33 protein-coding genes, 1 tRNA gene and 1 pseudogene (1 of these 35 cut by a window edge) are annotated in these 44,242 nt (G+C 67.8%); 19 read left to right on the top strand and 16 right to left on the bottom strand.

Annotated elements, in window-relative coordinates; translation table 11 throughout:
• Positions 1–355 precede the first annotated feature (355 nt).
• Entirely contained in the window at positions 356–817 is a 462-nt protein-coding gene (locus ACFWO8_RS25995) for a gamma-glutamylcyclotransferase (protein WP_378919964.1), read from the bottom strand.
• 300 nt (positions 818–1,117) lie between these two features.
• On the opposite strand from ACFWO8_RS25995, the gene ACFWO8_RS25990 reads away from it, so the two are divergent.
• From ACFWO8_RS25990 to ACFWO8_RS25975, 4 genes are all read left to right on the top strand, one after another.
• Positions 1,118–2,518: an NAD(P)H-quinone dehydrogenase gene (locus tag ACFWO8_RS25990; RefSeq protein WP_378963730.1), complete on the top strand. Its 1,401-nt coding sequence runs from the start codon at positions 1,118–1,120 to the stop codon at positions 2,516–2,518.
• A 289-nt stretch (positions 2,519–2,807) separates the two neighbouring features.
• On the top strand, positions 2,808–3,824 hold the full coding sequence (locus tag ACFWO8_RS25985) for a hypothetical protein (RefSeq protein ID WP_378963729.1): 1,017 nt from the start codon (positions 2,808–2,810) through the stop codon (positions 3,822–3,824).
• Positions 3,825–4,205: 381 nt separating this feature from the next.
• The gene (locus tag ACFWO8_RS25980) at positions 4,206–5,363 is read left to right on the top strand and encodes a hypothetical protein (protein ID WP_378963728.1); all 1,158 of its coding nucleotides are present in this window, start codon (positions 4,206–4,208) and stop codon (positions 5,361–5,363) included.
• 92 nt (positions 5,364–5,455) lie between these two features.
• Positions 5,456–6,634 (top strand): PLP-dependent aminotransferase family protein, encoded by a 1,179-nt coding sequence (locus tag ACFWO8_RS25975; protein WP_378963727.1) that lies wholly within the window; start codon positions 5,456–5,458, stop codon positions 6,632–6,634.
• Between the two features lie 57 nt (positions 6,635–6,691).
• On the opposite strand, the gene glpK is transcribed toward ACFWO8_RS25975, so the two are convergent.
• Complete coding sequence (gene glpK, locus ACFWO8_RS25970) at positions 6,692–8,188, bottom strand: glycerol kinase GlpK (RefSeq protein WP_378963726.1); 1,497 nt, start codon at positions 8,186–8,188, stop codon at positions 6,692–6,694.
• 320 nt (positions 8,189–8,508) lie between these two features.
• Between glpK and glpD the strand changes: the two genes are divergently transcribed.
• A complete protein-coding gene (gene glpD, locus ACFWO8_RS25965; protein WP_378963725.1) occupies positions 8,509–10,299 on the top strand; it encodes a glycerol-3-phosphate dehydrogenase in 1,791 nt (596 codons plus the stop codon).
• 3 nt (positions 10,300–10,302) lie between these two features.
• Here the strand turns inward: glpD and ACFWO8_RS25960 are convergent, their stop codons facing one another.
• From ACFWO8_RS25960 to ACFWO8_RS25950, 3 genes are all read right to left on the bottom strand, one after another.
• Complete coding sequence (locus tag ACFWO8_RS25960) at positions 10,303–10,683, bottom strand: VOC family protein (RefSeq protein WP_378963724.1); 381 nt, start codon at positions 10,681–10,683, stop codon at positions 10,303–10,305.
• Between the two features lie 100 nt (positions 10,684–10,783).
• Positions 10,784–11,557 carry a DNA-formamidopyrimidine glycosylase family protein gene (locus ACFWO8_RS25955; RefSeq protein ID WP_378963723.1) on the bottom strand — a complete coding sequence of 258 codons (774 nt, stop codon included), beginning with the start codon at positions 11,555–11,557 and terminating at the stop codon, positions 10,784–10,786.
• A 4-nt stretch (positions 11,558–11,561) separates the two neighbouring features.
• Positions 11,562–16,955 (bottom strand): DEAD/DEAH box helicase, encoded by a 5,394-nt coding sequence (locus ACFWO8_RS25950; RefSeq protein WP_378963722.1) that lies wholly within the window; start codon positions 16,953–16,955, stop codon positions 11,562–11,564.
• Between the two features lie 136 nt (positions 16,956–17,091).
• Between ACFWO8_RS25950 and ACFWO8_RS25945 the strand changes: the two genes are divergently transcribed.
• The gene (locus ACFWO8_RS25945; RefSeq protein ID WP_378963721.1) at positions 17,092–17,640 is read left to right on the top strand and encodes a histidine phosphatase family protein; all 549 of its coding nucleotides are present in this window, start codon (positions 17,092–17,094) and stop codon (positions 17,638–17,640) included.
• 43 nt (positions 17,641–17,683) lie between these two features.
• Here the strand turns inward: ACFWO8_RS25945 and ACFWO8_RS25940 are convergent.
• Together ACFWO8_RS25940 and ACFWO8_RS25935 are read right to left on the bottom strand one after the other, a co-directional pair.
• Positions 17,684–17,757: transfer RNA gene (locus tag ACFWO8_RS25940), tRNA-Met, on the bottom strand.
• Between the two features lie 53 nt (positions 17,758–17,810).
• Positions 17,811–19,328, bottom strand: coding sequence for an aldehyde dehydrogenase family protein (locus ACFWO8_RS25935; RefSeq protein ID WP_378963720.1), 1,518 nt, complete (start codon positions 19,326–19,328; stop codon positions 17,811–17,813).
• 118 nt (positions 19,329–19,446) lie between these two features.
• On the opposite strand from ACFWO8_RS25935, the gene ACFWO8_RS25930 reads away from it, so the two are divergent.
• Together ACFWO8_RS25930 and lat are read left to right on the top strand one after the other, a co-directional pair.
• Positions 19,447–19,899 carry an Lrp/AsnC family transcriptional regulator gene (locus ACFWO8_RS25930; protein WP_056818059.1) on the top strand — a complete coding sequence of 151 codons (453 nt, stop codon included), beginning with the start codon at positions 19,447–19,449 and terminating at the stop codon, positions 19,897–19,899.
• Between the two features lie 66 nt (positions 19,900–19,965).
• Positions 19,966–21,306, top strand: a complete 1,341-nt coding sequence (gene lat, locus ACFWO8_RS25925) for an L-lysine 6-transaminase (RefSeq protein ID WP_378963719.1) — start codon at positions 19,966–19,968, stop codon at positions 21,304–21,306.
• Positions 21,307–21,425: 119 nt separating this feature from the next.
• Here the strand turns inward: lat and ACFWO8_RS25920 are convergent, their stop codons facing one another.
• From ACFWO8_RS25920 to ACFWO8_RS25905, 4 genes are all read right to left on the bottom strand, one after another.
• Positions 21,426–21,770: a hypothetical protein gene (locus ACFWO8_RS25920; protein WP_378963718.1), complete on the bottom strand. Its 345-nt coding sequence runs from the start codon at positions 21,768–21,770 to the stop codon at positions 21,426–21,428.
• Between the two features lie 68 nt (positions 21,771–21,838).
• Entirely contained in the window at positions 21,839–22,810 is a 972-nt protein-coding gene (locus tag ACFWO8_RS25915; protein ID WP_378963717.1) for a patatin family protein, read from the bottom strand.
• A 129-nt stretch (positions 22,811–22,939) separates the two neighbouring features.
• Entirely contained in the window at positions 22,940–24,739 is a 1,800-nt protein-coding gene (locus ACFWO8_RS25910; RefSeq protein ID WP_378963716.1) for an acetyl/propionyl/methylcrotonyl-CoA carboxylase subunit alpha, read from the bottom strand.
• A 188-nt stretch (positions 24,740–24,927) separates the two neighbouring features.
• Positions 24,928–25,890, bottom strand: a complete 963-nt coding sequence (locus ACFWO8_RS25905) for a sulfurtransferase (RefSeq protein WP_378963715.1) — start codon at positions 25,888–25,890, stop codon at positions 24,928–24,930.
• Positions 25,891–26,038: 148 nt separating this feature from the next.
• Here ACFWO8_RS25905 and ACFWO8_RS25900 point away from each other — a divergent pair, with 148 nt between their 5' ends.
• Positions 26,039–26,800, top strand: a complete 762-nt coding sequence (locus ACFWO8_RS25900; protein WP_378963714.1) for a helix-turn-helix transcriptional regulator — start codon at positions 26,039–26,041, stop codon at positions 26,798–26,800.
• Here ACFWO8_RS25900 and ACFWO8_RS25895 read toward each other — a convergent pair.
• The 3 genes from ACFWO8_RS25895 to ACFWO8_RS25885 all read right to left on the bottom strand — a co-directional run bounded on the left by ACFWO8_RS25895 (position 26,726) and on the right by ACFWO8_RS25885 (position 29,462).
• A complete protein-coding gene (locus tag ACFWO8_RS25895; protein WP_378963713.1) occupies positions 26,726–27,361 on the bottom strand; it encodes a Maf family protein in 636 nt (211 codons plus the stop codon). The genes ACFWO8_RS25900 and ACFWO8_RS25895 overlap by 75 nt on opposite strands.
• A 1-nt stretch (position 27,362) precedes the next feature.
• Complete coding sequence (locus ACFWO8_RS25890) at positions 27,363–27,692, bottom strand: acyl-CoA carboxylase epsilon subunit (protein WP_378963712.1); 330 nt, start codon at positions 27,690–27,692, stop codon at positions 27,363–27,365.
• 129 nt (positions 27,693–27,821) lie between these two features.
• The gene (locus tag ACFWO8_RS25885) at positions 27,822–29,462 is read right to left on the bottom strand and encodes an acyl-CoA carboxylase subunit beta (RefSeq protein WP_378963711.1); all 1,641 of its coding nucleotides are present in this window, start codon (positions 29,460–29,462) and stop codon (positions 27,822–27,824) included.
• A gap of 191 nt (positions 29,463–29,653) precedes the next feature.
• Between ACFWO8_RS25885 and ACFWO8_RS25880 the strand changes: the two genes are divergently transcribed.
• Positions 29,654–30,442 (top strand): biotin--[acetyl-CoA-carboxylase] ligase, encoded by a 789-nt coding sequence (locus ACFWO8_RS25880; RefSeq protein ID WP_378963710.1) that lies wholly within the window; start codon positions 29,654–29,656, stop codon positions 30,440–30,442.
• A gap of 35 nt (positions 30,443–30,477) precedes the next feature.
• On the opposite strand, the gene ACFWO8_RS25875 is transcribed toward ACFWO8_RS25880, so the two are convergent.
• Positions 30,478–31,446: an acyl-ACP desaturase gene (locus ACFWO8_RS25875; RefSeq protein ID WP_378963709.1), complete on the bottom strand. Its 969-nt coding sequence runs from the start codon at positions 31,444–31,446 to the stop codon at positions 30,478–30,480.
• A gap of 127 nt (positions 31,447–31,573) precedes the next feature.
• Here ACFWO8_RS25875 and ACFWO8_RS25870 point away from each other — a divergent pair, with 127 nt between their 5' ends.
• The 3 genes from ACFWO8_RS25870 to ACFWO8_RS25860 are packed head-to-tail and all read left to right on the top strand — an operon-like array spanning position 31,574 to position 34,162.
• On the top strand, positions 31,574–32,107 hold the full coding sequence (locus tag ACFWO8_RS25870; protein ID WP_378963708.1) for a PH domain-containing protein: 534 nt from the start codon (positions 31,574–31,576) through the stop codon (positions 32,105–32,107).
• Between the two features lie 41 nt (positions 32,108–32,148).
• The gene (locus ACFWO8_RS25865) at positions 32,149–32,847 is read left to right on the top strand and encodes a response regulator transcription factor (RefSeq protein ID WP_378963707.1); all 699 of its coding nucleotides are present in this window, start codon (positions 32,149–32,151) and stop codon (positions 32,845–32,847) included.
• A 7-nt stretch (positions 32,848–32,854) separates the two neighbouring features.
• Positions 32,855–34,162 carry a sensor histidine kinase gene (locus tag ACFWO8_RS25860; RefSeq protein ID WP_378963706.1) on the top strand — a complete coding sequence of 436 codons (1,308 nt, stop codon included), beginning with the start codon at positions 32,855–32,857 and terminating at the stop codon, positions 34,160–34,162.
• Between the two features lie 159 nt (positions 34,163–34,321).
• Here the strand turns inward: ACFWO8_RS25860 and ACFWO8_RS25855 are convergent, their stop codons facing one another.
• Positions 34,322–34,870, bottom strand: a complete 549-nt coding sequence (locus tag ACFWO8_RS25855) for a GtrA family protein (RefSeq protein ID WP_378963705.1) — start codon at positions 34,868–34,870, stop codon at positions 34,322–34,324.
• Between the two features lie 39 nt (positions 34,871–34,909).
• On the opposite strand from ACFWO8_RS25855, the gene ACFWO8_RS25850 reads away from it, so the two are divergent.
• From ACFWO8_RS25850 to ACFWO8_RS25825, 6 genes and pseudogenes are all read left to right on the top strand, one after another.
• Entirely contained in the window at positions 34,910–36,133 is a 1,224-nt protein-coding gene (locus ACFWO8_RS25850; RefSeq protein WP_378963704.1) for a 5-(carboxyamino)imidazole ribonucleotide synthase, read from the top strand.
• A 117-nt stretch (positions 36,134–36,250) separates the two neighbouring features.
• The gene (gene purE, locus ACFWO8_RS25845) at positions 36,251–36,757 is read left to right on the top strand and encodes a 5-(carboxyamino)imidazole ribonucleotide mutase (RefSeq protein ID WP_378963703.1); all 507 of its coding nucleotides are present in this window, start codon (positions 36,251–36,253) and stop codon (positions 36,755–36,757) included.
• Between the two features lie 483 nt (positions 36,758–37,240).
• A complete protein-coding gene (locus ACFWO8_RS25840; RefSeq protein WP_378963702.1) occupies positions 37,241–37,903 on the top strand; it encodes a TetR family transcriptional regulator in 663 nt (220 codons plus the stop codon).
• Between the two features lie 169 nt (positions 37,904–38,072).
• Entirely contained in the window at positions 38,073–39,230 is a 1,158-nt protein-coding gene (locus ACFWO8_RS25835; RefSeq protein ID WP_378963701.1) for an acyl-CoA dehydrogenase family protein, read from the top strand.
• Positions 39,231–39,758: 528 nt separating this feature from the next.
• Entirely contained in the window at positions 39,759–40,448 is a 690-nt protein-coding gene (locus ACFWO8_RS25830) for a DUF6875 domain-containing protein (RefSeq protein ID WP_378963700.1), read from the top strand.
• Positions 40,445–44,242: pseudogene (locus tag ACFWO8_RS25825) on the top strand (amino acid adenylation domain-containing protein); its annotated part runs 8,091 nt beyond the window's last position; the annotation flags it as partial. The gene ACFWO8_RS25830 and the pseudogene ACFWO8_RS25825, both read left to right, overlap by 4 nt.

Here is a 44,242-nt window from a genome sequence, read left to right as displayed (position 1 = left end):
AGCCTTCGGCTCAGCGCTTTCGAGCGCTAACCGGCGACCCGGCCGCGGACCGGCCACTTCGTGGCCGCCGCTCCCTATGGGTCGCGGGTGCGGGGTTGGGAGTGCGGTCATGGCGGTCTTGATGTGCACGGTGTGGTTGGGGGGTGCGGGTGGTGGCGGTCTTGATGTGCACGGTGTGGTTGGGGGTGCGGGTGGTGGCGGACTTGGGGTGCACGGCAGCACAGAAGGAGCAGCACAGAAGGACATGGGTAGCTCGCCGGGTACGGGCTAACTCAGCCAGCCCACGACCGACGGCCGCCGACACAGAGTCAGCGGTCGGTGAAGTCTGGCCTGAGTACGCGGGGAGGCGGGACAGTCACGCGCCGGGGCCTACGTTTTTGCTGTTGCGGGTGCGCAAGGCGTGGACGTAGTCCTCGGGGGCGCCTGCTTTTTCGGCTGCGTCGGCGATGACGCCGATGTAGCGGGCCGAGGGGAGGCCGCCCTCATAGGCGTCGAGGACGTAGAGCCAGGCTAGGCGGGATTCGCCTTGGGTGCCGGTGACTCGGATTCGGATCTTCTTGTGGATACCGAAGTCGGAGCCTTCCCAGCGGTCGAGGCTGTCCTCGTCCTCGGGGGAGACGTCGTAGAGCACGACGAATACCCGCTGGCCGGGGTCCTCGACGACGGTGGCCAGCGGCCCTTCCCAGCCGATGTCGTCACCGGCGAAGGTCAGGCGCCAACCCTCCAGCCACCCGGTCCCGGACATGGGCGAATGCGGGCAGCGTTCCAGCATCTGCGTCGAGTCCATGTTGGACCCGTAGGCGGCATAGATCGGCACCATGAAACTGTAGCCAATAAACACGGCGGAATTCCTGTCTCCCACCCAGATCGGCTGACGGTCACACTCGCCGGCGGCGCTGTAACACCCGCCCCCGTTCCCGAGGGCCCTGCGTGGCTACGCTTCGCCGGCGTGTCCCAGCCCGCCGGTCACACCGGGAACGTGGCACAGAACACGCGCACCGTTGTTCACCGATCCGACCCGGCCATGTCACATCGCACCTGAAATGATGGCCTCGACAGCACGGACGAGCCCTCACAAGGGGCAGGTCCGATCAGGCGAGCACAAGGAGCGTGACTGGTGGCACGGATTGCGATCATCGGCGGTGGACCGGCCGGATACGAGGCGGCGCTGGTAGCTGCCCAGCACGGGGCCACGGTGACCCTGATCGACGCCGACGGCATCGGTGGCGCCTGTGTGCTGTGGGATTGCGTGCCGTCGAAAACGTTCATCGCCTCGACCGGCCTGCGCACCGATCTGCGCCGCGCACGCGATCTCGGTATCACCCTCGACGCCGATCAGGCCAAGGTGCATCTGCCCGAGGTGAACGCTCGCGTGAAAGCTCTCGCGCTGGCGCAGTCCTCCGATATCCGCACCAAGTTGCAGGCCGCGGGCGTGCAACTACTTCCGGGCTACGGCGAATTGGTCGGGCCCGCACCGGGTTTGGCGCACCGCGTGCGCGCGACGCAGGCCGACGGCAGCACCGAGGAGTTCGAAGCCGAGGTCGTGTTGATCGCGACCGGTGCGAGCCCGCGGGTGCTCCCGGGTGCCGAACCCGACGGTGAGCGGATCCTGAACTGGCGTCAGCTCTACGACCTGCCGGAACTGCCCGAGACGCTGGTTGTCGTCGGATCCGGTGTCACCGGCGCCGAATTCGTGTCCGCGTACACCGAGATGGGTGTGCCGGTGAAGCTCGTGTCGAGCCGTGATCGCGTGCTGCCCGGCGAGGACGCCGACGCGGCCCTCGTGCTCGAGGAAGCCCTGGCCGAACGCGGCGTCGAGCTGGTCAAGCACGCCCGCGCCGATGCCGTGGAGCGCACCGCCGACGGCATCGTGGTGAAGCTGTCCGACGGCCGCACCGTCACCGGCTCGCACGCGCTGATGACCGTCGGCTCCACCCCGAACACCCAGAACCTCGGCCTCGACCGGGTCGGTATCGAACTCGACCGCGGCGGATACCTTCGCGTCGACCGGGTTTCGCGCACCTCGGTGCCCGGTATCTATGCCGCGGGCGACTGCACGGGTCTGCTGCCGCTGGCTTCGGTGGCCGCGATGCAGGGGCGGATCGCGATGTACCACGCGCTCGGCGAGGGTGTGAGCCCGATCCGGTTGAAGACGGTGGCCTCGGCGGTGTTCACCCGCCCGGAGATCGCGACCGTCGGCGTCAGCCAGACCGCCATCGACAATGGTGAGGTCCCCGCGCGGACAGTGATGTTGCCGCTCAACACCAATCCGCGCGCGAAGATGTCGGGGCTGCGACGCGGCTTCGTCAAGATCTTCTGCCGCCCGGCGACCGGTGTGGTGATCGGCGGTGTGGTGGTCGCGCCGATCGCCTCGGAGCTGATCCTGCCGATCGCGCTGGCGGTGCAGAACAATCTGACCGTCACCGACCTAGCCCAGACGTTCTCGGTGTACCCCTCGCTCACCGGTTCGCTCACTGAAGCCGGACGTTTGCTGATGCGCCACGACGACCTCGACTGAACTCGTAACACCAGAATGTGAAACGAATCACAATGGGTTTCGGGTTTCGAATTGTGTTGTTCGCCAACGCTGCTCGTCGATTCTCGGCAACCGTGACACCAGGTGTTTGCGCAGGCGGCGCCCGGTGAACTCGAAACCCGGTGCTGCGTTGCCTGTCCCGCGCTCATGTGGTTGACTCACCGCCGAGGCGTGATCAGATGTGATCGCGTGGTGGAGCAGTGGGGGATTCCCTCCGGGAAAGGGATTACGAAAAGTGAAGCATCGTAAGCCGAGTCGGGCGCAGCGAGCGATGGCAAGCACGTCGTTGCCGTTGGCCGCCGCGGCAGCCGTGGCAACCCTCCTCGCGGCACCGGCCGGCGCGGTCCCCAGTGACCAGCCGACTACGCCAGCGACTCCGGCTCCTGCGCAGCCGGGCCAGCCTTCGGGCGAAGTAGAAGCTCCGGAGACCCCGGAAACGGAAACCCCGGAGAGCGTCAAGCCGGGTCAGACGAAGCCGGGCGAGACCAAGCCGACGCCGGCCCAGCCGGGTGTCACCAGTCCCGCGCCGGGTCAGCCGGAGCAGGGCACCCCCGCCAAGCCGACGCCGAGTCAGCCGGGCGTCACCAGCCCGCGTGTCGCGCCGCTGCCGGTGCCGGGACAGGCACAGCCGGAGCGTGCGGGCGCGACGCCGGATCAGCCGGGTACCACCAAGCCGGAGACGGGCGCCACGCCGAGCCAGCCGGGCACCACGCCGGGCCAGCAGCAGACGCAGCCCACCGTGCCGTCCGATCAGGGCACCGGGACCGGCACCCAGGCCGAGGTCGAGTCTCCGGACACCCTCATCCAGGAGCCGAAGGAACCGGCCTGGCAGGCACCGCGCCTGGCCAACGCGCCCGCCGCGCCTGTCGTCGAGATGGAAGGCCCGCGCCAGGAAATCGGCGTCACCGTCGACGGTGCCGGGATCCTCGCCAACACCCACCACTACAACAACGCCTCGGGCTACGTCGGCACCGTCGGCTACCGGGCGCCGGGTGGCGGTTTCGGTGACGCCGGTGTCTCGGTCGAGTACGTCGGCGCGAACTCGGTCAAGGTCACCACCTTCAACGGTGGCGACGGCCGTGCCGACAACACCACAGTGACCGTGCTCGACACCACGCAGGCGAACCTGGCCAAGGCCGCGGTGGAGAACTGGATCAAGGCGCAGCCGGGCGGCGTCGCCGCGCTCGATGCGGCCGCGAAGGCTACACTGCCCGTGCCGGGTGAGTTGCTTCAGACGTTGAACGTCGCGGGTGTGAACACCCAGTGGGGTGGCTCGATCCAGTACTGACACGCAGTACGTCGTGTGGGGCGGTCGCCTTCGACCGCCCCACACGTGTGTCCTGGGGAAAGGATTGACTTGGGCACCGAGGGCGACGACAACGAACGCGGCGATCAACGACCTGCTGCGGAATTCGGTCCTCCCGTAAGCGATTTCGGGCCGCCGGTCGATGACGCTGGTTTCGGTGGGCCCGTTCCCGCCGCGCCGCCGCCCGCGCCGTCCGGGGTTCCGGAGCGAGGTTGGCGACCGGCCGGTCCGCCCGCCGGTGCGCCTACGCCCGGCCCGTTCGGTCCTCCGGCAGGTGCGCCCGCGCCAGGTCCGTTCGGTGGTCCTGTTGCGGGTCAGCCGCCTGTTGCTCCGCCGCCGGGTCCGCCCTCGATCGCAGGTTCGGTGCCACCCGGACCGCCCGCCGGTCAAGCGCCCCCTCGGCTACCCGATAGTCGCCGTTCCGCGCCGACTTCTGTTTTCGGTGACGCACTGGCGACGCCACCGCCTGCCGGACCGGGTCCGCGCAACGCGCCGCCGTTCGGTGGTCCCACTACTGCCGGTGGGGATACCCCTGCCGGTCCAGGGTCGCGGGAGTCCGCGCCGTTCGGTGGTCCCACGCAGGGTGGGCCGCCCGCGGCCGACCCGACGGTGCGTTTCGGTGGCGAGCAGCCGCGCGGTGAGAGTTCGGTCTTCGGCGACTCGGTGTTCGGTGATTCCGTACCGGTGACATCCGGTCGTGAGCTCACCGAGGTGATCCGTCGTGGTCGTCCCGGCCCCAAAGATCCTGCGCCGCAGCCACCCTCGCGCGATAGCGGGCCTTCCTCGGAGCCGGTGCGTCCGCCCGAGGGCTCGCGTACCCCCTTGGTCCCCGATAAGCAGCGGCCCGCAGGCGACAAAGCGTGGTGGGACAATCCGGACGATGACGGCGCGATCCCGAAGCCTCCAACCGAGCCAGGCCTGTCGTGGGCCGACGATCCGATCGCTCGCCGTCTCGCGCCGAAGATGCCCGCCACCCCGGTGCCGGAGGAGAAGGAACCCGATAACAAGCGCCTGCGCTGGATCGTCGGCGGTGTGGCCGCGGCTGTGTTGCTCGTGGTGGCGCTTGTTCTGACGATCGGTCTGGTCAAGCGAGGCGGCGGCGCCGATCCCGGTGTCACGGCCGCGCCGGTTCCCTCGGTCGCGTCCGGCTCCGAGTGTCAGTCCGTCGCCGAACAATCCGTCACCGTCGGCAACGGGCCGGGCGACACCACCACCGGCGCCAGGGCCATCCTCGGCTTCCAGTACGCCTTCTACACCGATCGATCCGGGGCGAAGGTGCGCGAATTCGTGGCGCCCGACGCCGAGAACATCTCACCTGCCGAGACGATCCAGCAGGCGATCGACGGTCAGATTCCCGCTGGCACCACCCACTGCGTGAAGATGCGCGAAACCACCGTGGGCCGCTACGACGTGGAACTGCGCGAAATGCACCCCGACGGTTCGGCCGTGGTCTACAAGCAGGAGATCATCACCACCAACACCGACGGAAAGTGGCAGGTCAAGTCCATCACCGCTCGGTAATGTCTCATTCTGTGAGACAACAATTTCATATTCTGGTAGCCGATATGCAATCGTAGGATGATTGCTTCTCTTGGCGTCCCCCGGAGGTTCCTATGTCGCTGACCATTCCAGCATTGGCGGGCAAGCTCGCCGGCCTGCAGAGCTCGGCGATCAGGGACCTGCTCAAACTCACCGCCCGCGACGACATCATCAGCCTCGCTGGTGGCCTCCCCGACGCCGCCCTGATGCCGCGCGAGCGGATCGCCCTCGCTGCCGAGGCGGCCCTGCGTGACCCCGCCGTGCTGCAGTACACCGAGTCGTCCGGCTGGCCTGCCCTGCGTGAGGTGATCGCGGCACGCGAATCCGCCAAGATCGGCCGCACGGTGCCCGTCGCCGAAGTCTTCATCACCCATGGCTCACAGCAAGCACTCTCGCTCTTGGCCGAGGTCCTCCTCGATCCAGGAGCACTCGTGATCGTCGAAGACCCCGCGTATGTCGGTGCGCTACAGGTCTTCCGCGCTGCGGGCGCCCGAATCGTCGCCGTCCCGCTCGACAGCGAGGGTATGCGTCTCGACATCCTCGAAGACCTCTTGGCCGCAGGCGAACGTCCCGCTGTCGTCCACACCGTCTCCACCTTCCACAACCCCGGCGGCGTCACTCTCACCCCCGAACGTCGGCAACGCCTCGCGAAACTAGCTGAGGCCCATGGTTTCTGGGTCATCGAAGACGACCCCTACGGCGAACTCTGGTTCGACCAGCCCGCACCCGCCCCGGTCGCCTCGTATTCCCCCCAGGTGATCCGCCTGTCCAGCGTCTCCAAAATCCTGTCCCCCGCCCTCCGCGTCGGCTGGATGATCGCCCCCGAAAGAGTCTGCCGCGCAGTAGAACTCCTCAAACAAGGCGCTGACCTCTGTGGTTCCGCCCTGACCCAGCAGATCGCCACCGACCTGCTGGCCGGCACCAACTGGATTGCGGCCCATGTGGATTCGATCCGCACCACCTACGGCACCAGAGCCCGCGCCCTGGTCTCCGCCGTCCGCACCACCTTCGGCGACCGCATCCGTTGCACAGACCCCGCCGGCGGCATGTTCATCTGGGCCGAATTCACCGACAACACCGATACCTCCACCCTCCTCCCCGCAGCCCTGGACGCGGGCGTCGCTTACGTCCCCGGCGCCGCCTTCGCCGTCACCAACACCACCCCTAACACCCTCCGACTCTGCTTCACCACCTCCGACGAACCCACCCTGACCGAAGCGGTCAACCGCCTGTCGAAGGCCGCACCTGCCTAGAGATCGGCGGCACTCGGCGGTGACGGAGTAAGGGCCGAGGCAGCTTGCGCGGGCGGTTCATACCCAGTTGTAGGTACGTTCGACGGCTTTGTTCCAGTCCGCGTAGCGGCGGGTGCGTTCCTCTTCGGGCATCGAGGGGGTCCAGGTCTGGTCGGCGGACCAGTTGGCTCGGAGGTCGTCGAGGCCGGACCAGAAGCCGACTGCCAAACCGGCCGCGTAAGCGGCGCCGAGGGCGGTGGTCTCGCGGACTACCGGGCGGACGACGGGGACGTCGAGGATGTCGGCTTGGAATTGCATGAGCAGGTTGTTGCCGGTCATGCCGCCGTCGACTTTGAGGGTGGTGAGTTCGAGGTCGAGGTGCTGGGCGGCCGCGTCGGCGCGCATGGCGTCCACGACCTCGCGAGTTTGGAAGGCGGTGGATTCGAGTGCGGCTCTTGCCAAGTGGGCCTTGGTGACGAAGCGGGTGAGGCCGGCGATGACACCGCGGGCATCGGGGCGCCAGCGGGGGGCGAACAGGCCGGAGAACGCGGGGACGAAGTGGGCGCCGCCGTTGTCTTCGACGCTGAGGGCCAGGGGTTCTACTTCCTCGGCGGAGGAGATGATGCCGAGGTTGTCGCGCAGCCACTGGACCAGCGAGCCGGTGACGGCAATGGAACCTTCCAGCGCGTAAACCGCTGGGGCGTCACCGAGTTGGTAGCAGGCGGTGGTGAGTAGGCCGTGCTTGCTGAACACCGGGGTGGTGCCGGTGTTGAGGAGCATGAAATTGCCTGTGCCATAGGTGTTCTTGGCCTCACCGGGGGTCAGGCAGGCTTGGCCGAAGGTGGCCGCCTGCTGGTCGCCGAGAATTCCGGCGACCGGGATACCTTCGAACGGCCCGGAGGTGATGTCGGCGTAGACCTCTGACGAACTGCGGATCTGCGGTAGCAACGACATCGGGATGTCGAAATCGGCACAGAGCCGCGAATCCCATTGCAGAGTACGAAGATCCATCAGCATGGTGCGTGAGGCGTTGGTGACGTCGGTGAGGTGTTCACCGGTCAGCTTCCACAGCACCCAGCTGTCCATGGTGCCGAAACACAGGTCACCGGCTTCGGCGCGTGCCCGGACACCGTCGACATTGTCGAGGATCCAGCGCAGTTTCGGGCCGGCGAAATAGGTCGACAGCGGCAGCCCGGTGCGGTCCGCATAGCGTTGCGGCCCTTGATCACCCGCGAGTTCGGTGCACAGTTGGCCGGTGCGGGTGTCCTGCCAGACGATCGCGTTGTACACGGGCTCGCCGGTCGCCCGATCCCACACCACGGTGGTCTCGCGCTGATTGGTGATGCCGACGGCGGCCAGATCCCCGGCCGAACACCGACTGTTGCCCAGGGCCGCACCGAGTACCGACTCGGTATTGCGCCACACCTCCGCCGGATCGTGCTCCACCCAGCCGGGCTTCGGAAAGATCTGCCGATGCTCCCGCTGCGCGGTCCCGACGATCCGGCCCTGCCGATCGAAGATGATGCACCGACTCGAAGTCGTGCCCTGATCGATGGCGGCCACATAGCGACGCATTGATGCAGGTTACCGAAAGCTCGGCCCGCTGCCGCAAGCTTTGTCCCCGGCGATGACGGTGCCGCGGATTGCTGGTGGCATCGACAGGCGCCTGGCGAAGGTCGCCCAGCTGACCGCGCGAAGGAGTTGGCGCCGGAACCAGCCGATCGACCGTCCGGTTCGGCATCCGCACCGAATTTCGCTCCCACGCCTCGCCGCGCACGTCCCGAGCGACGAGCGCGCAGTACGTTTAGCCTGTACGCAGCGGCGCCGCCGAACGCGGCGTTTACCCCACTGTCGACTGGGACCGGCCGGAATCGGTCGGTGGCGAGGAGCCGAGCATGTCGCAGACACCGGAGTTTCCGTACCTACACCCGGGTGAGTTGGTCGCGGGCGGAAAGCGGGACCGGCTCGTGCCCGGCGATCTGGGGCCCGAACATCGGCGTTCTGCCTGGGAACGTCTGGGGAAGGATCAGTTCGACGTCCTGGTCGTCGGTGGCGGGGTGGTCGGCGCCGGTATCGCGCTCGATGCTGCGACGCGCGGTCTGTCTGTCGCGCTGGTCGAGGCCCGCGATCTCGCCTCGGGCACCTCGAGCCGCTCGTCGAAGATGTTCCACGGTGGCCTGCGCTATCTCGAGCAGCTCGAATTCGGGCTGGTCAGGGAAGCGCTGAAGGAGCGTGAGCTGGCACTGTCGACATTGGCACCGCACCTGGTGAAGCCGCTGCGCTTCCTCTACCCGCTGACCCACCGCGTGTGGGAGCGACCGTATGTCGCCGCGGGGCTGACTCTGTACGACAGCATGGGCGGCGCGAAATCCGTTCCTGGACAGCATCATCTGACCCGGCACGGCGCGCTGCGCCTCGCACCGGGCCTGCGCCGGGATTCGATGATCGGCGGTGTCACCTACTACGACACCGTCGTCGACGATGCCCGCCACACCATGACGGTCGCCCGCACCGCAGCCCACTACGGCGCGGTCATCCGCACCTCCACGCAGGTCGTCGGGTTTCTGCGTGAGGCAGACCGGGTCGTCGGGGTGAAATTGCGTGACACCGAGGACGGGCGCACCGGCGAGGCGCGCGCGAATGTGGTGATCAACGCAACGGGCGTCTGGACCGATGAGGTGCAGGGTCTGTCGCGGCAGCGCGGCCGATTCCATGTGCGCGCGTCCAAGGGCGTGCACATTGTGGTACCGCGCGACCGCATCGTCAGCGATGCCGCGATCATCCTGCGCACCACCACTTCGGTGCTGTTCGTCATCCCGTGGGGCGCGCACTGGATCGTCGGCACCACCGACACCGACTGGAATCTCGATCTCGCCCACCCCGCGGCGACCAAGGCCGATATCGACTACCTGCTCGGCCGGGTCAACGAGGTACTGGTCACCCCGCTCACCCACGCCGACATCGACGGGGTCTACGCGGGCCTGCGACCACTGCTGGCGGGGGAGAACGACGAGACGTCCAAGCTCTCGCGCGAACACGCCGTGGCACGCGTCGCGCCCGGACTGGTGAGCATCGCGGGCGGCAAGTACACCACCTACCGGGTGATGGCGGCCGACGCGATGGACGAAGCGGCACAAGATATTCCGGCGCGCGTCTCGCCCTCGATCACCGAGAAGGTCGCGCTGCTCGGCGCCGATGGGTACTTCGCGCTGGTCAACCAGACCGTGCAGCTCGCCGAGCACTACGGCATCCACCCGTACCGGATGACGCACCTGCTCGACCGCTACGGCTCTCTCGTCGACGAGGTGCTCGCCATGGCAGCGGGCAAACCAGAACTGCTGCAACCGATTACCGACGCCCCTGCCTACCTGCAGGTCGAAGCGGTCTACGCGGCCGCCGCCGAGGGCGCGCTGCACCTCGACGATATCCTGGCCCGTCGCACCCGCATCTCGATCGAGTACCCCGATCGCGGCGCGAACAGTGCCGAGCAGGTCGCCCACCTCATCGCACCGGTACTCGGTTGGGACGCAGACGATATCGACCGTGAGGTGTCCACATACCAGGCGCGCGTGCGGGCCGAAATCGAATCGCAGACCCAGCCCGACGACAAGTCGGCCGACGCACTGCGGGCCGCAGCTCCCGAGCCACGCCCGCAGCTACTGGAACCCGTGCCGCAGGACCGCTGAGCCTCAGACCGGGTCGATGCGGGCTTTGAGCAGGCAGAACTCATTGCCTTCCGGGTCGGACAGGACATGCCACGACTCCTGCCCCGTCTGGCCGATATCGGCCGGGCGCGCACCGAGCTTCAGCAGGCGTTCGAGCTCGGCGTCCTGATCACGATCGGTGGGATTGACGTCGAGGTGCAGCCGGGACTTCCCGTGTTCGGGCTCTTCCCTGCTGCTGAGGATGATCGTCGCCTGCGGTCCACCGAACCCCTCGCGCGGGCCGATCTCCACGGTGCCGTCGTCCTCCCGGTCGAGGACGACGAAGTCCAGGACCGCACACCAGAATTGGGCAAGCGCCTCGGGGTCGCGGCAACCGAGCACGAGCTCACTGATCCGACATGCCATCACGAAACCTGCTCTCTAACTGGGGAGACGCCCCTGGCCGTTAGCGATGAAAACAATCCCGAGATCGTATCGAACAAGGCGATGCGCGGTGAAGTGTTTTTCAGGGAAGTGGCTGACAGCGTGGACAGAAGTAGATTCCGCGTTCGCGCTGGCTGATGCGATCGGCGGGGTCGTCCTCGCCGAGGAGCTGGGAGGCGATGGCGGTGCCGCAGCGGGGGCAGGGGCGCCGGGTTCGGCTGTAGACCATGGGGCGCCATGGTGGCTGGTGCGCGGCCTTGCCGAGGACGCGGTGGGCTTCGTCTACGAGCGCCGGGAGATCGGGAATCTCGCCGACGGGGGCAGTGGGGTGGACTCGGCGGAGGAAGCAGATCTCGCTGCGGTAGATATTGCCGATGCCTGCCAGATTGCGCTGGTCGAGTAGGGCGAGACCGATGGCGCGGCGGGGGTATTCGGTGAGTCGGCGCAGGGCCTCGGCTGGATCCCAGTTCGGGCCGAGGAGGTCCGGGCCGAGGTGGTCGATGACGGTGTGCTCGTCCGCGCGCGGCAGGACTTGAACCTTGCCGAGCGAGAATCCGACGGCCTCGACCTCGTCGTTGCCGAGTACGAGCCGCGCGGTGACCCGTGGTTTGGTCCAGCGCTGGCCGCAGTGGAACACCCGCCACTCGCCCTCCATTTTCAGGTGGGTGTGGATGCTCCAGCGGTCGGTGCGGACGAACAGGTGCTTGCCGTAGCTGGCGACCTCTTCGACGAGATCGCCGACCAGATTCACCGTCGCGTACCGGGGCACCCGGAAGTCGCTGCGGGTCAGCGTTTTACCCACCAGCGCCGTGCGCAGACGTGCCGCGGTGCGGAAGACGGTGTCGCCCTCGGGCATTCGGCTACACCTGCCTGCGCAGCCGCAGCCCGCTCGGGGTCATCGAGAAACCGGCTTCGATCAGGACGTCGACGAAAAGGTTGCCGTGCACGGTTTCCCCATTGATCTTGTCGATCACCAAGCTGTCGACCCTGCGGTCGCGCACCAGTCCGGCCAGTGCGAGCGCTGCCGCACGGCGCAGGCCGATGTCTTCGGTGAAGCTGAGCAGCGTCTTGCCGCCGCGCTCGGAGTAGAGCACCAGCTCGCCGCCGACCAGAACTACCACGGCGCCCGCTTTGCGGCCCGGCCGATGACCGCCTTCGGCGTCGCCCTTCGGCCACGGCAGGGCGGCGCCGTAGGGGTTGGCTGGGTCGCACGCCGCGAGGGCGAACGCGACGCCCGCTCTGGTGTTGTCACGGTCGGTGTCGAACGACCGCAGGCGGTCGACGGTGTCGGTGGTGGAGAACTGGGCGCCGCCGAGGGTGTCGACGAAATAGCCGCGCCTGCACCGGCCGCGATCCTCGAACTCGGTGAGCACCCGGTACATCAGCTGGAAACCGCCGGATATCCCTTCGTTCTGCACCGATCCGCGAGTCAGCACGCCATAGCGTTCGACGAGCTGATCGGCGGTGGCGTGGGCGCGAACAGTGTTGTCCTGCACGCGTTCCGGCAGGATCGACCAGCGGCCGGCCAGCATCGGCGGACCGGACCGGGTTGGCATCGCTGGTCGCGGCAGGTACGCGCGACCGCGGGGAGCGCGGCGCGGGGTGCGGTGCGCGGTGGTGGCGCGGGCGGTGCCGGACAGTAGTGCGCGCACGGGGGCGAAGGTGTCACCGGAGACGTATCCGGCCCAGACCAGCTGCCACAGTGCGTCGCCGGCGGCTTTGTCGTCGAGCAGACCCGCAGCGTCGGCGAGCTGCCGGAAGAAGAAGGCGCCACCGCCGCGCAGTGTGGATGGCAATCGCGGGAGGTCAGGAGCTTGTCCCGCTAACGGGTTGCCGGACTCGCTTGGCGCCTGTTCCTTTGGATCAGGCCGCAGGCCGGTGGGCGGGGGCCGTCGAGCCGACTCTCTGGCATCACTGCTTGCCGGCACGGGCGCCGAGTTGCCAGGGCTGGTCGCCGCCGTGGCGGGATCGGGTGCGTCGAGGTCGACAACTTCGCGTTCGCCGGTTCGCGAGAGTCCGCTTGCTTGCGGCGTCGCCGGATCCGCGGAGATCCTTCGTCTCCGGGCGGCCTTCGGACGAATGGCGGGTGTGTCCGAGTCGACCGCTGAACCAGGGGCGGTGTCGGGTGGGGGCCATGGCTCCAGGTTCGCGCCGAGTGCGACCAGCAGGCCGAGCTGGGTATCGGTGGGGTCGATCTCGTCGGCGGGAGGCAGGGTGAACGGTGCTTGGTCGGCCAGGTGCAGGGCGATCCAGCCGTCGCGGGCGGTGATGGCGCCGTGGCCCGACCACACCACCTCGCCGGTCGCCATCAGCTCGTCCAGCATGGCGGGGGAGTAGTCGCGGACTCGCGTCGGCAGGATCAGCGACTCCCATGCCGAGGCCGGAATCGGCACGCCCGCAAGCTGTTCCACCACCGTGGCGACACCGTCGACGCCGCGCAGCTCGCCGGAACCGACGTGTTGCCAGGCGCGCAGGAAGCGTCCGAAGGCCGCGGTGGAGACCGGCTCGACCTCGTGCCGGGCGGCAGCCAGCGAACGGCGGCGCAATCGGCGCAAGACCTGGGCATCACACCACTCGCCACCGGCGGTACCCGGCGTGAATTCGCCTTCCACGACCCGCTTTTCGGCGAGCAGGCGGTGCAGTGACGTCGCGGCGACGGCGGTACCCAAGCCGAAGCGGGCGGCGACCGCGGCCGTCGTGAACGGTGCGTGCGTGCGCGCGTAGCGGCCGACGAGGTCGCCGAGCGGATCGGGCACCGGTTCGATGAACGCGGCGGGCACGCCGATCGGCAGCGGCACCCCGAGCGCATCGCGCAGACGAGCGGCGTCCTCCACCGCCACCCACCAGGTACGTCCCGCGAACGAAACTGCCAGCGCCCGCCGCGAATCCCGCAGCTCCGCAAACCAAGCCGGTGCATCGGAATCGATGAGCAGGTCGTGGCTGCCACGATCGGCCTGTGCTCCGCCGTCGGAAGGACCGTCGTCCGAGCGGGTTCCATTGTCTGGGTGCAAGGCAACGCTGTCGGGGGGTGCGGCGTTATCCCGGGGGATATCAGCCGGCCCGGCTCCGACGGCTCCTGCGCCGGGTCTCGGGGCGAGTTCGCCGGACTTCGAGGCTTGTTCGTGTGTGCGAAAGTCGTCCGGGGCTCGACTTTCCATCGCCTCGGCGTGGCGAGCGGCGGATGCGGTGCCGGGGCGGGGGACGCAGCGGGCCGCGGCTTCGGCGGGAGTGAGGGGGCCGAGGAGGCGCAGGAGGTCGGCCAAACCTTCGGGATCGCGGGCTCGGCGTTCGGGGGTGAGGCGTTGGAGTTCTTGTTCGGTCAGGGTGATAACGGCGGGGTCGAGGAGTTCGCGGAGTTCGACGCGGCCGAGGAGTTCGGCGAGCAGGCTGGAGTCCAGGGCCAGTGCGGCGGCCCGGCGTTCGGCCAGTGGGCTGTCGCCGTCGTAGAGGAATTGGCCGATGTAGGAGAACAGCAGGGCGCCCGCGAAGGGTGACGGGCTCGCCGTTTCGACTTCGATCAGGCGGATCTCGCGGCGGGCGACCTGGGTGAGCAGGTCGCGCAGGGCGGGCAGGTCGTATACGTCGCGCAGGCATTCGCGGACGGTTTCCAGCAGGATCGGGAATTGCGGGAATTTGCGTGCCACGTCGAGCAATTGGGCCGAGCGCTGCCGCTGCTGCCACAGCGGTGCGCGCTTGCCGGGATCGCGGCGCGGCAGCAGGAGCGCCCTGGCGGCGCATTCGCGGAAGCGGGACGCGAAAAGCGCGGAGCCGCCGACCTGTTCGGTGACGATGTCGTCGATCTCGTCAGGCTCGAAGGCGAACAGTTCGGCGCCGGGCGGCTGATCGGTGGTGTCGGGCAGGCGCACGACGATGCCGTCGTCGGAGGCGGTAGGGGCGGCGTCGATGCCGAACTGTTCCTGGAGGCGCGCGCCCACCGCCAGCGCCCATGGTGCGTGTACCGGGGTGCCGTAGGGGGAGTGCAGCACCAGCCGCCAGTCGCCGAGTTCGTCACGGAATCGTTCCACGACCAGCGTGCGGTCGGTGGGCAATTGACCTGTGGCACTGCGCTGTTCCTCGAGCAGACTGACGAGATTGGCCGTCGCGTTCTGATCGAGCCCGGCTGTCCGCACCAACTGTTCGAGCCGCGCCGCGGGCTTGCTCTGCTCGACCGGCGACGGCTTCGCCGTCGCAGCTTTTCCGGCCGGCGCATCGGCGGGCCGGGTTCGGTTGCTGGACGCTTTCGCGCGGCCGATCTTCTTCGCGCTCGATTCCACCCCGGCTACCGGGAGGCCGGAAACCTCCGACATGGCCTCGACCAGGGACACCGGGTCCGAAACCGCCGATGGCGGGACGACTGTGGTCGGCCCGGCGCCCATTTTCGCCACGATCCGGCTCAGCTCATCGGTAGGGACCCGACCTGCTGTACGCACGAATTCGCCCAGCGCAGCACCCAATTCGGCGGGACGCCCCAACCCGTCACCATGCCAGAACGGCAACCGTCCCGGCAGTCCGAACGCGGGTGACACCAGCACCCGATCGAAGGTGATCTCCTCGATCCGCCAGCTGGTCGCACCGAGCGCGAACACATCACCCACGCGCGATTCGTAGACCATCTCCTCATCGAGTTCACCTACCCGAGAAGCCTTCTCGCCCACCATGAACACCGCGAACATGCCACGGTCGGGAATCGCGCCACCGGAGGTCACCGCCAGCCGCTGCGCGCCGGGACGGCCGGTGATGGTGCCCGCGTCGCGGTCCCACACCACGCGTGGACGCAGTTCGGCGAACTCGTCGGACGGATAGCGCCCGGCCAACAGGTCGAGCACCGATTCGTAGGCCGAGCGTGGCAGGTTCGCGTAGCTGCCGGTGGAGCGGACGATGTCGAACCAGCCGTCGACGTCGATCGGTTCGAGCGCGCAGGCCGCCACCGTCTGCTGGGCGAGGATGTCGAGGGGGTGCGCGGGGATCTGGAGCTGCTCGATCTCACCCGCGAGCATGCGCTGGGCGGCGACGGTGCAGTGGATCACGTCGGTTCGGTGCTTGGGAAACAGCACGCCCCGCGAGATCTCACCGACCTGGTGCCCGGCGCGGCCGACTCGCTGCAAGCCGCTGGCCACCGATGGCGGCGCCTCGACCTGCACCACCAGGTCCACCGCGCCCATATCGATGCCGAGTTCGAGACTGCTGGTGGCCACCACGCAGCGCAGGCGACCGGTCTTGAGATCGTCTTCGATGATGGCGCGCTGTTCCTTGCTGACCGACCCGTGATGCGCGCGCGCCAACAGGTGGTCGGCCCCGTGGATCACCTCGGTGGATGGTCCGAGCTGGGCGGGTGGCTTGTGCTCTGTCTCCACCGGCTCACCGAGCCGGGCGGCGTAGGTCTCGTTGAGTCGCGCTGTCAGCCGCTCGGAGAGCCGCCGCGAGTTGGCGAACACGATCGAGGAACGGTGCTCGAGAACGAGGTCGACGATGGCCTCGTCGACATGCGGCCAGATCGACCCCGGCTGATCGGAGTCGCCGCCGGGATCGGTCATATCGGCCACCGGCACCCGCACGGACAGGTCGAAGGTCTTCGGTGCGGGCGGGCGCACAATGGTGATCGGCGCGTTCCCGACCAGGAACCGCCCGACCTCCTCGGGCGGGCGCACCGTCGCCGACAACCCGATCCGCTGCGCGGGCTTGTCGGTGAACTGGTCCAGCCGGGCCAGCGACAGCGCCAGGTGCGCACCACGCTTGGACCCGGCGATGGCGTGCACTTCGTCGACGATCACCGTATTGACCTGGGCAAGCGTCTCGCGAGCCGCCGAGGTCAACAGCAAGAACAGCGACTCGGGAGTGGTGATGAGAATGTCCGGCGGCGTGCGCAGCATCGCCCGACGCTGGGCAGGCGGAGTATCACCGGAGCGCACCCCCACCGAGATATCCGGCGGGTCGAGTCCCAACCGTTTCGCCGTCTGCGTCACTCCTACCAGCGGCGCCCGTAGATTGCGCTCCACATCCACCGCGAGTGCCTTCAACGGCGAGACATAGAGCACCGAGGTGCCCCGGGGCGCCCCCGGCTCGGGTGGCTCCCGCTGAGCCAGCTGATCGATAGCCCACAGAAACGCCGACAAGGTCTTGCCCGACCCCGTCGGCGCGACCACCAGCGTGTTCTCCCCGGCGGCGATCGCGTCCCACGCGCCGAGCTGGGCCGACGTCGCGCCGGGGAACGCGCCGTCGAACCACTGTGCCGTCGCGGGGGAGAACCGATCCATAGCACCAAGTGTGCACCGACCCACCGACAACTTCGCCGACCTCATGCGCCCCGACCTGCGTGAAGATGTCGATGACCGGGGCGGCGCGTAGCCCGGGTTGTGGCGTGGATCGCACTCGTCGCTACCCTCGACTCTCGTGCAAACGGTGCTGAGAGTCGACCTTGTCGGCCATGGCCTTACCGAGGCGGTACGTAAGGCGCGTTTTCCTGTCGATGAACCCCTGGACGAGTCGGGGCGGGCCGCGGTGCGCGCCTGTGTGCCGCTCGATGAGGCGCTGGTGCGGACAGGGCCCGAGAGGCGGGCTCGGGAGACGGCGGAGGAATTGGGCCTCGTCGGGGAACAGGACGTGCGATTACGGGATCTCGATGCCGGGTCGTGGCGGGGCAGTGAGATGGGCAAACTCGCTCAGGATCAGCTGTTCGCCTGGCTGACCGACCCCGAATTCCGTGGGCACGGTGGCGAATCCGTCACCGATCTGGTCGACCGGGTGCGGTTCTGGTTGGCCGAGATCGCGTCGTCGGGGCGCGACACCGTGGCGGTGACGCATCCGGCCGTGGTGCGGGCGGCGCTGCTCGTGGTGCTCGACGCACCGGCGAAGTCGTTCTGGCGCATGGATGTTCCGCCCGCGAGTGTCACCCGGCTGCACTATCGGGGGAACTGGACCCTGCGGCTCGGCAACGGATAACGAAGAAGGCCCCGGAGTGAAAACTCCGGGGCCTTCTTCGTAGTAGCGGGAACAGGATTTGAACCTGCGACCTCTGGGTTATGAGCCCAGCGAGCTACCGAGCTGCTCCATCCCGCGTTGCAAATACCACTTTACACGGGGTGGGTCGGAAGGCGAAATCGCATGGCTGATCAGCCGAAATGGATGCCCTGCGCGAGCGGGAGCTCGGTGGAGTAGTTGACGGTGTTGGTGGCCCGGCGCATGTAGGCCTTCCATGAGTCCGAGCCCGACTCCCGGCCGCCGCCGGTGTGCTTCTCCCCGCCGAACGCGCCGCCGATCTCCGCGCCCGATGTCCCGATATTGACATTGGCGATGCCGCAGTCGGAGCCGGCCAGGAACTGTTCGGCCTCGCGCTGGTCGAGGGTGAAGATCGACGAGGAAAGTCCTTGGGTGACATCGTTGTTGAGTGCGATGGCCTCGTCGATGTCGTCGTAGGTCAGCACGTACAGGATCGGCGCGAAGGTCTCCTCGCGCACGAGTTCGGTCTGTGCGGGCATGCGAACCAGGGCGGGCCGCACGTAGTAGGCGTCGGGTCCGAGCGTGTCGACTCGCTCACCGCCGCAGATGATGTCGCCGCCTTCGGCCACCGACCCGACCAGCGCCTTCTGCATCGCGGCGAACGCGCGCTCGTTGATCAGCGGCCCGACCAGCACGCCGTCGTCGAGCGGATTGCCAACGGGTAGTTGGCTGTACGCCGCGGCCAGCCGGTCGACCAGCTGGTCGGCGATCGAACGATGCGCGATCAATCGCCGCAGACTCGTACACCGCTGGCCCGCTGTCCCCGCCGCCGAGAAGACGATGCCGCGCACCGCGAGCTCCAGATCGGCACTCGACGCCACGATCGCGGCATTGTTGCCACCGAGCTCTAGCAGGCACCGCCCGAATCGCGCGGCCACCCTCGGTGCGACGGTGGCGCCCATCCGCACCGAACCGGTCGCGCTCACCAGGGCGACCCGGCGATCGTCGACCAAGGCCGAGCCGACGGCGGCGTCACCTCGAATCAATTGGTGCACTTCGGGATCCGCGCCCACATCGACCGCGGCACGACGCAGCAGGGTGTGACACGCCAATGCCGTCAACGGCGTGGTCTCCGACGACTTCCACACCACCGTGTCGCCGCACACCAGCGCGATCGCGGTGTTCCAAGCCCACACCGCGACCGGGAAATTGAACGCCGAGATCACCCCGACGACGCCGAGTGGATGCCACGTTTCCATGAGCCGATGGCCGGGGCGTTCGGAAGGCATGGTGGCGCCGTAGAGTTGGCGCGAGAGCCCGATCGCGAACTCGCAGACGTCGATCATCTCCTGCACTTCGCCCAGCGCCTCGGGGCCGATCTTGCCCGCTTCGAGGGTCACCAGCTCGGCCAGCTCGTCCTGATGGGCCACCAGCAACTGCGCCAGTCTGCGCACCAGCGCTGCTCGCACGGGCGCGGGGACCGTGCGCCAGGCCTCGAACGCGGTGGCGGCGCGGCCGATCGCGGCATCGACGTCCGCGGCGGTGTCGGTGGTCAGCGGCAACAGGACTCCGCCGGAGATCGGCGTGCGCGCGAGCAGCGGGCCGGGTTCCGGCACAGCGGCGCCGAGGCCGTGCAGGAGCGCCCTGGCTCGCAGTGCGAGCTGCTCGGAGAAGTTCACGGTCTGCGTCATCGGTACTCTGCTCACCTTCTGCTGTTTGGTACGACTCACGGAAAAGTTCGGGAGAATTCGGTGGGGAACGGAAAGAAGTTTTCCCCGCGCGAGCCCCACGCTGAGTTAGCCTTCGCTGATGGCGGATACACCGGCTCGACCCCAGCTCGACGACATCGATCGACTATTGATCAAAGAACTGATGGCAGACGGTCGCGCCACATTGTCGAATCTGGCGGAGAAGGCCAGCCTTTCGGTCTCCGCGGTGCAATCGCGGGTGCGCAGGCTCGAAGCGCGCGGCGTGATCCGCGGGTACGCCGCGCAGGTCGACCCCGAAGCGCTCGGGCACTTGTTGTCGGCGTTCGTCGCGATCACTCCTCTCGATCCGTCCCAGCCCGATGACGCGCCCGCCTTGTTGCAGCACATCCCCGGCATCGAGGGGTGCCACTCGGTGGCGGGCGAGGAGAGCTACGTCTTGCTGGTGCGGGTGGCATCGCCTCGGCATCTGGAACATCTGCTGCAGGAGATCAGGGCCACGGCCAACGTGCACACCCGCAGCACGATCATCCTGCAGACATTCTATGACAGGTAGTGATCCTTCGTAATTTGATTCGTGATTCCGTAGAACTTCCGTAAATATTTGCGTATCGTCGGTTTTATGACCATCGAACTGGAGCGCCCTGGCGCGGCGGTCATCCCCGCCGACCGGGTCCACGAAATCCTGTCCTCGCACATCCTCGCGGACGGTTTCGAGCTTGTGCTCGACCTACACGAGTCGCACGGCCGCACGCTCGTCGACGAACGCGACGGCACCGGCTATCTCGACATGTTCGGCTTCTTCGCCTCCAACGCGCTCGGGATGAACCATCCCGCCCTGGCAGGAGACGAGAGTTTCCGCGCCGAACTGGCCACTGCGGCACTGAACAAGCCGAGCAACTCCGATATCTACACCATCGAGATGGCACGCTTCGTCGAAACCTTCGCCCGTGTGCTCGGCGATCCGCACCTGCCGCATCTGTTCTTCGTCGACGGTGGTGCGCTCGCGGTCGAGAATGCGCTGAAAGTCGCTTTCGACTGGAAGAGCAGGCACAACGAATTGCACGGCCGCGCACCGGAACTCGGCACCAAGGTGCTGCACCTCACCGGTGCCTTCCACGGCCGGAGCGGCTATACGATGTCGCTCACCAATACCGACCCGGTCAAGACCGCGCGATTCCCGAAATTCGATTGGCCGCGAATCGACACACCGCACACCTTCGCCGGGCCCGACATCGCCGCGCTCGAAGCGCGGGCTCTGGCCCAGGCCGAACAGGCCTTCGCCGACAACCCGCACGACATCGCCTGCTTCATCGCCGAGCCGATCCAGGGCGAAGGCGGAGACCGCCACCTGCGACCGGAATTCCTCGCCGCCATGCAGCGGCTGTGCCACGCGAACGACGCGCTATTCATCCTCGACGAGGTGCAGACCGGCGTCGGCATGACCGGAACCACCTGGGCCTTCCAGCAATTGGACGTGCGGCCCGATGTAGTGGCCTTCGGGAAGAAGACTCAGGTCTGCGGGATCATGGCAGGCGGGCGGGTCGACGAGGTCGGAGACAATGTCTTCCGGGTGAGCTCCCGGCTCAACTCCACCTGGGGCGGCAACCTCACCGACATGGTCAGAACTCGACGCATTCTCGAAGTGCTGGAACGCGATCGGCTCATCGAGGGCGCGGGTCCGCTCGGTGCGTTCCTGCTCGACCGGCTCGGCAAGCTCGCCGCCGCGCACCCGGACCTGGCCTCCGAGGCACGTGGGCGTGGGCTGATGTGCGCGATCACCCTGGCGACGCCGGAGTTGCGCGATCGGGTGGTGACAGAGCTGCGCGAACGTGAGCATGTGCTGCTGCTCGGCACGGGGGAGCGCGGGATCCGGTTCCGTCCGCCGTTGACTGTCACCGAGGATGAATTGCGTCAGGCAGTCGACGCGCTCGACGCGGTGCTCGCGCGAGAAGCGGTGTAGCGCACAGCAAGCCGCGCATAGCCTCGAGTCGGTGTGTCGACTGCGGTGCTCCTGTTCCGTGCGCGAAGTTCGCGCTGGTCGTCGCCGAGGCGGACACGGGTGTCATGCGGGAGCGGCGATCAGGCCTGCGCGACACGTAATCCGAGTGCGCCCGCGACGAAGCGGTGGACCGAGGCGAGGCCGGCGGCCAATGCCTCGTCCTCGCCGGGACGGGCCCACCCGGTGACGGTCGCGGTGTCGCCGGGGCCCGGTGTCACGCCGATCTCGGCGACCAGCTCGGCCGTCGTCGGAACGCAGACCGCCCAGGAGAAGTGGGATTCATCGGCCCACTGTGCCGACCGGGTGGCCACGTAGCCGGGATCGGTGATGCCGCCGTCGGCCAGCGCGGGTCGATCGTCGATGCGCTCGTCGGCGCGAAGGGCGCGCAGATACCAGGACCCTGCGTTGATCTCGATCGGTTCCACGCCCGCAGCCTAATGCCGACCGGTGTGGCCGCCGCCGACAGACCCCGGCGATCACGGGCTCACCGGATTCAGGCCGTGCGGAGGGTGCCGCCGCCGAGGAGGGAATGGACGGCGGTGCGGCCGATGTCGAGGGCGCGGGTGAGCAGGTCGGTGTCGCGGGCCGCGCTGTCGATGGCGGGGGAACCGGCGGGCGGGTGAACCTGGAGGACCTGCTCGCCGAGGCCGTCGAGGTAGCTGTCCTCTATCGCCTGCTGACCGGGCCGCTTGCTCCACGCCCGGAACGCGCCGGGTGCGATGGCACGCATATAGCCGCCGCCGACCACCCGATGCAGCAGGGGAGCGGGCGGGCGGAGTTCATCGGTGCGGCGGGTTCGCAGGACCAAGGCGTGGGTGGCGCCCGCGGCCACCGCGGTGCGGATCGGCACGGTTTCGGTGAGGCCGCCGTCGAAGTAGTCGCCGCCCGCCAGGGCGACCGGCGGTCCCGCCAGCAGCGGTAGCCCCGCGGAGGCCCGCAGCGCTGTCATGAGGGACTGTTTGTCGGTGATGTAGGGCCGGAGGTCCACCGACTGCCCGGTGCGGATATCGGTCGCGATCGGGTGGAAGGTGGTCGGATTGGCCAGGATGGCCGGAAAGTCCATCGGCTCGATGCCGTCGTACACGCGATGTACGAGATAGTGCAGATCGAAGACGGGGCGGCCACGGAAGATGCGCACCGGATCGACCACGCGGCGCATGATCGCCGGATCGGTCCACGATCGCATCCCGGTCGCCGCGCGCCCGCACAGCAGCCACGCACCATTGATCGCCCCGGCCGACGTGCCGTAGACGGCGTCGAACACCTTCGCCAAACCCAGTTCCTCGAGTGCCTGCACCATGCCGCTGGAGTACACACCGCGGCTGCCACCGCCCTCGATCACCAGCGCGAGGCGATGACCATCGGCGCGATGACCGGCTTCCCGCCTGCCCTGGATCACCTCGGCTACCGTTGCCGAACCCGGCGTCGAGAGCGGGTCCAGATCGGTGTGCGCAGTACTGGTCACCCGACCCACGATACGACAGAATACGGGGACCCATCCTGCGGAGACAGGTGATTTTCGTCCGCCGTTCACTCCGGCGAACGACAACGGGCGCTGGTCCGCGAAGACCAGCGCCCGTTGGTGAGTTCTCTACTACTTGATCTCCGCCAGGACGGTGCCCTGGGTGATCGCCGCACCCGCCGCGACGGACAGCCCGGTGACGACACCGGCCTTGTGCGCGTTGACCGGGTTCTCCATCTTCATGGCCTCGAGCACCACGATCAGGTCGCCGACCTCGACGGTCTGGCCCTCTTCGACCGCGACCTTCACGACAGTGCCCTGCATCGGCGCGGTCACCGCGTCGCCCGACGCGGCACCGGCACCGGCACCACCACGCTTGCGCGCCTTCGGCTTCTTGCGAATCACACCGTTGCCGGCCGAACCGGCCGCACCGCCACCGAGGGTGAACTGACCGGGCAGCGACACCTCGACACGACGTCCACCGACCTCGACGACAACCTTCTGCCGGGGCAGATCCTCGTCGTCATCGTCGGCCGCGCCACCGGCGGTGTACGGCTCGACGGTGTTCTTCCACTCGTTTTCGATCCACTTGGTGTAGACGTCGAACGCCTGGCCGTCACCGATGAACGCCGGGTCCTCGATGACCGCGCGGTGGAACGGGATCACCGTCGCCAGGCCCTCGACCTCGAACTCGGCCAGCGCGCGGCGGGCACGCTGCAGCGCCTGCTCACGGTTCTCGCCGGTGACGATCAGCTTGGCCAGCATCGAGTCGAACTGACCGCCGATGACGCTGCCCTGGACCACACCGGAATCGACGCGCACGCCGGGGCCCGTTGGCTCGCGGTAGACGTTCACCGGGCCGGGGGCGGGCAGGAAGCCGCGACCGGCGTCCTCACCGTTGATCCGGAACTCGAACGAGTGCCCACGCGGGGTGGGGTCTTCCTTGATGCTCAGCTCGTCGCCGTTGGCGATCGCGAACTGCTGGCGCACCAGGTCGATGCCCGCGGTCTCCTCGGTGACCGGGTGCTCCACCTGCAGGCGGGTGTTCACCTCGAGGAACGACACGGTCTCGCCCTGCACCAGGTACTCCACGGTGCCCGCGCCGTAGTAGCCCGCCTCGCGGCAGATGCGCTTGGCCGATTCGTGGATGGCGGCGCGAACCTTGTCGGACAGGAACGGCGCGGGCGCCTCCTCGACGAGCTTCTGGAACCGGCGCTGCAGCGAGCAGTCGCGGGTACCGGCGACCACCACGTTGCCGTGCTGGTCGGCGATGACCTGGGCTTCGACGTGGCGGGCTTTGTCGAGGTACTGCTCGACGAAGCATTCGCCGCGACCGAAGGCGGCGATGGCCTCACGGGTCGCCGACTCGAACAGCTCGGGGATCTCCTCGATGGTGTGGGCGACCTTCATGCCGCGGCCACCGCCACCGAATGCGGCCTTGATGGCCACCGGGACGCCGTATTCCTTGGCGAACGCGACGACCTCGTCGGCGTTCTTGACCGGGTCCTTGGTGCCCGCGGCCATCGGCGCCTTCGCCTTCTCGGCGATGTGGCGCGCGGTGACCTTGTCACCCAGGTCGCGGATGGACTGCGGCGAGGGGCCGATCCAGATCAGCCCGGCGTCGATAACGGCCTGAGCGAAGTCGGCGTTCTCGGAGAGGAAACCGTAACCGGGGTGGATCGCGTCGGCGCCGGACTTGGCCGCGGCGTCGAGGATCTTGTCGAACACGAGGTACGACTCGGCAGAGGTCTGACCGCCGAGGGCGAACGCCTCGTCGGCGAGCTTCACGAAGGGAGCGTCGGCATCGGGCTCGGCGTACACCGCGACGCTGGTGATTCCCGCGTCCTTGGCAGCCCGGATCACGCGAACCGCGATCTCGCCGCGGTTAGCTACGAGTACCTTTGTGATCCGTGCGCTGGCATGGCTTGGCACTGAGCCTCCTGTGTGCAATCTCTGGTCGCGTCGGGGAACGGGTCGCCGGTTAGGCCCCGTGCCCGGTATCGACAACTTTCGTCTCGGGCGAGTGTAGGCAGTGTGCCAACACTGCTCGAACTCGGCTAGCCCTACTGTCGAGTAGGTCGCAGGTCACATTACGGGGCGTCCAGTGATGTGAACATGTTTCAAATGATCTGATTCGCGGCACCGGGCTCGGTGCCCGTGGCGATCGGCACCCGCACCGAGTTGCCCCATTCGATCCACGATCCGTCGTAATTACGCACCGACCTGCGGCCCAGCAGGAATGTCAGGACGAACCAGGAGTGGCTGGATCGCTCGCCCAACCCGCTGTAGACGACCAGGTCGTCGGCGGGAAGCGCGCCGTAGACCTCGTCGAGGTCGGCGCGCGAGCGGAAGCGGCCGTCGATCGTGGTGGCATCGGTCCACGGGATGTTCACCGCGGTCGGCACGTGTCCGCCGCGCAGCGTCGAAGACGGCGGGCCGGAGGAGGCAGCCGAACGTAACCACGCAGGCCCTCGTGTAGAGGCCGAGGTATCAGCCGCGTGCTCCTGGTTGAGCGGCTTGTCCTCGAGCTCGCCCGAGTACTCCGGCGCCGAGCGCACGTCGACCAGTGGCTTGCCGAGCCTGCCGAGCACCTCCTCGCGGAACGCGCGCGCGGTCGAGTCGTCGCGCACGACCTCGGGATAGTCGCTGGGAGTGGGGTAGGGCTGGTCGAAGGTGGTGTCGCGTTCCTCGGAGATCCAGGCGTCGCGGCCGCCGTCGAGCAGGCGCACGTCCTCGTGGCCGAACAGCGTGCAGATCCAGGCGGTGTGCGCGGCCTGGGCATTGCCGCGATCGCCGTAGATCACAATGGTGTCGTCGCGCTGGATACCCTTGGCGCGCATCAGTTCGGTGAAGCGCTTGCCGTCGATGTAATCGCGGGTCACCGGGTCGCTCAGGTCGCCGCGCCAGTCGATTTTGACCGCGCCCGGGACATGGCCGATGTCGTAGAGCAGGATGTCATCGTTGGACTCGATGATCCGTAAACCACTCACGCCGATGTTTGCGGACAGCCATTCTGTGGTTACTAATCGATGGGGGACCGCGTAGGAACCGAAGGCGGGGTGCGGATCCGGGGCGACGGGCACGGTGTAGTCCTTCAGGCGAGTTGGGTGGGTGCGAGCAGTGCGTGGTCGCAGCCGATGGTAAGTGTGTCGTGGCACATCACGAATCGACACAATGGGCGAATAAAGCGCACGGATGTCCGATAAAGTCTCTGGAGAGGAGGGGTGGGCTATGTCCGATTCTTGGCCGCGACGGCGACTGCTCGCGATCCTACGTGGCGCCACCGAGCCCCTCGATGCCCAGGAACTGGCCCGCATCACCGGACAGCACGTCACCACCGTTCGATTCCACCTCGATGTCCTCACCCGCGAATCGCTGGTTCGCCAGTTCCAGCAGCCGCCACGCGGCCGCGGACGCCCGCGCATCGGCTATCGCGCGGTGCAGCGCTCGGTGGGATACCAGGAACTCGCGCAGGTACTGGCCGACCATCTCGGTCCCGATCCGGTGACCCGATCCGCGGCCGCCGTGGCCGCGGGCCGCGCGTGGGGTGCGCGGATGGATATCGGCACGCAGCCGGTGGAAACGCTCGCCGATGCCAGGGACATCACCATGTCGCTGATGTCGGAGCTCGGGTTCGCACCGGAGAAGGAGCCCGCGGGCGAGACGACGGAGCACGTACAGATCAACCTGACCGCCTGCCCGCTGCGTGAACTGGCCCGCTCACACGCCGAGGTGGTGTGCGGTGTGCACATGGGTCTCATGCGGGAGGTGCTCGAGCGCAACGGCGCCCGTGGGGTTGACGTGCAGCTGCATCCCTTCATCGAGCCCGAGCTGTGTACGGCCCGGCTCGACCTGACGATGGCCGCGCCCGATCGGACCCCGGCCAAGGAGCCGGGGGATCAGCACGTGATCGCGCCGTCAGTCCCGCGGATCCCGCCACAGCTGCGTGACACCGACACCGACGTCTTCGAGCAGCCGGCGCAGCAGCGGTAATCCGATTCCGATGACGCTGGACGGGTCGCCCTCGATCCGGTCGACGAACCAGCCGCCGAGACCGTCCAACGTGAACGCGCCCGCGACCTTCAGCGGCTCGCCCGACGCGATATAGGTATCGAGTTCGTCTGGGGTCGGCTTCGCGAAATGCACCGTGGTACTGCTGCATTCGGCCGACTCGGCGACGATCTCGCCGTCGCGTAACCGCAGCACGCAGTGCCCGGTGATCAGGTCCGCGCTGCGGCCTGCCATCGTGGCCCAGCGCTCGCGCGCCACCTCGGGGGTGTGTGGTTTGCCCTGTAGCTGCCCGTCGACGAGCAGCATCGAATCGCAGCCGACGACAACACAGTCGGCGCTGAGTTCTGGGATCGACGCGGCGACGTCGACCGCCTTGGCGCGCGCCAAGGCGACGACGACATCATGCGAGGAGGTGCCGGCGGGTAGTGCCGCCGACACCGCGTCCTCGTCCACGCCCGAGACCCGCACCACGGGGTCGATGCCCGCGGTGCGCAGGATCCCGAGCCGGGCAGGCGACGCCGATGCCAGAACCAGCCTGGTCACCTCAGCGCAGGTGCGACAGCATCGGGTACACGTACGGCGAGAACGGGTTCGTGCCCCGATGCGTCAACGTCGGTATACCCCATGCGTCGGCCGGTCCGTTCGATCCACCGGCGGGCGCGTTGGCGGCCGCCGCGCTCAGGACGGCGACCAGAGCCGCGATGTCCTGATCGGTGGGCGAACCCTTGAGAATGCGGAACATCGGCTCGCCGGTGGCCGGCACGGAGGCCTCGGCCACCGCGCCTACCGACAGTTCGGCCTCTTCGACGAGTGGTTCGACGGCGAGCTCGAGCTCGGCGACTGTCAACACGTCCTCTTCTGCCACAGTTGTCACAGTGCCAGATCCTTCCTGCACTTACTTCGCTTCACAGCGCGGTTGACGCGATCATTCCCGGTGTGGCCGCGCTGATCAATAGTTGTCTTCCACAACAAGTGTGCGCGGCCTATCCGGGATATCGCGTTTTCAGAGCGGAATGTTGCCGTGTTTCTTCGGCGGCATGGTCACCATTTTGCGCTCGAGGAGGCGCAGCGCCGACACGATCTGGCCACGGGTGTGTGAGGGCGGGATGACCGCGTCGACGTATCCGCGCTCGGCGGCGACGTACGGGTTCACCAGAGTGTCCTCGTACTCGTTCTGCAGCTCGAGGCGCAGCGCATCGACATCGTCGCCGTTCTTGGCGGCCTCGGCCAGCTGCTTGCGGTAGACGAAGCCGACGGCGCCGGAGGCACCCATCACGGCGATCTGCGCGGTCGGCCACGCCAGGTTCACATCGGCACCCATGTGCTTGGAACCCATGACGTCGTAGGCGCCGCCGTAGGCCTTGCGAGTGATGATCGTGATCTTTCCCACAGTGGCCTCACCGTAGGCATAGAGGAGCTTCGCGCCGCGGCGGATGATGCCGTTGTATTCCTGGCCGGTGCCGGGCAGGAAGCCGGGCACGTCGACCAAGGTGATGATTGGGATATTGAAGGCGTCGCAGGTGCGCACGAAGCGCGCGGCCTTCTCCGAGGCGTCGATGTCGAGGCAGCCGGCGAACTGCATGGGCTGGTTGGCGACGATGCCGACGCTGCGGCCGTCCACGCGACCGAAGCCGCAGATGATGTTCATCGCGCGCTCGGCCTGGACCTCGAGGAACTCGTCGTCGTCGAGCAGGCGACGGATGACCTCGTGCATGTCGTAGGGCTGGTTCGGCGAGTCCGGGATGATCGTGTCGAGCTCGATGTCCTCGTCGGTCAAGGACTCTTCGATCGCACCGTTGATCGGGTCGGAGGGCGCGTGGCGGGGGGCCTCGGCGCGGTTGTTGCTCGGCAGGTAGCCCAGCAGGTCCTTGACGTAGTCGAGGGCGTCCTGCTCGCCGGAAGCGACGTAGTGGGCGACACCGGACTTCACCATGTGGGTGTGCGCGCCACCCAGGTCCTCCATGGAGACCTCTTCACCGGTGACGGTCTTGATCACGTCGGGCCCGGTGACGAACATCTGGGAGGTCTGATCGACCATCACCACGAAGTCGGTGAGCGCGGGGGAGTACACGTGACCACCGGCGGCGGCACCCATGATCAGCGAGATCTGCGGGATCACGCCGGAGGCCTGCACATTGCGGTGGAAGATCTCGCCGTAGAGCCCGAGGGAGACGACACCCTCCTGGATCCGCGCGCCCGCGCCTTCGTTGATGCCGACCAGCGGACGGCCGGTCTTGATGGCCAGGTCCATCACCTTGACGATCTTCTCGCCGTAGACCTCGCCGAGGGAACCACCGAACACGGTGACGTCCTGGGAGAAGATGCACACGTCGCGGCCGTCGATCGTGCCGTAGCCGGTGACGACACCGTCACCGAGCGGGCGGTTGTGCTCGAGGCCGAAGTTCACGCTGCGGTGCTTGGCCAGGGCGTCGAGTTCGACGAAGGAGCCTTCGTCGACCAGGGCCAGGATGCGCTCGCGCGCGGTCATCTTGCCCTTGGCGTGCACCTTGTCGACCGCGGTCTCACCCATCGGGTGTTGCGCTTCTTCCAGCCGATTCCGCAGATCAGCCAGCTTCCCGGCGGTGGTGTGGATATCGGGGGTGCCCGCCGATTCCGATGCGGGCTGCTGCTGGACACTCGTCATGGGTTGCGAGTGTAACGAGTGACACCGTCGCGCACCACGGCAGTCCGGCTTACCGGCCAGTAGAGAAACCCCAGCTAGGCGTACCTCCGCATTCGCTCCGGCCATGCGCGTCTGAGGATGGGCTGCGCCCACAGCGCCTATTCGGTGCCATGGTGATCGTTCACTGTCTGACTCCCGGTAGCCTGCCCCGAATGAACAGGGCACCGATCGACGCGCCACGTCTGAGCAGCTCACCCGCACTGTCGTTCTATGAGCGAATCGATGTAGTCGAGTCGACCGGATCGACCAACGCCGATCTGGTTGCCCGCGCCGCCGACCCGTCCGTCGACCGCCATGCCCTGCTCGCCGAGGAACAGGTAAGCGGCCGCGGCAGGCACGCGCGCGCCTGGGTAAGCCCGCCCCGGGCCCAGATCTCGCTGTCGATCCTGGTGCGCCTGCCCGGCATCGACCCCGCCGCGCTCGGCTGGCTGCCGTTGCTCACCGGCATCGCGGTGGTCGACGCCCTGCGCGCCGCCGCCGGGGTCGCGCCGGAATTGAAGTGGCCCAACGATGTGCTGCTCGACGGCCGCAAACTCGCGGGCATTCTGGCCGAGGTCGCCGCGACCGGTAGCTCGCCCGCCGTTGTGGTCGGTATCGGCATGAATGTCGACCTCGACGAGTCGGAACTGCCTGTCGCGCACGCGACTTCGCTGGCATTGGCCGGTGCGCGCGATGTCGATCGCACCGCGCTGGCCGCGGCGATCCTGACCGAGTTCGCGCGCCGCTTCACCGCGTGGGAGCGGTCGGGCTGGGGCACCGCCGATCTGGTGGCCGAATACCGGGAGCGGTGCGCCACCATCGGTATCGACGTGCGCGCCGAACTGCCCGGCGGGACGGTGCTCACCGGGGTGGCGACCGGTGTAGACGACACCGGTCGGCTGCTCATCGGCGAGCGGGCTGTCTCCGCGGGCGACGTGTCCCACCTGCGCGGACAGTACTGACGACGGGCCCGAGCCGGGCCCGTCGCCGATACGGATCAACGCGCCGCCGCACCCGTCGTCGCGCGTTCGGCCACCACGCGCTCGCGCGCGAGCAACCGGTCGCGCTGCTCCTCGAACCGCAGCACGTCCTTCTCCAGCTTGTCGATGAACAGCGCGAGTTCATCCCGCGCCGCCTCGCCGCGCGCACCGAAGTCGTTGCGGTCGAAGACGTTCCACTGCTTGAGTACCGGCCGCACCACCTCGTCGAGATGCTGGCGCAGGTCGTAGATGCCGTGCTTGGCCATCAGCACGCCGTTGCGCCGCCAGTTGGGCATGCCCGCGCCCGGCATCTGGAAGTTGGTGAGCACCTTGGTGATCGCGGGCATCGCCTGGTCGGGGGCGAGGTCGAGAGCCGCCGCGCACAGGTTGCGGTAGAAGATCATGTGCAGGTTCTCGTCGGTGGCGACGCGGGCCAGCATCTTGTCGGCGATCGGGTCTTCGCACACCCGGCCGGTATTGCGGTGGCTCACCCGGGTGGCCAGCTCCTGGAACGTCACATACGCGACATTGACCAGGAATCCACCCCAGTTCGCCGGCGCGTGCGCGCCCTGGGTCATGTGGATCATCCGCGCTTCTTCCAGCGCCACCGGGTCGACGCCACGGGTGACGACGAGGTAATCGCGGATCACGATGCCGTGGCGGTTCTCCTCGGCGGTCCAGCGGCCCACCCAGGTGCCCCACGCGCCGTCGAGCGAGAAGTTCTCGGCGATCTCGCGGTGATAGGACGGCAGGTTGTCCTCGGTGAGCAGATTCGTGATCATCGCCGCCTTGGCGACATCGGTGAGCCGCGATTGCGATGGCTCCCAATCGCTTCCGCCCATCGCGGCGAAATTGCGGCCTTCCTCCCACGGAACGTAATCGTGCGGATTCCAGTCCTTGGCGATGGAAAGGTGCCGGTTGAGGTTCTGTTCGGCCACAGGTTCGAGGGCCGTGAGGATTTCGAGCTGAGTCAGATCTTTGGTCACGCGTGCCTCCACTGTCGGTGTCGAGCAAGCAGATATGGGCAAAACCTGGCATCGAGCGTGGAATCCACAGTATCGCCTCGGTCGTGGCATCGAGAAATGCGGTGTGGGAGCGCGGTACTGTTCGGTCATGGGTTACCCGGAGGATGTCCTCGCGCCCGACGAGCAGTTGATCCTGCACCGCCACCCGCACTGGAAAATGTTGGTGTGGCCCATCGTCACTCTCATCGCCGCGACCGCGATCGCCGGCTTCCTCGGCGGCTTGGCCTGGCGCAACACCACCGGTCACGTGCGCACGGTGCTGCTCATCCTGATCGGCCTGGTCTGGCTCGGACTGATCGCCTGGCGGGTCGTCGCGCGCGTGATCGCCTGGAAGTCGACGCATTTCATCGTCACCGGGCGGCGGGTGCTGGTGCGCCAGGGCGTGCTCACCCACACCGGCATCGATATCCCGCTCAGCCGTATCTCCAGTGTGCAGTTCCGCCACGGTCTGCTCGACCGGGCGCTCGGCACCGGCACTCTGATCATCGGTTCCTCGTCGGAGGAGCCGCTCGAATACGACGACGTGCCCCAGGTGCAGCAGGTTCATTCGCTGCTGTACCACCAGGTGTTCGAGGCGGGACGCTCCGCCAACGAGCAGCACTGGGGTGGCGGTTACCGGTGAGCTGCCCCTCCTCGCTGCTCCAGAACACTTAACCTGTGCACATGACCGCAGTACTGCTGGCCGAAGACGACGAGGCGATCGCCGCACCCCTGTCGCGCGCACTGGGGCGTGAGGGCTACACCGTCACCGTCGAACGCTTCGGCCCTGCGGTGTTGCGCCGTGCACTCGAGGGCAACCACGACCTGTTGATCCTCGATCTCGGTCTGCCCGGCATGGACGGGCTGGAGGTGTGTCGGCAGGTGCGCGCGAGCGGCGCCGATCTGGCGGTGCTGATGCTCACCGCCCGCACCGACGAGGTCGACTTCGTCGTCGGCCTCGACGCGGGTGCCGACGACTACGTCGGCAAACCGTTCCGGCTGGCCGAACTCCTCGCCCGCGTGCGAGCTCTGTTGCGGCGCAGCGGAATCGGTGACGACGCGGTGGAGGTCGGCGCGATCCGGCTCGAACCCGCGGCTCGGCGCGTGCTGGTCAACGGGGCCGAGGTGAACCTGGCCAACAAGGAGTACGAGCTGCTCAAGGTTCTCATCGACCGGGCCGGTCAGGTGGTGGCGCGCGAGACCATCCTGCGCGAGGTCTGGGGCGACGCCGACCTGCGCGGTTCCAAGACCCTCGATATGCACATGTCCTGGTTGCGCCGCAAGATCGGTGACGAGGGCCCGATGGCGGAGCGCCGGATCGTCACCGTGCGCGGTGTCGGGTTCCGGCTCAATACCGACGGACCCACCTCGCACCGGAACTGACGCCGCAGTGCGCCGTCGCATCCTGCGTTCGATCCTGACCGTGCTGACCATCACCACGGTGGTGCTCGGCGTGCCGTTGATCTACACCGCTTGGCTGTGGGTCGAGGACATCACCCGCAACGATCTGCAGAGTCGCCTGGAACGGATCTCGACGGAGGTGATCGCCCAGGAACGCGTCGACGGGACCGTCCAGGACGGCCTCGACGTGCGCGCCATGAGCGCGCTGGTCCCCGAGGGCGGCAAGCTCACGATCGTCTACCCGACCCCGCAGGACAATGCCGCGCGCACCGATATCGGGGTCGGGGAGGTCGCCGATCCGCTGGTCGAATCGCTGTCGATGGGCACGTCCGGTTCGTTGCGGCTGGAGGTGCCCGCCGGGCCGATGCATTCGAGGCAGGAGCAGGCGGTGGCCGCGGTGGCGCTGGCCGTGCTCGCCTCGCTCGGTGCGGCGTTCTCGGTCGCCGTGGTGACCGCGCGCCGGGTCGCCGATCCGCTGCGCGATGTCGCCGCGCGGGCTGCCCGGCTGGCGATGGGCGACTTCCGGCCAGATCCCCGCCGCCACGGCATCGCGGAACTGGACCGGGTCTCCGATGTGCTCGATTCGGCGACCGTCGAGATCGCGGGCCGCCTGCAACGCGAGCACGCGCTGGTGGCCGACGTTTCCCACCAGCTACGCAGCCGCCTGACCGCCGTTCGTTTGCGTCTGGACGAGTTGTCCACCCATGCCGACCCGGAGGTGGTGCACGAGGCCGAGGAGGCGATGGCGCAGGTCGACCGGCTCACCGAGGCCATCGACGACCTGGTCCGTGCCTCCCGCGACGAAGACGCCACCGACCGCGATCCGGTCCCGGTGATGGCGGAACTGCGCGGCGTCGTCACCGAGTGGACCCACCCGTTCCACGAGGCCGGACGCGAACTGCAACTGCTCGGCGACGAATCCCTACAGGCACCGATCACCGGCTCGCGGCTGCGCGAGGCCGTGGCGGTGCTGGTCGACAATGCCCTGATGCACGGCGCGGGCACCTGCACGATCTCGGTGCGCACGGTCCCGACGATGAGTTCACGGGATCCGCTGATCTGTGTGGAAGTATCCGACGAGGGCGAGGGGGTGCGCGATGAACTCGCACCGCACATCTTCGATCGTGGTTTCTCCGCGGGCGGGTCGACCGGTGTGGGTCTCGCGCTGGCCCGCGCGCTGGTGGAGGCCGACGGTGGGCGTCTCGAGCTGCAGCGTCGCCGCCCGGCCCTGTTCGCGGTGTTCCTCGGCTCCAAGCTCAACCGCCCACAGAACGCCACCCTCACCGAGCCGCGCTGAATAGCTGCTTACTCAGCTGTGGCCCACATGGCGCTGCCTTGTTCCTCGACGGCCAACGTACTCAGCTGTGGCCCCAATGGCGCTGCCTTGTTCCTCGACGGCCGACGAACTCAGCTGTGGCCCCAATGGCGCTGCCTTGTTCCTCGACGGCCGACGAACTCAGCTGTGGCCGAGGTGCTCTTGTTCTTCTTCGATCAGTTCTTCGAGCTCGGCGACGATCTCGTCCATCTCGTCGGGGAACACCCAGCGCCGCATCGCCCAGAACCGGAACGCCATCTGCAGCAGATTGCCGATCACGAAAGCGCTGACGAAATCGGCGATGTTCTCGACGAGGAAGCTCACATGGGGTTGCCGAAGATCGAGCACATAGATCGAGATCCACAGCGGGATATTGCTCAGGATCACCCCGATCCCGCTCACTCCGAAGAACAGCAGTGCCTCGTGATGCTTCTCTCGCCCGCCCCGGTTCTTGAATGACCATTCCCGGTTGAGGATGTAGGACGCGATTACCGCCACCACGCCCGAGATGATCTTGGCGGTGATCGGCTTATCCGAGAGAACCGTCCATTTCAGGAGGTAGAACAGGCCGCTGTCGATCACGAACGTCGTCGCTCCGACGATGGCGAACTTGATCAGCTCTTTATGCCTGATCGCGGTTTCGCGCAGGCGCGGGGGAAGGACGCTGACCACGTCGTCGACGATTGACACGAGTTCTGAGTGTACCGGTCGCAAACATTTGCTTTCGACATGACAACATTGCAAGACGTGAGTGCACGTTCATTCGATCCGTCAGCCATGCCCACCGTCACGATGGTCGGTGGGGGCCAGCTCGCGCGCATGACGCACCAGGCAGCGGTGGCCCTGGGCCAGCGTCTACGGGTGCTAGCCGAGCGGCCCGACGACCCGGCGGCCCAGGTCACCCCCGACGTCGTGTTCGGTAGTCACGCCGACCTGTCCGCGCTACGCAAAGCCGCCCACGGCTCGCACGCGCTGACCTTCGACCACGAGCACGTGCCGACCGAGCACCTCGAGGTGCTGGTCGCCGAGGGTGTGAACGTGGCGCCGCCGCCACAGGCGCTGATCTTCGCCCAGGACAAGCTGGCCATGCGGACGAAGCTGTCGGCGCTCGGGCTGCCGGTTCCCGCGTTCGTCGAGGTCGACGCGCCCGCGGACGCGGTGGCGTTCGGTGACGAGCACGGCTGGCCGTTCGTGCTCAAGGCCGTGCGCGGCGGTTACGACGGCCGTGGCGTCTGGATGCCCGCCGATGCCGCCGAGGCCACCGAGCTGGTCACCGACCAGCTCGCGCACGGTGTGCAGCTGCTGGCCGAGTCGAAGGTCGACTTGAAGCGTGAGCTGTCGGCGATGGTCGCGCGATCGCCGTTCGGGCAGGCCGCGACCTGGCCGGTCGTGGAGACCGTGCAGCGCAACGGCCAATGCGCCGTGGTGATCGCCCCCGCCCAGGACCTGGACGAGGACCTGGCCGCGCGCGCCGAGACCATGGCACTGGAGCTGGCCGCGGGTCTCGGTGTGGTGGGTGTCATGGCCGTGGAGCTGTTCGAGACCCACGACGGCGAACTCCTGGTGAACGAGCTCGCGATGCGCCCGCACAACTCCGGTCACTGGGGTATGGACGGTGCCCGCACCGGCCAGTTCGAGCAGCACCTGCGCGCGGTCCTGGACTACCCGCTCGGCGACACCAGCCCCCTCGCGCCGGTGACCGTGATGGCGAACATCCTCGGTGCCGCGCAAGCGCCCGAGATGTCGATGGACGAGCGCCTGCACCACCTGTTCGCCCGCCTGCCCGAGGCGAAGGTTCACCTCTACGGCAAGGGCGAACGCCCCGACCGCAAGATCGGTCACATCAACATCCTCGGCGACGACGTCACCGAGGTGCGCGAAAAGGCGGAACGGGCCGCGCACTGGATGTCGCACGCCGTCTGGACCGATGGTTGGGACCCGCACGGCGCGTGACCCCCTACAACGACAACGCTTTTCGACCGCATCAGCTCCGCGAGCCGACGGGCAGCGGCGCTCCTCGGACGCGAGGCCGAACCTGCGGCGTCAGCCGCCAACCCTAAGGAAACCCACGTGAGCACCAACGGACCCCAGGTCGGCCTGATCATGGGCAGCGACTCCGACTGGCCCACCATGGAAGCCGCCGCCGAAGCACTCGCCGAATTCGGCATCCGCTTCGAGGTCGGCGTCGTCTCCGCCCACCGCACCCCCCAGCGCATGCTCGACTACGCCCGTGACGCGGCAGGCCGCGGCCTGAAGGTGATCATCGCGGGCGCGGGCGGCGCCGCCCACCTGCCCGGCATGGTCGCCTCGGCCACCCCCCTCCCGGTCATCGGCGTCCCGGTCCCCCTCAAATACCTCGACGGCATGGACTCGCTGCTGTCGATCGTCCAAATGCCCGCAGGCGTCCCGGTCGCCACCGTCTCCATCGGCGGCGCCCGCAACGCGGGCCTGCTCGCCGCCCGCATCCTCGGCACCGCCGACGAGTCCCTGCGCACCCGCATGGAACAGTTCCAGGCCGGTTTGGAACAGATGGTCCTCGCCAAAGACGAAGCCCTGCGCAACAAACTCCTCGGCTGAGCCGGCGCACGCCCGCCGGTAGCGAACCGGCGGGCCGTTCTCCGAATTGACTGTGGTAGAGCAGGTTTCGGTAGACCTCACGGAGAAGACTCCGGTCGAGCGGGCGCTGACACGATCTTGGATATCACGACTGGCGATGACAGATTTCTGATGGTGGTCCCATGCTGACGCAGCCGAGACCTGGAGGACGCACATGGCTACCGATCTCTCGTTCTTCCGTTCCGAGTCCGCGTAGAAGCTCAGGGCGCAGGGGCGTGCGGAGGGCCGAGCCGAAGATGTGCTGATGGTCCTACGGCACAGGGGGGTCGTCGTCACTGAGGATGCGGCGGATCGGATCCGTGCGTGCCACGACGAAGTGCAGTTGGCCACGTGGCTTCGTCGATCTCTGGACGTGTCATCGATGGATGAACTGTTGGCGTAGCTCCGCGCCGGCGGCGACGTCGCGTGACGGCGCCCGTATCGCGGTGACTACGGTTGACCCCCGTGGCACACGATGATGCGGCGCAGTTTCGGCTCACGGTGGTTGATCAGGCGTTGCGGTTGTTCGCCGAGCGGGGGTATGAGGCGACGACGGTGGATGAGATCGCGGTGGCGGCGGGGATTTCGCGGCGGACGTTCTTTCGGCAGTTCCGGTCCAAAGAGGATGTGATCTTCGCTGATCACGAGTTCCAGCTGGCCTCGGCGGAGGAATTTCTGGCGGGGATCGGCGAGGGGGATCCGTGGGATGCGGTGTGTGAGGCCGTGATCGGGGTGTTCGAGCGGTTCACGCAGTGGCGTGACATCGCGGCGCGGCGGTATCAGGTGGTGCGGCGGGTGCCCGCGTTGCGTGAGCGCGAGATCGTCACGGTGTTCCGGTACGAGCGGCTGTTCACCGAGTTCCTGCGCGGCCGGTTGCCCGAGGTGCCAGACCTTGTCCGGGTGCAGTACACGGCCGCTGTCACCGCCACACACAACTACTTGCTGCGCCGAATGGTGCGCGGCGAATCGGGGGCCGCGGTGGGGGATCTGCGCACCGAACTGGCCATGATCCCGCGCGGCAGACGCGCGCAGACCGAGCCCGACGAACTGGTGCTGGCCGTGTTTCCGCGCGACATGCCGCCACGCAAGGTGGCCGATCTACTCACTGCCCGCCTCGGTAATCTGTGAGCGCCGCTCGCGCCAGTGCACGAGTTGGTGACACTGAGTGCCACCCGTATATCCGCATGTAGCGGTATAGTGCCGCGCGTATAATCCTCAGTAGATTGGCACTGCGTGCCGACGCACCACGCGCTGTAAGACCGCAGCGATCACGACCACGACCAGGAGTGTGCCCCCGATGGCTGGTAACCCCGATTTCGCACTGTTCAAGCTCGAGGACTTCCACGACGAGCTGCGCGGCGCCATCCGCGGCCTCGCGGAGAAGGAGATCGCTCCTTACGCGAAGGACGTCGACGGCAACGCCCGCTTCCCGGAGGAGGCGCTCACCGCGCTGAACGCCGCGGGCTTCAACGCCGTGCACGTGCCGGAGGCCTACGGCGGCCAGGGTGCCGACTCGGTCGCCACTTGTATCGTGATCGAGGAAGTCGCCCGCGTATGCGGCTCCTCCTCGCTGATCCCCGCCGTGAACAAGCTCGGCACCATGGGCCTGATCCTCAACGGCTCCGAAGAGCTCAAGACCAAGGTCCTCGCCGACATCGTCAACGGCGAGATGGCCTCCTACGCGCTGTCCGAGCGTGAGGCCGGTTCCGACGCCGCCGCGATGCGCACTCGCGCCAAGGCCGACGGTGACGACTGGATCCTCAACGGCTCCAAGTGCTGGATCACCAACGGCGGCAAGTCTTCCTGGTACACCGTGATGGCCGTGACCGACGCCGACAAGGGTGCCAACGGCATCTCCTCGTTCCTGGTTCACAAGGACGACGAGGGCTTTGTGGTCGGCCCGCTCGAGCACAAGCTGGGCATCAAGGGTTCGCCCACCGCCGAGCTGTACTTCGAGAACTGCCGCATCCCCGGCGACCGCATCGTCGGCGAGCCCGGCACCGGTTTCAAGACCGCGCTGCAGACCCTCGACCACACCCGCCCGACCATCGGCGCGCAGGCCGTCGGCCTGGCCCAGGGCGCGCTCGACGCCGCGATCGCCTACACCAAGGATCGCAAGCAGTTCGGCAAGACCATCGCCAGCTTCCAGAACACCGAGTTCATGCTGGCCGATATGGCCATGAAGATCGAGGCCGCGCGCCTCATGGTCTACACCTCGGCCGCCCGCGCCGAGCGTGGCGAGAAGAACCTCGGCTTCATCTCGGCCGCCGCCAAGTGCTTCGCCTCGGACGTGGCCATGGAGGTCACCACCAATGCCGTCCAGCTCTTCGGCGGCGCCGGCTACACCACCGACTTCCCGGTCGAGCGCATGATGCGCGACGCCAAGATCACCCAGATCTACGAAGGCACCAACCAGATCCAGCGCCTGGTGATGGCTCGCCAGATCCTGCGCTGATCCCCAGCGCTTCCGCGGCCCCCGACGACAACCTCGTCGGGGGCCGCGTCGTTTCGGAGGCCTTCGGGTACCGGGCGCCGGATTTCGGCCGATTCCGCGGCGTTACCTCGATCGTGGCCGCTTACCGGGGTAATGGCGACCGAAACGTAGCCGCGATTTGAACGGACAATGTATCGGGAAATGCAACCGATATCGTAGGGTTATTTATTCGTAGCTCAGCGGCGATTCGTTTCGCACCTTCCGTGCCATATACCAGGACAGGTGGGATCAATCTGAGCCGGTTGGGGCGAATGTATGTGGCCGATGTCGATCCTCCTGACTAGATAGTGGCTGTGACCTGGCCATTAGTCCGTCTATAGCAGGAGTCGGCAACATGTTGTGCAGCGCTGAAATATTGAGTGTGACGGGCTCGAACACAATTCGAGTGGTCCACTACTCGCGTGCTGAGTCCCGCCCCCGCGGGATTCTAGACCTCGTGATGTAGCGAGGTGAATTATGACCGATGTTATTTCTGGAACACGTTCTGGAATGAGTTGGCTTCCGCTGTCCAGTTCGGGGGACGGCTCGCGGTTCATGCAGGAGCTGCTGGATCGGCTCCGTGGGTGGGCGCAGGATCACCTGACGCAGCCGCTGGACATGATCGGCCGGGAGGGTCCGGTCTGTCCGTATGTCGGCCCATCGTTGCGCCGCGACCTGACCTGGGTCGGCCGGGTCGCGGGCGCACAGCCATGGAGGCCCTATGTGCGATTGGTCCTCTCGGACGCGCTGGAGCTGTTCCCGACCCTGCCGCCGGACACCGGCGGCTCCACGGTGCTGCGCTGCCTGGTGACCGCCCTGCCCGATCTGCATGACTACTCGCTGATCGACGACCTGCACGACGAGCTCAAGTCGGAGTTCGTCGAACAGGGCCTGATGCTCGGGCAGTTCTATCCCGGGTGCACCCAGCCCGGCCTGTGGAACAAGGACTACCACCCGCTCGACGCGCCGATTCCGATGCTGGTGGTGCGCACGATGATGGCCACCGACTTCCCGTTCCTGCTCTCGCGCCCGGAGTGGATGTCGGCCTACGTCAGGAAGTTCGCGCCCACCCTGCCGGCCCACGTCCGCAGCGTGGTGGTGGCCAGGCTCATCGCGAGCAACGGCGCCGAGGTGCCCGAGTATCACGTCGACGAGCCCCCGGTACCGCAAAAGGTCGGCGCTGGAAGACGACAGCGATGACCCGCGAACTGTCCACCGCGCCGGCGACCGAACCGGCAGCGGTCGAGGAGTTTCCGCTCTCGCCCGCCCAGCTCGGGATGTGGTACGCCCAGCAGCTCGATCCGACGGTGCCGCTGTATGAGGCGCAGTACATCGACATGCGCGGCCCGCTCGACATCGACACCCTCGTCACGGTGTCACAACAGGTGGGACGCGAGTTCGAGTCGGGCCTGCTGCGACTGATCGACACCGACGACGGGCCGCATCAGGTCGTGGACTGTCGGATCGACGTGACGATGTCCTACCTGGACTTCAGCGCTGCCGCCGACCCCGAGGCCGAGGCGATCCGGTGGATGCGCGCCGATGTCGTGGCGCCGATCGATCTGCTCGGCGACCGGTTGGGGGTGTCGGTGCTGATCCGGATCGGACCGCAGCGGGTGCTGTGGTACTCGCGTGCGCACCACATCGTGGTCGACGGCTTCGCCTCCGCGACAGCGCTGTACCGGGTGGCCGAGCTCTACAACGCCGCACTGGCCGGGCAGGATCCGCCGCCGTGCCGGGCCGGGAGCCTGCGCACGGTCCACGACGCGGAGCTGCGCTACCGCGACAGCACGCGCTTCGCCACCGACGCCGAATACTGGGCGCAGAAGATCGCGGACATGCCGCAGCGGTGCAGTCTGGTCGACGCCGCCGCACCCGCGCACGCGCTCGGCCGCCAGCACCGCGCGGAGCTGCCGGCGGCGACGAAGGCACGCCTGGACGCGGCCGCCGCGCGCTTCGACGTCGGGACGCCGGGGCTGGCGATGGCGGCACTGGCGGTGTACTACGCGCAGGCGACCGGCACCGAGGACATCGTGCTGAGCCTGCCGGTGTCGGGCCGCACCACCGCGGTGCTGCGCAGATCCGGCGGCATGCTGGCCAACGTGGTGCCCTTGCGGCTGCCGGTCCGCGCCGACAGCACCGTCGCCGACCTGGTCGACGCGATCCGGGTGGAAGTCTCGGGTGCGCTGCGGCATCAGCAGTTCCGGCACGAGGAGATCCGCCACGGCGGGGCCGACGGTGATTCGGCAGGCGGGCGTGGCTTCGTCGGTCCGGTGGTCAACATCATGCTGTTCCCGACCGAGGTCGACTTCACCGGCGTCGAGACGAGCCTGCACGTGCTCACCTCGGGACCGATCGAGGACCTGTTCGTCAACTTCTATCAGCACGGCGCGAGCAGTCCCATCCACGTGGACTTCACCGCGAACCCGGACCTCTACGACTCGCAGACCCTGGCCCGGCATCACCGGCGGTTCCTCGCGCTGCTCGAGGCGATGATCGACGCCGACCCGGACACCGCGGTGCGTGCGCTCGAATACTTTCTTCCGGATGAACTGCCGCTGCGCGCGGGTCTGCGCGGTGCGTCTGCTCCCGCGCCGCGACTGCTCGCGGACGTGCTCGATGCGGGCATGCGGGCCGCGGGTCACGCGGCGACGGCGGTGGTGTCCGGTGAGCGCGAACTCACCTACGGTGCGCTGGAACAGGTTTCGGACCGGCTGGCACGTCGGCTGGTCGCGGCGGGGGCGGGTCCGGAGTCCGCGGTGCTCGTCGCGTTGCCGCGGTCGGTGGAGTCGGTGGTGGCGTTCTGGGGCGTCGTCCGAGCGGGTGCGGCGTACGTGCCCGTCGGTGTGTCGAACCCGGCCGAGCGACTGGCGGTGATGGCGGCGGAATGCGGTGCGCTGCTGGGTATCACGACGGCGAGCAGGCGGCATGAGCTGCCCGACTCGGTGTCCTGGATCGTGCTGGACGACCTCGGCGAAGACGACGTCGGGGTGCCGCTGCCGCGCCCACGGATCGACAATCCCGCCTACATCGTCTTCACCTCCGGCTCCACCGGCACTCCCAAGGGCGTCGTGGTGACACACGCGGGGATCGCCACGCTGGCCTCGGCAGTGCGCGACGCCTACGGTGCGGATCACCAGTCGCGCGTATTGCACTGTCTCAACCCGAGTTTCGATGCTTCCCTGCTCGAGCTGCTGGTCGCCTCCACCGCGGGCGCGACGCTGGTGATCGCCGACGCCGACGCCGTGGCGGGCGCGGGCCTGGCCACGGTGATCCGCGAGTCGTCGATCACCCACCTGTGTTCGACGCCCGCCGTGCTGACGACGCTGCCGCCCGGCGCTCTCGACGGCGTGCGCGCGGTGTCCACCGGTGGCGAGGCATGCCCGCCGGAGGTGGTGGCGCGCTTCGGTTCTGGTCGCGCCCTGGTGAATTCGTACGGTCCGTCGGAAACCACCGTGGCGGCCACGTTCACCGCACCGCTGGTATCCGGTCGCTGTGCGGGCATCGGATCGCCCGTACCCGGCGTGACTCTGCATGTCCTCGACCACCGGTTGCGGCCGGTGCCCGTCGGAACGCACGGGGAGCTGTACATCGCGGGCACCGGTCTCGCTCGCGGATACGCGGGCCGACCCGGCGCCACCGCGCAGCGGTTGGTCGCCGATCCGTTCGGCGCTCCGGGAAGTCGCCTGTATCGCACGGGCGACCTGGTCCGCTGGCGTTCGGACGAGCAGAGCGGACCCGATGGTGCCCCAGTTCCCTTCGCCGAGAAAGGGATTCGGATCGGGGATCCAGATCGGCGGTATCAAGGCAATGGCGGCGAGGTGATAGACCGGGCCGTGTCCGCACCGGCAAGCGCCGATGACACCACGGTGCCGTTCGTCCTGGAGTACTTGGGCCGCAGCGACTTCCAGGTGAAGCTGCGTGGAATACGGGTGGAGCCAGGCGAAGTCGATGCGGTGCTGGCCAGCTGTCCCGGTGTGGAATTCGCGGTGACGGTGGTGCGGACCGGACCATCGGGCCGTGCCATGCTCGCCTCGTATGTGGTGCCAACGCACGAGGCGGGCCGGCTCGACGGCACGGCGCTTCGGGAGTTCTGTCTGCACCGATTGCCCGCGCACCTGGTGCCCGGTGCCGTCACGGTGCTGGACGCGTTGCCCCTGACCGGTAACGGCAAGGTCGACCGGCAGGCATTGCCCGAGCCCGACACCACATCGACGACGACGCCGCGCGCGGGCGCGTCCGCGGTGGAGCAGGCCCTGTGCGCGCTGTTCGCCGAGGCGCTCGGCGTGCCGGAGGTAGGAGCCGACGCGTCGTTCTTCGCGCTCGGCGGCGACTCGATCCTGTCGATCCAGCTCGTGGCCAGAGGGCGGGACGCCGATCTGGTCTTCTCGGCGCGGGATGTGTTCGAGCATCCGACCCCGGCCGGGCTGGCCGGGGTCGTCGGGGCACCGGGCGAGCGGCCGGTCCTGCGTGAAATGCCGGGCGGCGGTGTGGGTCCGGTGCCACGGACACCGATCGTGGACTGGCTCCTGACCCAGCCCGGCTGGCAGCGGTTCGCCCAGACGATGGTGCTGGCGCTGCCGGACACCGTCGAGCGTGGGTGGCTGCTGCACACGCTGCAAGCGATCATCGATCACCACGACATGCTGCGCGTGCGGGTCGTCGACAGTGGGCGGCTCGAGGTCGCCTCGCCCGCGACGATCGACGCGGCCACGGTTGTCGACCATGTGCTGTGCGCGGAGATCGATTCCGCCACAGCCGAGTCGCCGACGGTCAGCGACCATGCCTCGTGCGAGCGGATCGGTTCCGCTTCGTCCGAGTCGTTGGCGACAGCCAGTGACCATGCCTCGTGTGCGTCAATCGATTACGCAACAATCGAGCGGGCGACAGCGGCGGCGGTGGAGCGGCTCGACCCCGCAGCGGGAGTGGTACTCGCCGCAACCTGGCTCGACCCCGGCGGACCCGGCGGACGACTCGTGCTCGCCGTGCACCAC

Origin of the sequence: Nocardia sp. NPDC058480 (assembly GCF_042720495.1) — a bacterium.
Lineage (GTDB): Bacteria > Actinomycetota > Actinomycetes > Mycobacteriales > Mycobacteriaceae > Nocardia.
This window is presented reverse-complemented; position numbering and strand designations above follow the sequence as displayed.

Bases quoted from the DNA above. Each gene is read 5' to 3' on its own strand.
- ACFWO8_RS25930 (WP_056818059.1), top strand. From the start codon at position 19,447: ATGGCGGATACACCGGCTCGACCCCAGCTCGACGACATCGATCGACTA.
- ACFWO8_RS25850 (WP_378963704.1), top strand. From the start codon at position 34,910: ATGACAACATTGCAAGACGTGAGTGCACGTTCATTCGATCCGTCAGCC.
- ACFWO8_RS25960 (WP_378963724.1), bottom strand. From the start codon at position 10,683: ATGGCATGTCGGATCAGTGAGCTCGTGCTCGGTTGCCGCGACCCCGAG.
- ACFWO8_RS25835 (WP_378963701.1), top strand. From the start codon at position 38,073: ATGGCTGGTAACCCCGATTTCGCACTGTTCAAGCTCGAGGACTTCCAC.
- ACFWO8_RS25865 (WP_378963707.1), top strand. From the start codon at position 32,149: ATGACCGCAGTACTGCTGGCCGAAGACGACGAGGCGATCGCCGCACCC.
- ACFWO8_RS25900 (WP_378963714.1), top strand. From the start codon at position 26,039: ATGTCCGATTCTTGGCCGCGACGGCGACTGCTCGCGATCCTACGTGGC.
- ACFWO8_RS25885 (WP_378963711.1), bottom strand. From the start codon at position 29,462: ATGACGAGTGTCCAGCAGCAGCCCGCATCGGAATCGGCGGGCACCCCC.
- ACFWO8_RS25950 (WP_378963722.1), bottom strand. From the start codon at position 16,955: ATGGATCGGTTCTCCCCCGCGACGGCACAGTGGTTCGACGGCGCGTTC.
- glpD (WP_378963725.1), top strand. From the start codon at position 8,509: ATGTCGCAGACACCGGAGTTTCCGTACCTACACCCGGGTGAGTTGGTC.
- ACFWO8_RS25880 (WP_378963710.1), top strand. From the start codon at position 29,654: ATGAACAGGGCACCGATCGACGCGCCACGTCTGAGCAGCTCACCCGCA.
- glpK (WP_378963726.1), bottom strand. From the start codon at position 8,188: ATGCGTCGCTATGTGGCCGCCATCGATCAGGGCACGACTTCGAGTCGG.
- ACFWO8_RS25870 (WP_378963708.1), top strand. From the start codon at position 31,574: ATGGGTTACCCGGAGGATGTCCTCGCGCCCGACGAGCAGTTGATCCTG.
- ACFWO8_RS25830 (WP_378963700.1), top strand. From the start codon at position 39,759: ATGAGTTGGCTTCCGCTGTCCAGTTCGGGGGACGGCTCGCGGTTCATG.
- ACFWO8_RS25985 (WP_378963729.1), top strand. From the start codon at position 2,808: ATGGCAAGCACGTCGTTGCCGTTGGCCGCCGCGGCAGCCGTGGCAACC.
- ACFWO8_RS25975 (WP_378963727.1), top strand. From the start codon at position 5,456: ATGTCGCTGACCATTCCAGCATTGGCGGGCAAGCTCGCCGGCCTGCAG.
- ACFWO8_RS25935 (WP_378963720.1), bottom strand. From the start codon at position 19,328: ATGACGCAGACCGTGAACTTCTCCGAGCAGCTCGCACTGCGAGCCAGG.
- lat (WP_378963719.1), top strand. From the start codon at position 19,966: ATGACCATCGAACTGGAGCGCCCTGGCGCGGCGGTCATCCCCGCCGAC.
- ACFWO8_RS25955 (WP_378963723.1), bottom strand. From the start codon at position 11,557: ATGCCCGAGGGCGACACCGTCTTCCGCACCGCGGCACGTCTGCGCACG.